Below are 57671 nucleotides of genomic sequence, written 5' to 3' on the forward strand. Positions count from 1 at the left end.
CTCACGGACGTCGGTGACCGAGTCCACGGCCTCCAGGAGCTCCCAGCCCTCGGCGTAGGCCTGCATCATCGCGTACTCGATGCCGTTGTGGACCATCTTCGCGAAGTGGCCCGCGCCGACCTTGCCCGCGTGCACGGAGCCGAAGTCGCCCTCGGGCTTGAGCGCGTCGAAGATGGGCTGCACCTTGGCGACGTTCTCCTTGTCGCCGCCGTACATCAGCGCGTAGCCGTTCTGCAGGCCCCAGACGCCGCCGGAGACGCCGCAGTCGACGAAGCCGATGCCCTTGGCTGCGAGCTCCTCGGCGTGCTTCTCGTCGTCCGTCCAGCGCGAGTTCCCGCCGTCCACCACGACGTCGCCGGGCGACAGGAGCTCGGCGAGCTCGTCGACCGTGGACTGGGTCGCGGCTCCGGCCGGGACCATCACCCACACCACGCGCGGGCCCTTGAGCTTGCTCACCAGCTCTTCGAGGCTGTGGACGTCCGCGAGGTCCGGATTGCGGTCGTATCCGATGACGGTGTGGCCTGCGCGGCGAATGCGCTCGCGCATGTTGCCGCCCATCTTGCCGAGGCCGACGAGACCGAGCTCCATCAGTGCGTTCCTAACTAGCGATGTGGCGTGAAGGCACGTCACGGCCGCTCGGCGCTGAGCGGCTCCGCGTACCCGCGGCACGTTCGTACCCGCGTCCGAGCCTACGCCCGGACGCGGCCACACACCTGTGGGCTCAGCCGCTCAGACGTACGGGCATGATCAGGTACTTGTACGCCTCGTCCGCCTCGGCGTCCACGGCCGGCTTGCCGCTCAGGAGAGCGGGCTTCGTGGACGTGGTGAACGACAGCTGGGCGACCGGGGAGTCGATCGCGCTCAGGCCGTCGAGCAGGAACGTCGGGTTGAAGGCGATGGAGATGTCGTCGCCCTCGAGCTGGGCGTCGACCCTTTCCACAGCCTGTGCGTCGTCGCTGGAACCGGCCTCCAGGATGAGCACGCCCTGCTCGAAGCTGAGCCGCACCGGGGTGTTCCGCTCGGCGACGAGCGCCACGCGCTTGACGGCCTCCACGAAGGGGGCGGTCTCGATGACGGCGACCGAGTTGAACTCCGTCGGGAAGAGCGTGCGGTACTTCGGGAGGTCGCCCTCCAGGAGACGGGTCGTCGTGCGGCGGCCCGCGCCCTCGAAGCCGATGAGGCCCTCGCCCGCGCCGGAGCCGGACAGGGCCAGGGTGACCGTGTCGCCGCTCGTGAGCGCCTTGGCGGTGTCCAGGAGCGTCTTGGCGGGCACCAGGGCGACGGCGGACGTCTCCGGGTTCTCCGGCTTCCACAGGAACTCACGGACCGCGAAGCGGTAGCGGTCGGTGGAGGCCAGCGTGACCGTGTCGCCCTCGATCTCGATGCGGACACCGGTGAGGACGGGCAGGGTGTCGTCGCGGCCCGCGGCGATGGCGACCTGGGAGGCGGCCGAGGCGAAGACCTCACCGGGGACGGTGCCCGTGGCGGTCGGCATCTGCGGCAGCGCCGGGTACTCCTCCACAGGCAGGGTGTGGAGGGTGAAGCGGGAGGAGCCGCAGACCACCGTCGCCCGTACACCGTCTGTGGAGATCTCCACCGGGCGGTTCGGCAGGGCGCGGCAGATGTCGGCGAGCAGGCGGCCGGAGACGAGGACCGTGCCCTCCTCGTCGACCTCGGCGTCCACGGAGACGCGGGCCGAGACCTCGTAGTCAAAGCTCGACAGGGAGAGGGCGCCCTCCTCGGCCTTCAGCAGCAGGCCCGCGAGGACGGGCGCTGGCGGCCGAGCCGGGAGGCTGCGTGCCGCCCACGCCACCGCCTCCGCGAGTACGTCGCGTTCCACCCGGATCTTCACTTAGCCGCCCTCCTGCTGTTGCTGGCACTGGGGACCAGTCTGACGCACCGCACTGACAGCTGGTGCCCGTCGGGGTCAAGTCGTGCCGAGAGGTCGTGACGGCCCGAGCGGCGAGTTGTGCACAGCCCCCACTTCAAAGCGGAAATCTGACTCTCTCTAGTCGGGAGTAGTAGTAGGGCCTGTGGAAACCGTGGATAACCGCGAATGCGCAGGTCAGCGTCCGTTTTTTGTCCACCGGCCCTGTGGGCGACGGCGGTGGACAACCGGGGGTAACTGTGGACGGGCGAAAGTTCTGCACACCCGATGCACAGGAGAGGGCGACTTCTCCCCAGCCCTGTCCCCAGCTTTACCCAGCTTCCCCACAGGCCAACCCGGCACCTTTGTGTGACGCCTTTCACTCGACCCGGTGAGCGCGCGCGTCGCGTTGCCGAACAGTGGACAGGGCTGGGGAGAAGCTGTGCACAACAGGCCTCAGCCTGTGGGCCGCCGGTGGACAACTTTTCCCACCCCCTGTGGACAAGATCTTCATCCACAGTCTGTGGAAAGTCTTCGTCCACGAATCCACAACCACCTGACCTGGTCTGATGACCATTCAGCAGGGTCCCCTGTGGACACGCTTGGGACAACTTCCCAGTCCCCAGGGTGTGGAGGGCGAAAAGGCCGCAGATCTGTGGAGAACCTAGGCGAGGTGACCATGAATCGAACAGAAGATGACGAACAGGTCGCGGGAATCAGGGGCGATCGGCGCTGTGCACCGCTGTGAGGACGGGCTCGGAGGGGGTTTCGCGCAGGCGTCGACGGCGCTCAGGAAGGCGCTGCTGGAACCCGAAGGGGCTTCGAGGAACGGTTGCGGCCATCGCCGCCGCGTGGGCGCTGCGGGCCTGCACAGGCGCTCTGGCCGTCCTGCGTAGGCGCAGGCGGGCCTCCTGGAGGCATGGCCGCGTCTCCGCAGGCACGGGCCCATCCACGGAGGGCACGGGCCCTCTACGTAGGCACTGGCTCTTTACGTAGGCACGGGAAAACGCGAAGGGCGCCCCGGAGGCATGCCCCTGGGCGCCCTGGCGTGTCGTAACGCCGCTGCTGTCAGCCGTTCTTGATGCGATTGGTGAGCTCGGTGACCTGGTTGTAGATCGAGCGGCGCTCGGCCATCAGCGCACGGATCTTGCGGTCGGCGTGCATCACCGTCGTGTGGTCGCGGCCGCCGAACTGCGCGCCGATCTTCGGCAGGGAGAGGTCGGTCAGCTCGCGACACAGGTACATGGCGATCTGGCGGGCCGTCACCAGGACCCGGCTGCGCGACGACCCGCACAGGTCGTCCACCGTCAGGCCGAAGTAGTCGGCGGTGGCCGCCATGATGGCCGTCGCCGTGATCTCCGGAGCCGCGTCCTCGCCGCCCGGGATCAGGTCCTTCAGGACGATCTCCGTGAGCCCAAGGTCCACAGGCTGTCGATTGAGCGACGCGAACGCCGTGACGCGGATCAGCGCGCCCTCCAGCTCACGGATGTTCCGCGAGATCCGGGACGCGATGAACTCCAGGACCTCCGGCGGGGCGTTGAGCTGCTCTTGGACCGCCTTCTTCCGCAGGATCGCGATGCGCGTCTCCAGCTCCGGCGGCTGGACGTCGGTGATCAGGCCCCACTCGAAGCGATTGCGCAGCCGGTCCTCCAGGGTCACCAGCTGCTTGGGCGGCCGGTCACTGGAGAGCACGATCTGCTTGTTCGCGTTGTGGAGCGTGTTGAACGTGTGGAAGAACTCCTCCTGCGTCGACTCCTTGTCCGCGAGGAACTGGATGTCGTCGACGAGCAGGATGTCCATCTCGCGGTAGCGCTTGCGGAAGCTGTCGCCCTTGCCGTCGCGGATGGAGTTGATGAACTCGTTGGTGAACTCCTCGGAGCTCACATAGCGCACGCGCGTGCCCGGGTAGAGGCTGCGCGCGTAGTGCCCGATCGCGTGCAGCAGGTGCGTCTTGCCGAGCCCCGACTCCCCGTAGATGAACAGCGGGTTGTACGCCTTCGCGGGGGCCTCGGCGACGGCGACCGCGGCCGCGTGCGCGAAGCGGTTCGACGCCCCGATCACGAAGGTGTCGAAGAGGTACTTCGGGTTCAGCCGCGCGGTGGGCTCACCGGGGCCGGTGGCGGGCGCGGGCTGCGCGGCCAGGGGGCCGGGAGCGCCGCTGGAGGCGGGCAGGGAGGTCCCGCCGTGGCCGACGGGGCCCGAGGGGCCGCCAGGGCCTCCTGGACCCCCACGCGGCCCCGCGCCGGAGCCCGCGCCGGGGGGCGGCTCGTGCCGCTCACGCCGGTCGTGGCGGTCCTGCCCCGGCCGCTCGGGGAGCTGCTGGTCGTACGGCGAGCGCTCCTGCGGCGGCTGCGGGCGGTAGTCGTGCTGCGGCTGCTGCTGCCCGGGGCTCGCGTACGGATCGCGCTCGGGGAAGCCGAGGCGCGGCTGCTGCCAGCCGTAGTCGTCCTGCGGCTGCTGCGGCCAGGCGCCGGGGCGCTGGTAGTCCGGATACGCCGGGCGGGCCGTCGGCATCTGGTCCGGGCGCGGGCCCGCGGAGCGCTCGTCCCCGGGGCGGCGGCCGTACGTGTCGTACGCGTCGTGCCCCTGGCCGGAGGCGGGCGGCAGCTCAGGCTCCTCGTACCGGGGCGCGGGCTCTTCGTAGCGGGGCGGCTGCTCTTCGTAGCGGGAGGGCTGGTCCTCGTACCGTGTCTGCTGTTGCTGGACCGGCGGTGCGGGCGGGGTCTGCGGCTCGCCCACGGAGTCGTCGACCGTGATGGCGATGCGGATCGGGCGACCGCACTCCCGGCTCAGCGTGTCGCTGACGACCGGGGCGAGGCGGCCCTCCAGAACGCCCTTCGCAAATTCGTTCGGAACGGCAAGGAGGGCGGTGTCGGCGACGAGCGCGAGCGGCTGGCACCGTCGGATCCAGTGCTCGTCCTTCGCCTCGACGCCCTGCCCCCGCCCTTCGCCCAGCAGCTGCTCCAGGACCCTTGGCCACACTGCGGCAAGATCGGCAGGTACGTCAGCCACAGGGCACGCTCTCTCACAGGTCCCACGAAGGTGTGGTTCTTGGGACGGGTCGGGACGGAAATCGGGAGGGGCAGGGGGAAGGGAACGAAACGGAGTTCAGCCACGGTAGTCAGGGCGACGGGTGCGGTTCAAGTTGTTGTCCACAGGCTGTGCACAGTGTCTCTCCCTGACGGCTGGTTTGACCGGATGGCGTAGCCCCGCGTACCGTAACCAGGTCGAGTTGTCGATGGCTGCTGCCGCCTGCCTCCGATGGGCAAAGATCACGGTCAGTGATTGTGAAGCGGTGCACTCGGTGCCTATACGCGAGCTTTTCCGAGCTTCTCGTGGGCGCACGGTGACAGCCAGGCGATACCCGCCACCACACGAGTCATTACTGGAGCCCCCGAGTGAGCAAGCGCACCTTCCAGCCGAACAACCGTCGTCGCGCGAAGACCCACGGCTTCCGGCTGCGTATGCGCACCCGTGCCGGCCGCGCCGTCCTGGCGTCCCGCCGTAGCAAGGGTCGCGCCCGCCTGTCCGCCTAAGCGCAAATTAGGTCATGACGTCGTGCTGCCTACCGAGCATCGGCTGAGGCGGCGCGAGGATTTCGCGACCGCGGTACGCCGAGGACGCCGGGCCGGACGCCCGCTACTCGTCGTCCATCTACGCAGCGGTGCAACGGACCCGCACGTGCCAGGGGAGAGCCTTCCCCCGACGCGTGCGGGTTTCGTCGTGAGCAAGGCCGTGGGTGGAGCCGTCGTGCGCAATACGGTCAAGCGCCGTCTTCGCCATCTGACACGCGACCGGTTGGCCTTGGTGCCCCCCGGTAGCCTGGTAGTCGTACGAGCGTTGCCCGGTGCGGGCGACGCCACCTACGCACAGCTGGCCCAAGACCTGGACGCCGCCCTGCGGCGCCTCCTTGGAGGGGGCGCGCGATGAAGTACCCGCTGCTGGCGCTGATCAAGCTGTACCAGTGGACGATCAGTCCACTCCTCGGCCCGGTGTGCAAGTACTACCCGTCGTGCTCCCACTACGGCTACCTCGCCATCGACCGGCACGGTGCAGTCAAGGGAACAGCGCTCACTGCGTGGCGCATCCTGCGGTGCAATCCGTGGTCGCTCGGTGGTGTAGATCACGTTCCGCCGCGCAAGCGTCCGCGGTGGCACGAGATGCTGCGCGCTGCCTGGCGCGAACGCAAGGGCGGGCCCTCCGCCGCTGGCGTGCCGACCGGAGACCTCCCACCGGCTCCCCCGAGCCCGGCCGCCGAGACCCCGTCCCATGCTCAAGGAGCCTGATTAGTGGACACGATTGCCGGTTTCTTCAGCTTCATCACGACACCCGTCTCCTGGGTCATCGTGCAGTTCCACAAGCTGTACGGTGCGATCTTCGGCCCTGATACGGGCTGGGCCTGGGGCCTGTCGATCGTGTCCCTGGTGATCCTGATCCGAATCTGCCTGATCCCGCTCTTCGTGAAGCAGATCAAGGCGACCCGGGCCATGCAGACGCTGCAGCCCGAGATGAAGAAGATCCAGGAACGCTACAAGAGCGACAAGCAGCGTCAGTCCGAAGAGATGATGAAGCTGTACAAGGAGTCGGGTACCAACCCGCTCTCCTCGTGCCTTCCCATCCTGGCGCAGTCGCCGTTCTTCTTCGCGCTGTACCACGTGCTCAACGGCATCGCGTCCAACAAGAAGGTCGGCGTCATCGACCAGCAGCTGCTGGACAGCGCCCGTGACGCCCACATCTTCGGTGCCCCGCTCGCGGTGAAGTTCACGGACAGCGCCGACAAGGTCGCCTCCCTCGGCGCCTCGCTGACCGACGTGCGCGTCGTGACCGCGCTCATGATCATCCTGATGTCGGCGTCGCAGTTCTTCACCCAGCGCCAGCTGATGACGAAGAACGTCGACACCACGGTGAAGACGCCGTTCATGCAGCAGCAGAAGATGCTGATGTACGTCTTCCCCATCATGTTCGCCGTCTTCGGCATCAACTTCCCGGTCGGTGTCCTCGTCTACTGGCTGACCACCAACGTGTGGACCATGGGCCAGCAGATGTACGTGATCCGCCAGAACCCGACGCCCGGCTCCAAGGCCCAGGCCTCGTACCTGGAGCGCCTGCAGAAGCACATCACGGACGCGGGCAAGACCCGCAGCCGCGGCCAGGTCAGGGCCGTGAAGGCCATCGTCGCCAAGGGCCGCGACCGCAACGAGTACGAGCGGAAGTTCATCAACGGCCTGAACAAGGCGGGCTTCGCCGCCCAGGCCGACGGCACCGTGATCGTCAGCGAGGCCGAGGCCGCCACGGCCGAGGACGGTACGCCCGTCGCGGCGCCCAAGCGCCAGCAGCCCAAGCGCCAGAGCAAGTCCAAGCGGCAGTCCGGCACCGCCGCCACGGGCGGCAAGACGGACGGCGGCTCCACGACTGCCCCGGCCTCCGATGCGTCCGGTAAGAAGGCGTCGCTGACCAAGTCCGAGGACAGCAAGCCCCAGGACGCCGCGGCCAAGGCCAAGTCCGCCGGCGGCGCCTCGGGCAGCCAGCCCGGCCAGGGCACCCGCAGCAAAGCCAAGTCCGGACAGCGCAAGGGCCAGCAGCGGCCCAAGCACCCGTCCAAGAAGTAAAAGGAGTCCATCCCGTGACGGAAGGCACCACCACCTCCGCCGCAGCTGAGGCCGGCGACGCTCTGACCCGCCTCGAGCAGGAGGGGGAGATCGCGGCGGACTACCTCGAGGGTCTGCTGGACATCGCCGACCTCGACGGCGACATCGACATGGACGTCGAGGCCGACCGGGCCGCGGTGTCGATCATCAGCGACGCCGGCAGCCGCGACCTGCAGAAGCTCGTCGGCCGGGACGGCGAGGTCCTGGAGGCGCTCCAGGAGCTGACCCGCCTCGCGGTACACCGGGAGACCGGCGACCGCAGCCGCCTGATGCTGGACATCGCGGGCTACCGCGCCAAGAAGCGCGAGGAGCTGTCCGAGCTGGGCGCCAAGGCCGCCGCCGACGCGAAGAGCTCCGGCGAACCGGTCAAGCTCAAGCCGATGACGCCGTTCGAGCGCAAAGTCGTGCACGACGCGGTCAAGGCCGCGGGCCTGCGCAGCGAGTCCGAGGGCGAGGAGCCGCAGCGCTTCGTCGTGGTACTCCCGGCCTGATCGGTACGTCTCATCCCGGCCCCGTCTGTTCGCAGACGGGGCCGGTCTTTGTCAGCCTGATAGTCAGCGATCCAGTGCGGTACGGAAGGACGGTCCCCGTGACGGAGGAAGCGGAGCTCCCCCCGGCGCCGGAGCAGGCGCGCGAGGTTTTCGGCGAGCGATTCCCGGACGCGGTCCGGTATGCGGAGCTGCTCGCCGAGGCGGGAGTGCGGCGTGGTCTGATCGGCCCCCGTGAGGTTCCCCGGCTGTGGGAGCGGCACCTGCTGAACTGCGCCGTGCTGTCCGAGGTGGTTCCCGAGGGCGTGACGGTGTGCGATGTCGGCTCCGGTGCCGGACTCCCCGGCATCCCGCTCGCGCTCGTCCGCGAGGACCTCAAGATCACGCTCCTTGAGCCGCTGCTGCGGCGCACGAACTTCCTCAGCGAGGTCGTCGAGCTGCTGGGGCTCGACCATGTGACGGTCGTCCGTGGCCGCGCCGAGGAGGTCCTCGGCAAGCTTCAGCCCGTCCACGTCGTGACCGCGCGTGCCGTCGCGCCGCTGGACCGCCTCGCCGGCTGGGGCGTTCCGCTGCTGCGTCCGTACGGAGAGATGCTGGCGCTCAAGGGCGACACGGCCGAGGAAGAGGTCAAGGCGGCGGGCGCCGCCCTGAGCAAGCTCGGTGCCGAATCCGTCTCCGTGGTGCAGGTGGGTGAAGGGGTCGTGGACCCGCCGTCCACCGTGGTGCGGGTCGAGGTGGGCGAGAGCCCCGGTGGTGTGCGCTTCGCCGCCAAGCGGGCCAAGGCCGCACGGGTCGGACGGGCCCGCCGCCGTCGCTGAACGACGTCGGCGCTGCTGTCGCGATGAGGGCATGGCTCACTGTTGTCGCCTGTCGACCGCGGAGTTGACGCATGTTGACGTTCGTCGCTGATCCGTCCTGACGACGAGCCGTACTCCACAAAAGCTGTCAAACGTACGCGTACCGGGGTGTCGCACCAGCGGCACCCCGGTCGCCGTGCATCGTGTTTCACGTGAAACGTCGCTCACTGCTGCATGGCATCATCAGTCGCGGTCGCGCTGCCGAACCTCGCGAGCGTCGGCCACTTGGTTCCCTCGACAAGGGAACGGAGTTGTCCACAGAGACGGATTCGTCCACAGAAGACCGGGCCTCGCTGGTTCACGACCCCGAAAGCATGGGAGGCTCTGTTCATTGCGAGCCTGAAGTCGAGGAGAGTGAATCCTTGCGGTCCGACGCCAACATCGCGGGACCGATGACCGATCCGGTCCCCGGTCCCCGTACCGAGTCGGCGGGGGAGGATGTTTCACGTGAAACACCGAGCCCGATGGACGACACCCCCATCGGTCGTGCTGCCCAGCTGGCGGTGGAAGCTCTTGGCCGCGCGGGCGAGGGCCTGCCACGGCCCGAGCAGACCCGAGTCATGGTGGTCGCCAACCAGAAGGGTGGAGTAGGCAAGACGACGACAACCGTCAACCTTGCCGCCTCACTGGCCTTGCACGGCGCGCGCGTTCTGGTGATCGACCTGGACCCGCAGGGGAATGCCTCCACGGCGCTCGGTATCGACCATCACGCTGAAGTTCCCTCCATCTACGACGTGTTGGTCGAGAGCAAGCCTCTCGCCGAGGTCGTTCAGCCCGTCCCTGATGTCGAGGGCCTCTTCTGTGCTCCGGCCACCATCGATCTCGCCGGTGCGGAGATCGAACTGGTGTCGCTGGTGGCTCGGGAAAGCCGACTGCAGCGAGCGATCCAGGCGTATGAGCAGCCGCTGGACTACATCCTCATCGACTGTCCGCCGTCACTGGGGCTGTTGACGGTGAACGCCCTGGTGGCCGGTGCGGAGGTGCTGATCCCCATCCAGTGCGAGTACTACGCCCTGGAGGGCCTCGGCCAGCTCCTGCGCAACGTTGACCTGGTGCGGGGGCACCTCAACCCGCGCCTGCATGTGTCGACCATCCTCCTCACCATGTACGACGGCCGGACCCGGCTCGCCTCCCAGGTGGCTGACGAGGTGCGCAACCACTTCGGCGAAGAGGTGCTCCGGACGAGCATCCCGCGCTCGGTGCGTATCTCCGAGGCACCGAGCTACGGCCAGACCGTACTGACTTACGATCCAGGCTCAAGCGGTGCCCTGTCGTACTTCGAGGCGGCGCGCGAGATCGCGCTGCGCGGAGTAGGCGTGCGGTTCGACGTACAGCACGCCCACACGGGCATCCAGAACGACCAGAACATGACGGAGGGCATCCAGTGAGCGAGCGACGAAGAGGACTGGGCCGTGGCCTCGGCGCTCTGATCCCTGCGGCTCCCACGGAGAAGGCCGCTGCCCCGAGCGCGGGTGGGGCGTCCACCTCGCCGTCGGCCGTGCCCGTGCTCACCGCGGAGCGCGGAGTGGCAGCCGCCACGGTGGCTTCGCTTCCGCAGAGCTCCCTTGCGCAGCCGCCCGTTTCACAGGAGACGGAGGCGCCGGGCAACGGGGCGGTGGAGGAACTGCGGAGCCCGGCCGGTGCGCACTTCGCCGAGCTGCCGCTCGACTCCATCACGCCCAACCCGAGGCAGCCGCGCGAGGTCTTCGACGAGGACGCCCTCGCCGAACTGGTGACCTCCATCAAGGAGGTCGGCCTTCTCCAGCCCGTGGTCGTACGGCAGCTGGGGCCCGCGCGGTACGAGCTCATCATGGGCGAGCGGCGCTGGCGGGCCTGCCGTGAGGCGGGTCTGGAGCGCATCCCGGCCATCGTGCGGGCGACGGAGGACGACAAGCTCCTCCTGGACGCCCTCCTTGAGAACCTGCACCGCGCCCAGCTGAACCCGCTGGAAGAGGCCGCGGCCTACGACCAGCTGCTCAAGGACTTCAAGTGCACGCATGACCAGCTGGCGGACCGGATCGGCCGCTCCCGCCCTCAGGTCTCCAACACGCTGCGTCTTCTGAAGCTGTCGCCGAAGGTGCAGAACAGGGTCGCCGCCGGCGTGCTGTCCGCGGGCCATGCCCGGGCTCTGCTGTCCGTCGAGGACCCGGAGGAGCAGGACCGTCTCGCCTACCGGATCGTGGCCGAGGGGCTCTCGGTGCGGGCCGTCGAGGAGATCGTGACCCTCATGGGGTCGCGGCCGCAGACCAAGCCGAAGGCCAAGGGGCCTCGCGCCGGGGCGCGGGTGTCTCCTGCGCTGACGAGTCTCGCCACGCGTCTCTCGGACCGGTTCGAGACGCGGGTGAGGGTCGATCTGGGCCAGAAGAAGGGCAAGATCGTCGTCGACTTCGCGTCCCTGGAGGACCTGGAGCGCATCCTCACCACCCTCGCTCCTGAAGAAGGCTCGGTCCTCAAGCGCGGTCTGGCCGAGGCTGCGGCCGAGGATTCCTCGGAGGATGAGCAGAGCTGAGTTGAACTGAGCCGTGAAGGTGCCTCTCTGAGGGCCTGAGCGCTCGGTGCAGGAATAGGCGGGACGCTGTAACCGAATCCCGTGGCGCCTGTGAAAGCGGGCCGTGTCCGGTGTGTGCCGGAACACGGCCCGCTCTTTGCTTTCTTCCGGTATCGATGGAATCGCATCGTGGATACGATGCGCTTGGGTATGGCGCAACACCTGACGGCACCTCTTAGGGGAGGCGGGGGCCATGCGATCGGTGAGCCGCACCGGATTGATGACCGCGGGGTTCGGCCTGGGCGCGGTCGGTGGGTTCGTCGGCAGCCTGCTCAGGGAACGGAGCGCACTGACAGCTGCTCGTGGCGTCGCGGGCGAAGGAAGTGAGGAACCGCCTTCATGGGGCGACGGCTCGTACCGCTCACGCTGGACAACCTTCCGGACCTTCCCCGGCGTTGCCGCGCGTGTGTCTTCTGGGAGCTGGATCCGGTCAGCGGCGAAGCCGCGCTGAAGGCCGGAACGCCCGAGCTGGAGAAGGAAGCGTGGATCTCGGCCGTCCTGCTGGAGTGGGGGTCCTGCGGTCGGGTCGTCTACGTCGACGACGTGCCGGTGGGCTTCGTCCTCTACGCTCCCCCCGCCTATGTGCCGCGGTCCACGGCGTTCCCCACGAGTCCGGTGTCGCCGGACGCCGTCCAGCTGATGACTGCCTGGATCATGCCGGGCTATCAAGGGCAGGGGCTCGGCCGCGTCATCGTGCAGACGGTCGCCAAGGATCTGCTGCGCCGGGGGTTCAAGGCCATCGAGGCCTTCGGTGACGCGCGCTGGGAGAAGCCGGCCTGTGTGCTCCCCGCGGAGCATCTCCTCGCGGTGGGCTTCAAGACGGTCCGTCCGCACCCCGCCTATCCGAGGCTCCGGCTGGAGCTGCGGACGACGCTCTCATGGAAAGAAGACGTGGAGCTGGCGCTCGACCGGCTGCTGGGAGCGGTACAGAAGGAGCCCGCGCTTCGGCCGCTGTAGCGACCAAGATGCACGGCCTTGCCAGCGGACCTCAGCGACAGCAAGGCCTCAGTGGATCTCAGTGGCTTCAGCGGCTTCATCAGACTTCAGCGGACAAACGAATGGGCCAACCCCGCGGGGTTGGCCCATTCGTGTTTCACGTGAAACATCGCTCTCCGCCGACGTGGCGGACACCGATGACGTGGCGCCTTACTCGGCGATGAAGTCCGCCAGGTCGCGCTCGATGGCGGCCTTCGGCTTGGCACCGACGATGGTCTTGGCGACCTCGCCGTTCTGGTAGACGTTCAGCGTCGGGATCGACATGACGCCGTACTTGGCGGCCGTGCCCGGGTTCTCGTCGATGTTGAGCTTGACGATCTCGATCTTGTCGCCGTGCTCCTTCGCGATCGCCTCGAGCGACGGCGCGATCTGGCGGCAGGGACCGCACCAGGCGGCCCAGAAGTCCACCAGGACGGGCTTGTCGCTCTTGAGGACGTCCTCTTCGAAGGATGCGTCGGTCACGTTCTTCAGGTTGGCCACGGCGGGCTCCTCACATGGTGGTGCGGGTGGGGGCGAAACGAAGTCAGACAGCAGCAGCGGCCGCGGTCTCGCTGTCCGCGAGGGCGGCGAGGAAGCGCTCGGCGTCCAGAGCGGCGGCACAGCCGGTGCCCGCCGCCGTGATCGCCTGGCGGTAGGTGTGGTCGACGACGTCACCGGCGGCGAAGACGCCCGTGATGTTCGTCCGGGTCGACGGCGCGTCGACCTTCAGGTAGCCCTCGCCGTCCAGGTCGAGCTGGCCCTTGAAGAGCTCGGTGCGCGGGTCGTGGCCGATCGCGATGAACAGGCCGGTGGCCGGCAGCTCGGACGTCTCGCCCGTCTTGACGTTGCGCAGGGTGAGCCCGGCGAGCTTCTGCTCGCCCTTGATCTCGGCGACCTCGCTGTCCCAGATGAACTTGATCTTCGGGTCGGCGAAGGCGCGCTCCTGCATCGCCTTGGAGGCACGCAGGCTGTCGCGGCGGTGGACGATCGTCACGGACTTGGCGAACCGGGAGAGGAAGGTCGCCTCCTCCATCGCGGTGTCACCGCCACCGATGACGGCGATGTCCTGGTCCTTGAAGAAGAACCCGTCACAGGTCGCGCACCAGGAGACGCCACGGCCGGACAGCGCGTCCTCGTTCGGCAGGCTCAGCTTGCGGTGCTGGGAGCCCGTCGTCACGATGACGGCCTTCGCGCGGTGCACCGTGCCGGCCGTGTCCGTGACGGTCTTGATCTCACCGGTGAGGTCGACGGAGACCACGTCGTCGGGCACGAGCTCGGCGCCGAAGCGCTCGGCCTGGGCGCGCATGTTGTCCATGAGGTCCGGGCCCATGATGCCGTCCTGGAAGCCCGGGAAGTTCTCCACATCGGTGGTGTTCATCAGCGCGCCGCCCGCGGTGACGGCACCCTCGAACACCAGGGGCTTCAGGGACGCGCGCGCGGTGTAGAGCGCCGCCGTGTATCCGGCGGGCCCGGAGCCGATGATGATCACGTTACGGACGTCGGTCACGGCTTGATTCCTCGTCTCTGAAGACTGCTGCGTACTGCTGGCGGGTGCCTGTCTCAGGGCTCTCACCCCACCCAACGGATCCTACGGGGCGCGCATTCCCAAACGTGTCCGAGCACACGGAAGCGCCGGGCGCGGGGCAGAGGGACGAGATCGCGCGTGCCCGCCGGGCCGGGGGCCGCTCAGTTCCGGGCGTAGGACTCGGTGAGCAGTACCTTGCCGGTGGCGTTGGGCGACGAGGACGCGTTCGCACAGGCGGCATCGACGATATACGCGGACACCTTGGTGCTGTCGGACGCATGGGCCACGACGACGAGGTAAGCGCTCTTGCCTTCGTAGGTGCCCTTGTCCACGGCCAGGGGTGCCAGACCGCCGAGACTCCGCTCGACACAGGCGGGCACCTCGACGAAGTCGTCGGGCGGTGTGGAGCCCTTCTTCGGGTGGTTCGGGCTGGACTTAGGGCCGACGCTGGGCTTGGGCGCTGGTGTGGTCTCGGCACTCGCGATCGACTGCTCGGGGAGCATCTCGTTGACGCGCTCCTTGAGCTTGTCCTTGGAGAACGTGTCCGCGCTGGCCGATCGGCCCGCCGAGGCCTCCTTCGAGCCCTCCGAGTCGCTGTCCCATGGATGAATCAGCAGTGCTCCCAGGCCCAGGGCGGCAGCGGTGAAGACGGCGCCGAGAGCTGCGGTGCGGCGGCGCCGTCCCCGGAAACGACCGCCGCGACCCGGTCCGGTGGTCGCACGAGAGTGACCGGACGGGCCGTGGCTAGCGCCGCCGCTGCTGGCTGCGACACCGGTTGAGGCTGTGGGCTTGCTCGACGAAGCGGCCGCTTCGCTCGGCTCGGTGGGCGATGTTTCACGTGAAACATGAGCAGCGGGCTCGGTGACGGATGCGCCGACAGGCTCGTCACTGGGCTCGCCGCCGGGTTCGAGGCCGGGCTCGCGGTCGGCGGATGCCTCGGCTTCGTGGGCCGACAGGGAAGCGCCCACGTCCTCGGTGACCGTGGAGTCCAGGAGCGCCTCGGCAGCGAGGGCCGCGTCGATGCGCTCCGCGACATCGGCGGGCATGCGCGAGGGCCCGGGCAGCGTGCCGAGCATGCCGCGGATCTCTTCGAGGGAGTCGTAGACGTCGGTACAGAGCGCGCAGTCGTCGAGGTGCTGCCGCACATCGAGGGTGCGGGACGGCGAGAGCAGCCCTTCGGTGAGGTCGGAGATCTCGGAGACGTCCGGGTGCCCAGTCGAGTCCGTCGTCGTGGTCACGCTCGCCCACCTCCGCCCTTCACTGCCGCTGAATCGCCGGGTCCCGCGTCCTGGGCCGACCCCGTACGTGGGGGGTCCGCTGCCGGTGGGACGGTTGTCCCCTGCGTCCGGTTCCTTCCTGGGGCGGCCTTTTTTCCGTCGCCCGGGCCACCGGGACCGCTCTCGCCCGGTGGCTCCGTCCGCAGATGGGTCAGGAGGGGCAGGAGTCTCGCTCTGCCCCGCGCGCAGCGACTCTTCACCGTGCCGGTGGGGACGTCGAGCACCCGGGCGGCCTCGGCCACGGGATAGCCCTGCATGTCCACCAGGACGAGGGCGGCCCGCTGGTCGGGCGGCAGCGTGTTCAGCGCCCGCAGGAGCTCCCGGTGCAGATCGCCGCGCTCGACGGGTGCCGCCGCGGACTCGTGCGGTTCGAGGAGCTGGTCCAGGCGCTCGGCGTCGTCGACCGGCGAGGTCTTCCGGGAGGCGGCCTTGCGCGCCCGGTCGAGGCAGGCGTTCACGGTGATGCGGTGCAGCCAGGTCGTCACGGCGGACTGGCCGCGGAAGGTGTGCGCGGCCCGGTATGCGGAGACCAGGGCGTCCTGGACGGCGTCTGCGGCCTCCTCGCGGTCTCCCAGGGTGCGCAGGGCCACGGCCCACAGCCGGTCGCGGTGGCGGCGCACCAGCTCGCCGAAGGCGTCCTTGTCGCCGTCGACGTGGCGGGACAGGAGGTCCTGGTCGCTCAGCTCACCGTGCACGGCGTCGTCCACCTCGAACCCCCTCCCCACCCCGAGCCGCGCGGGCCCTCAGCCCTTGAGGCCCTTGAACTGGACGCCCGTGATGGCCTGCCGGAAGCCGGGATCCCGGTACTGCTCGGCCGGGACCGAAGGAACCGCCGTCACCCAGAGGAGTACGTACCGGGTCTTCACCTTGGAATTCGCCTTGAGCTTCAAGGAGCGACCGCTCGTTTCGCCCGAGCCGATCTTCTTCATCGAGCTGACCGGCCCTGAGGGCGACATCGAGTCGGCTGCGTGCAGCGAGATCGCCGTGCGGTTGCCGGCGTACAGGAGCTTGATCGACGCGTCCGAGAGCTGCTTTTCCGATCCCAGGTCGTAGACGATGCCGGCACCGGGCTTGAACGGGGCGAGGCTCGGCCCCTCCTTGTACGTCGCGGTGCGCCAGAGCTCGGAGCCGCCCTCGGTGGACCTCTTGAACTCTCCGCCCAGGCCGCTCGCCTGGACGTTCTGGATCGTGATCGGCTTGCTCGGCTTGGGCTTGTTCTTGTCGCCGTCCCCGGACGTCTGCGACGTGCCCGAGTCCCCCGACTTGTTGTCCTGGTCCATGAGGGCGTCTGCCAGCTGCCAGCTGCCCAGGCCGAGCGCGGCGATGAGCAGCGCCGAGACGGCCCACTTGAGGGCCTTGCCGGTGCGGCTCTGCAGCGGGGGCGGCGGGGGCTGGATGACCTGGGTGGAGCCCGGAGGCTGCGTGCCGCGGCCGTACGTGCCCTGTTGGTACGTCGTGCGCTGGTACTCGGGCGGCGCCGTGAAGGCGGGCTCCGGCGGACGGATGCGGGGCATCTCGCCGACGGCCTTCACCAGGTCGTCCGGCGTGGTGCAGGCGGGCTCCTGGCGGGACGCGGTGGCGCCGTCGTTGGCGAGCGCGCGCATGGAGAGCTCCGACAGACCTCGGTGCACACCGGCGCGGACCTGGTCCGGCGCGATGAGGCCGACGCCCTTGGGCAGCCCGGACAGGCCGTGCGCGTCGTTCTCGTACGGCCACCGCTGGGTCAGGGCGGCGTACAGGAGAGCGCCGACGGCCTCCGTGTCGGTGCGCTGCGGGGTCTCGGACGTGATGCCGCGCAGCGCGGCGTTCACGGCGAGGCCGCGGATGCGGTACTGGCCCGAGGAGGTGCGCAGCACGGCGCCGGGGGTCAGCCGCAGATGGGCGAGGCCCTCGCGGTGCGCCGCGGCCATGGCCTGGGCGACCTGGCTGACGAGCTGGTAGGCGTCGTGGGCCTCCAGCGGACCGGAGGCCAGCAGAGCGGTGAGCTCCGTGGCGTCCGGAAGCCATTCGTGCACCACATAGACGAGGTCGTTCTCCTCGACCGCGTCCAGGACCTGCACGAACCGCGGGTCGCCGAGGAGTGCCGCGGACCTGGCCGCGGCGAGCACCGAGCGCCCGCGCGGATGGTCGGCGGGCAGCACGTGGACACCCACCGCCCGGCGGAGCTTCTCGTCCACCGCGCGCCAACTGCTGAAACCGTCCAGACGGGTGACGCACTCCTCGAGGCGATAGCGTCTGGCGAGTTTGTGGCCGCTGTGCAGTTCAGGGGGCGTGGTCGCCCCGGGCGGACTCGAGGGCCCCTTCGTCTCCGCCGCGCTGTCGTCCGCCGTGTCCCGCTCCCGGGTCTGGGCCACCCCGTCGGCCGTGGCCTGCTCCGCCTTCGCGGTCAGCGGCTCGTCGCCGCTGTTGTCTGCCACGTCGACGGCAGCCGTGCTCCGTTCCGCCACCGTCGTTCCTGCCTCCCCATCCGTTGCGCTTCGTCAGACGCCAAAGCCAATTGTGCCCACAGACCGCCGCTATGCACGACACGCGGTGGCCGCCGATGGTTGTGCGGACTGCCGCGCCTCAGCGTCCCAGGCGCCCCCGTACCGTGCCGACCAGGGAGTTGAGTTCCTGGATGCGCAGGCGCCGCGCGACGAGGAAGAAGACGCCGAACAGTACCGCGCAGCCGACGACCAGCGCGGCCAGTGAGCCGATGACGCCTTGTCCCAGCGCCTTGGTGATCGCGTACCCGGCCGCGGCGCCGAGAATCGCACCGGGCACCGAGGCGATCACGAGACGGGCGTACGTACGGACCACGTTCGCACCGTCCAGATCGCCCCCCAGCCGCTTGCTTAGCCGTCGCCAGGCCACGCCCACCCCGATCGCGTAGGCGAGGCCGTACGAAGCGGCCATGCCCGCTACGGCCCAGCGGGCGGGCAGCACCATGTAGCAGAGCGCGGAGGCGGCGGCGTTGAAGGCGGCCACGATGACGGTGTTGTAGAAGGGGGTGCGGGTGTCCTCGTACGCGTAGAAGGCGCGGAGCACGACGTACTGCACGGAGTACGGGATCAGACCGAGGCCGAAGGCCATCAGCATGTAGCCCATGCGAGTGGCGCCGTTGACGCCGGACGAGCCGAACATGAGCGTGCACATCGGGATGCCGAGCGCGACGAAGCTGAAGGCGACCGGCACGATCGCGACGGCGGAGGTGCGCAGGCCCTGGGAGATGTCGTCGCGGACCGCGCCCGCGTCGCCCTCGTGGGCCGCGCGGGCCAGCCGGGGCAGCAGGGCGGCCATCAGCGAGACGGTGATGATGGCCTGCGGGAGCCCCCAGATGAGCTGGGCGTTGGAGTAGGCCGAGAAGCCGGTGCCGTCCATGCCGGAGTGCTTGACGGCCGCGGTGCCCAGCTGGGTCACGACGATCGCGCCGGCCTGGTTGGCGAGGACGAAGAGGATCGTCCACTTGGCGAGCATGGCGGCCTTGCCGAGGCCCTGGCCCTTCCAGTCGAAGCGCAGACGCGGCTTGAAGCCCGTCTCCCGGAGGTACGGGATCATCGCGAGCGACTGGACGACCATGCCGAGCAGGACGCCGACGCCGAGGAGGCGCACGCCGTCGTCGGGGATCGACGTGACGCGCATGCCCGACTTCTCCGAGGTGCCGTACACCCACAGGAACATGCCGAGCGTCGCGATGATGACGACGTTGTTCAGGACGGGCGTCCACATCATCGCGCCGAACTTCCCGCGCGAGTTGAGGATCTGGCCCATCACTACGTGGATGCCCATGAAGAAGATCGACGGCAGGAAGTAGCGGACGAAGGTGATCGCCACTTCGTTGGCCGCCGGGTCGCTGGCGACCGGCGTCGACAGCAGGTGCACGAGGACGGGCGCCGCGAACCAGCCGACCACGGTGAGGAAGCCGAGCGCCACCATGACGAGCGTGAGGAGGCGGTTGGCGTACGCCTGGCCGCCGTCCTCGTCGTCCTTCATGGCGCGCACGAGCTGCGGCACGAAGACCGAGTTCAGACCGCCGCCCACGGTGAGGATGTAGATCATCGTCGGCAGCTGGTAGGCGACCTGGAAGGTGTCGCCGAGCAGACCGATGCCGAGCGCCGAGACGATCATGGCGGAGCGGACGAAGCCGGTGAGCCGGGACACCATGGTGCCCGCGGCCATCACGGCGCTCGACTTCAGCAGGCTGGACGCGCGGCCGCCGGACTTCGCCGCGGGCGCTGCGGGCGCGGGTTCCTGCGCCGGGGCAGGCACGGCGGGGGACTCGCCGGGCGGACGCGCGATGTCGTACTGCTGCGCGTCCTGGTACGGCTGGCCCTGCTGGTTCGGGTCCTGGTAGTAGCCGCCCGCCTGCTGGTTGGCGTACGGGGCGTTCTGGTGGTTCACGTACGGGGTGCCGCTCTGGGGGTAGTACTGGGGGTCGTGCTGCGGATACGCGTACTGCGCGCCGCCCTGCTGCTGGTCGTAGGGGGCCGCGCCCTGCTGCTGGTAGGGGTACGCGCCGCCCTGCTCGGGGTAACCGGCTGCCTGCTGGCCGGGCTGACCCTGCTGGCCGCCCTGGTACGCGGCGCCCTGCTGGTAGGCCGCGCCCTGCTGGTCCTGGTATCCGGCGTGCTGCTGCTGATAGCCGGCCTGGGGCCGGCCCTGGTCGGGGTAGCCACCGGCCTGGTAGGCCTGGTTCTGCTGGTTCCGGGGGGCCTGCTGGTAGCCGTCGCCCAGGTGCGGGTCCTGCTGGTGCGCGCCGGCGCGGGGGTCGGGGTAGCCGCTGCCCTGCTGGTCGCGGAAGAGGTGGGCGAACGCGTCCGGCTGGTGCCGCTCCTCGCCGGCCTGGGTGACGAGGTCGTCGACGCCGACGTACTGCGTCGTGCGCGGGTCGTCGCCGTACGGGAGGTGCCGGGTGGCGCCGTCCGGCTCCGGGGGCGGCGTCTGGGCCCATACACGGGGGTCCGGGGCGTGCTGGGGCGACGGCGGCTGGGCGTAGAGCTGCTGGGGGTCCTGGTACGTGCCCGGCGGGGGCGGGGGGTGCGCGGCACGGTCGTAGAGCGCCTCGGCCACCGGGTCCTGGGCCGAGAGGTCCTGAGCGCGGTAGGGGTCCTGCGCGTAGGCGTCCTGGAGGTAGGCGTCGGGCGCCTGCTGCGGTGGCACCTGGCCGTCCTCATGGGGCCCTGGCGGCGGGCCCCCGGCAGCGCCGGAGCCGCCCGCGCCCTGGCCGCGCTCACCGTCGTACGGCGCGTTCATGGTTTACCCCACCTCATGGTCCCCGGGCCCACCGGCCACGACATCGCTCAACGGTCCACTCTCTCACCCGTGTGCGACGGCTCGGTGCTTTCCGGAGCGGTGTCCGGGGTCGGGTCACTCGGCTGCTCGGGTTCACCCGCGTCGGGTCCCGTGTCGGGCGTGGGGCCGTCCGTGGCGTCGCCGTCGCCGTCGGGGCCTCCGTCAGGGCCCGCCTCGGCCCGCTTTCGCGCCGCGCGCTTGCGCTGGGTGTACATGCGGAAGCCAGCGAGGACGAGCAGCAGGACGCCGCCCGCGATGACCAGCATCACCGTGGGGGTGACCTCGGTGATGTTGACGTCGAAGTACACGGCCTCGCCGTACGGCTGGTTGTCCTCGGTGTAGAGCTGGGCGTACACCTGGACCGGACCGTTGGCGTTGGCCGTGGTGGTGAACTTCACCGACTGGGTGTGTCCGCCACCCGTGATCCTGACCGGCTGCTCCTCGTAGAGGCCGTCGCCGATCTTCAGACGCGTGGGGTTCGTCGACGTCAGCCGGAGCCTGAGGTGGTCGACGCCCTGGACGAGGTTGTTCTGCACCGTCACCGGGATCGTCGCGCTGCGGCCAGACAGCTTCGCGTCGGACTTCTTGATCAGCGAGACCTGGCGCATGAGGCTGGTCAGATAGCCCTGCACGCTCTTGCGGTAGCCCTGCGCCGCATCCGCGCGCCCGCGCCACGACGTGGACATCTCGCGGTCCATGGCCCGCCCGAAGGGCGTGATCACCCGGTCCGGCTTGGACAGGACCATCTTGAAGACGTCGAGCTTGTCCTGGGTGCCCCGGATCTCCTCGAACGCCGACTTGGGCAGCTCCTGCTTGCGGAGCGAGGACGGATAGGCGGCGGCCGACGGCACCTGGGTGGTGGCGGACGGATCCGGCTTGGCCTTCGCAGCCGCGGTCAGGTCCTGCGGCTGCGACCAGCGCTCGTCGTCGAGCGCGGTCAGCGCCTTGGCCATCGCCTGGGCCTGGCTCGTGGTGGGGGTGCGCTGCGGGGCGACGACGATGTTGCGCTGCTTGTCGTCCTGCAGCGTGATCATGAGGCTCTGGGCGAGGAACTCCTGGACCGCGAGGGTGGAGTTCTCGGCCTGCGTCATGTCGCCCTGGAAGGCCGTGGAGAGCCGGGCGTCGGCGACCACGGCGGTGGTGCCGCCGCCGATGGGCCGGGCCGCGTTGGGCGTGTACGGCAGGCCGTGGGTCTCGCGCAGGCTGTCGCTGCGGGCGATCACGCGGTGGGCGCCCGCCGACGTGGCGACGTCGACGACGGACGGGTCGATGGCGCCGTCGGCGGGCCAGGCGAAGTCGGACGTCGGCTTCACGAAGAGGATGCCGCGCACGGCCTTGGCACCGACCTCGGTGGCCTCCTTGAGGTGTCCGAGCGAGCCGGAGACCGCCTTGCCGGTGTGGGCGAGCGAGGCGAGGTCGGGGTCGGCGAAGGGCAGCGCGACGACCTTCTTGCCCTTGACCGTCTTCTGGAGCTCGGCGAGCCACTGCTCCGCGACCGACTGGTAGCGGCCCGGAACCGTCGTGCCGTCCGGCCCCTCGACGTCGTACTTGTCCGTCATCGCCTCGACGGACACCAGCAGGTCCGGGTCGATGACCCAGGTGACGTCGAGCTCCTCGCCGAGCGTCACCAGCTGCTCCAGGCGGCCGCCCGGCTGGATCTCCTTGGCGAGGTCCTCGTTCTTGAAGACGGGCGTCTGCTGCTCGTCGGAGCGCGTCCGCGCGGTGAGGTGCGTGGTGGAGATGAGCGGCCACAGGTACGTGGTCTTCGTCTTCGTGTCCGCGGAGCCGTCCTGCCACGGCAGGAACGTCCGCTCGATGCCGAGTACCTGCGGGTACGGCTGGGCCGCCGTCTGGCCCGTCAGCGCCACACCGAGCTGGTAGACGCCGTTCATGCCGAGGTCGAGGGCGCTGACGGGCACGGAGATGCTGAAGCGCTGCGGGACGCCCGGGGCGAGCTTGGCGAACTTCTTGACGTACTTGCCGCCGACCTCGGTGCCGTCGGCACCCGGCTGGAACCCCTTGCGCTGCGCGGCGGTGTCGATCGCGGTGCGGCCGCCGAGGGGCGGCGCGACGCGCAGACCGACCTGCGCCGCGGTCACCGGCTGGCGGCCGTCGTTCGTGACCGTGCCGGAGACGGTGATGGTGTCGCCCTTGCGGGGCGCGCTGGGCGTCAGGGCGTCCAGGGAGACGTCGACGGTCCGTGAGCCCGTGGCGGCGGCTTTGAGGCCCGTCCGCACGCCGTTGGCGGCGCTCTTCGAGCCCGTGGCCGCGGTCTTCACGTCCGGTGTGGCGGCGAGCGCGGCGGAGCCCGCGGGCACCTGGAGCAGACCGGCCAGCAGGGGTGCTCCGGCCAGCAGTGCCGCTGTGCGCCGGAGCCACCGGCGGGCAGGTGAGGGGTTGGTCCCCGGGAAGTCTGCCGCCTCGGCCACGCGTTGCCCGTCCCTCGTCGTCGTCAGCTGTGTCGGTGGTTGTCGGATGCTGCGTCCACGCATGGTAACGAGGCGCGCCGGGCCTGAGTGCCGCGGACCGCTCCACAAGATCGGAAGACCGCGCGCGGTGGGCCGCAAGGGCCGAGGTGAGCGCTGTGGACGGCCTTCGTGGAGGCCGGGGAAATCGAGGCGGCCGCGGGGCGCCGGGGCACGTACCCTTTTCTGTTGTGCCGAACGCCAACGAAGACAACCCCCGTGCCCTGAGTCAGGTGCAGCAGCGTGCCGTGAGCGAGCTGCTGCGCGTGTCCCCTGTCGCAGACGACCTCGCCCGCCGATTCCAGGAGGCCGGGTTCTCGCTCGCCCTGGTCGGCGGTTCGGTCCGGGACGCCCTCCTCGGCAGGCTCGGCAACGACCTGGACTTCACCACGGACGCCCGCCCCGAGGACGTACTCAAGATCGTCCGTCCGTGGGCGGACGCGGTGTGGGAGGTCGGGATCGCCTTCGGCACGGTGGGCTGCCAGAAGGACGCCCGTGTGGACGGCGTCGAGCAGCGCTTCGAGATCGAGGTGACGACATATCGATCGGAGGCGTACGACAGGACCTCCCGCAAGCCCGAGGTGTCGTACGGCGACTCCATCGAGGAAGACCTCGTTCGCCGCGACTTCACCGTGAACGCCATGGCCGTGGCGCTCCCGGAGAAGGAGTTCATCGACCCGCACGGAGGTCTCGACGACCTCGCGGAGCGGGTCCTGCGTACCCCTGGCACCCCTGAGGAGTCCTTCTCGGACGACCCGCTGCGGATGATGCGGGCCGCGCGCTTCGCCGCGCAGCTGGACTTCGACGTGGCCCCGGACGTCGTCGCCGCGATGACGGCGATGGCCGAGCGCATCGAGATCGTGTCCGCCGAGCGGGTCCGTGACGAGTTGAACAAGCTGATCCTGGCCGCGCACCCCCGCAAGGGCCTCGCCCTCCTGGTGGACACCGGCCTCGCGGCCCACGTGCTGCCGGAGCTTCCGGCGCTGCGCCTGGAGCGCGACGAGCACCACCGGCACAAGGACGTCTACGACCACACCTTGATCGTCCTTGAGCAGGCGATGGCCCTGGAGACGGACGGCCCGGACCTCAGGCTGCGGCTCGCCGCGCTGCTGCACGACATCGGCAAGCCGAAGACGCGCCGCTTCGAGAACGACGGCCGGGTCTCCTTCCACCACCACGAGGTGGTGGGCGCCAAGATGACCAAGAAGCGGATGACGGCTCTCAAGTACTCCAACGAGCTCGTCAAGGACGTCTCGCGGCTGGTGGAGCTGCACCTGCGCTTCCACGGCTACGGCACGGGCGAGTGGACGGACTCCGCCGTGCGCCGCTACGTACGCGACGCGGGCCCGCTCCTCGAGCGCCTGCACAAGCTGACCCGCTCCGACTGCACGACCCGAAACAAGCGCAAGGCCAACGCGCTGTCGCGGGCCTACGACGGCCTGGAGGAGCGCATCGCCCGCCTGCAGGAGCAGGAGGAGCTGGACGCGATCCGCCCCGACCTCGACGGCAACGAGATCATGGAGATCCTGGGCGTGGGCCCGGGCCCGGTGATCGGCCAGGCCTACAAGTTCCTGCTGGAGCTGCGCCTGGAGAACGGCCCGACGGAGCGGGACGCGGCGGCCGCGGCGCTCAAGGAGTGGTGGGCCGCACAGAATGCGGACAGCTGACACATAGCGGGTAACTGGCGCATAGCGGTCAGCTGTCACAGGGCTGGCAAGCAGCCGGGGCGCGGGGTTTCACGTGAAACACCGCGCCCCGGCTGCTTGCCGTAGGTCCTACAGATCGGGACTGCCTGTGCCGAGGGGCCATGTTTCACGTGAAACATGGCCCCTCGGCAGGCACGGTCCTCGACAGAGGTGCAGGGTCAGCCTCGCGGCACGACCAGCGCTACTTCGACGACGAGCCTGACGGTACGTACGGCTTCAGGCAGAGGGTGAAGTCATCGCCGCTGCCCGTCTCGCGGTACTCGGCGTACTTGGTGCGGTCGCAGGTTCCGCTGTCCTTCTTCTCCATGACCTTGTACTTGGCCTTCTTGTCGCCGCAGTCCACGATCTTCAGGTCCGGGTCCGTGGAGCTCGTCGGGTTGCCGATGCTCATGCAGTCGCCGACCTCGGCCGCGGAGGCCTCGTCCTGGCCCGCGAGGACGGCCGCGCCGCCGAGGGCGAGGACAGCGACGACCGCCACCCCGATGAATATGAACTTCTTCTTGCTCTTGCGCGGAGCCACCGGGTCCGGGCCGCCCTGGTAGAAGGGGACGCCCTGCTGCGGTGCGGCACCCGGGTGCTGCGGGTACGGCGGGGGCGTCTGGCCGTACGGGGCCGCGCCCTGGGGCTGCGGAGCGCCCGGGCCCTGCGGCTGACCGTAGGGCTGCTGGCCCTGGGCGAATGGGTTCTGGCCCTGGGGCGGCGGAGTGGACACGGGGATCCCCCTAGAAGAGAGCAGGACGAAGAGATGGGAGCGCGAGGGCGCGAAAGACCTCCGTAAGCTATCCGGCTCGCGCGGGCGTGATGAACCTCCGCAGGGCTCTGTGGCATTGATGTGACACTTACTGGGCGTCAAACCTGGTCATAGCGCCAGCAATTGCCGCGTAGACCAGTGCCACCGAGGCAACCAACAGGGCCGATTTGCCGTCCGGGGGCAGCATCAGCGCCGCCACACCCGCCGCCCCGACGAAGGCGACGTTGAAGAGCACGTCGTACAGGGAGAAGATCCGGCCGCGGAAGCCGTCGTCAGCCGCCGACTGCACGACCGTGTCCGTGGCGATCTTCGCGCCCTGGGTGGTGAGCCCGATGACGAAGGCGGCGACGAGTATCGGGCCCGGCGCGAAGGGCAGCAGGAGCGCGGGGCCGAGCACCGCGGCGGCGGCCGCGCAGACGACCATCCAGCCCCGCGCGCCGAGCCGCCCGACGGCCCATGGGGTCATCACCGCGGCCGCGAAGAATCCCGCGCCGGAGAACACCACGGCGATCCCGAGCAGGGCGAGCCCGTCGTCCTCCGACGACGACCACGCGTACCGGCACAGCATCAGGACCATGACCGTCAGGGCGCCGAAGCAGAACCGCATCAGGGTCATCGAGACCAGGGCGTGGGCGGCCGTACGGCGCTCGGCGAGGTGGCGTACGCCCGCCAGTAGCCCGCGTGCGGTGCCGGCGAGCGCCACCGCCAGTCCTGGCCGCACCAACTCCCTGTCGGGCCCGAGCAGCTCCCGCGGCATGCGCAGGGAGGCGAGCGCCGAGCACAGGTAGAGCGCGGCTCCGAGGAGGACGACGGCCGCGTCCGAGTCGGCGGCGACGATGCGGACGAGGAAGGCGAGGCCTCCGCCCGCCGTCGCCGCGAGCGTTCCGGCGGTCGGCGACAGGGAGTTGGCCATGACCAGGCGGTCGGCGTCCACGACGCGCGGCAGCGCCGCCGAGAGCCCCGCCAGGACGAAGCGGTTGACGGCGGTGACGCACAGCGCGGAGGCGTAGAACAGCCAGTCCGGCGCGTCACCGAGCATCAGGACGGCCGTCAGGGACGCCAGGGCGGCCCGCAGGACGTTGCCGTACACGAGGACTTGGCGGCGCCGCCAGCGGTCGAGCAGAACGCCCGCGAACGGGCCGACGAGCGAGTACGGCAGGAGCAGCACCGCCATCGCGGAGGCAATCGCCGTGGGAGAGGCCTGTTTCTCCGGCGCGAAGACCACGTACGTGGCGAGCGCGACCTGGTAGACGCCGTCCGCGCCCTGGGAGAGGAGGCGCACGGCGAGCAGCCGCCGGAAGTCCCGAAGGCGCAGCAGAACGCGCAGGTCACCGACCACAGCCATGCCGCACAGCCTCACATACGAGAAGGGTCCCCGGGCCGACGACCCGGGGACCCTTGGCAGGTCAGCTGTTCAGCGCGGTCAGCGCTCGACCTCGCCCTTGATGAACTTCTCGACGTTCGCGTAGGCCTCGTCGTCGAAGTACTGCACCGGCGGGGACTTCATGAAGTACGAGGACGCCGACAGGATCGGGCCGCCGATGCCGCGGTCCTTGGCGATCTTCGCGGCGCGCAGGGCGTCGATGATGACACCCGCCGAGTTCGGGGAGTCCCAGACCTCGAGCTTGTACTCCAGGTTCAGCGGGACGTCGCCGAAGGCGCGGCCCTCGAGGCGGACGTACGCCCACTTGCGGTCGTCGAGCCACGCCACGTAGTCCGACGGGCCGATGTGGACGTTCTTCTCGCCCAGCTCGCGGTCCGGGATCTGCGAGGTGACGGCCTGCGTCTTCGAGATCTTCTTGGACTCGAGGCGGTCGCGCTCCAGCATGTTCTTGAAGTCCATGTTGCCGCCGACGTTGAGCTGCATGGTGCGCTCAAGACGGACACCGCGGTCCTCGAACAGCTTGGCCATCACGCGGTGCGTGATGGTGGCGCCGACCTGCGACTTGATGTCGTCGCCGACGATCGGGACGCCCGCCTCGGTGAACTTGTCCGCCCACTCCTTGGTGCCGGCGATGAAGACCGGGAGGGCGTTGACGAAGGCGACCTTGGCGTCGATGGCGCACTGGGCGTAGAACTTCGCCGCGTCCTCGGAGCCGACCGGCAGGTAGCAGACCAGGACGTCGACCTTGCGGTCCTTGAGGACCTGGACGACGTCGACCGGGGCCTCGGCGGACTCCTCGATGGTCTGGCGGTAGTACTTGCCCAGGCCGTCGTAGGTGTGGCCGCGCTGGACCTGGACGCCGGAGTTCGGCACGTCGCAGATCTTGATGGTGTTGTTCTCGCTGGCACCGATCGCGTCCGCGAGGTCGAGGCCGACCTTCTTCGCGTCGACGTCGAAGGCGGCGACGAACTCGACGTCACCGACGTGGTAGTCGCCGAACTGGACGTGCATCAGGCCCGGGACCTTGCTGTCCGGGTCGGCGTCCTTGTAGTACTCGACGCCCTGGACCAGCGAGGCGGCGCAGTTGCCCACGCCGACGATGGCTACGCGAACCGAACCCATTCCGGTTGCTCCCTGTGTGATCTCGGTATTCCGGATGGCACCCCGCGAGTGCGGGGTGTCACTTGGCGGTGTCGCCGGACGCATCCGGCGGCGGGTTTTCCCCCCGCCGCCGGGGCAGGACGTCCGACTCCCCAGATGTGCTGTTCTGCTGAGCGGAGCCCTCGGGACCGGACCGTTGCTGGTCGCGTCCCGCGCGCTCGCTCTCGATGAGCTCGTTCAGCCAGCGCACTTCGCGCTCCACGGACTCCATACCGTGGCGCTGCAGCTCAAGCGTGTAGTCGTCGAGGCGCTCCCGGGTGCGGGCCAAGGAGGCGCGCATCTTCTCCAGGCGCTCCTCCAGGCGGCTGCGGCGGCCCTCGAGCACCCGCATCCGCACGTCCCGCGAGGTCTGGCCGAAGAAGGCGAAGCGGGCGGCGAAGTGCTCGTCCTCGTACGCGTCGGGGCCGGTCTGCGAGAGCAGTTCCTCGAAGTGTTCCTTACCTTCCGCGGTCAGCCGGTAGACGATCTTGGCGCGGCGCCCGGCGAGCGGAGCCGCCAGGGCCTCTGCGGTGGCGGTGCCCGACTCCTCGATCAACCAGCCGTTGGCGACCAGTGTCTTCAGGCAGGGGTACAGCGACCCATAGCTGAAGGCGCGGAACACACCCAGTGAGGTATTGAGCCGTTTGCGCAGCTCATAGCCGTGCATCGGGGACTCGCGGAGCAGGCCGAGCACAGCGAACTCGAGGATGCCGGAGCGCCTGCTCATGGTCTCCTCCTGTCTGTCCCGGTCTGCCTCACACGGCCCTTTATGCCGAGCTGATGTATCGGCTCGATACATCACGACGATAGAACGAGGTGCCTGCTGCGACAAGAGGGGGGACGGTGAACGGCGTCACATCACCGATTCGTAGGAAGTAACTTGCCTGATTTGGGGTGAACTTCAGCGCTAAGAGGGTTTTGACGGTGCGTAGTCTGTGCGCCATGCATACCGCCGGGAACCAAGTGACGTGGGATGGCGTTACTGTCCCGGTGCCGTGCGGATGAGTGCCGGAACGGACTCGTTCGCACGTCGGGGGGACCGGAAACCAGCTGCCGTTTCCAGGTGCGGATCACCGCGCCTGCCCGAGGAGTAGTCGTTCGATGAGCGAGCACCGTCGCAAGCCGCCGCAGGGCGGCGGACGCGCCGCGACCAGGCGGGGCGCGTCCGGCGCGCCGTCCGGTCGTCGTGCAGCACCGCGAGGCGCCACTGGATCGCCGCCTTCGTCGTACGGACCTTCGTCGTCGTACGGGTCCGGCGCCGCCGAGGACGAGGACCGACCTTACGGGGGGCGCGCGGAGGCCAGGCGCGCCGCCCGCAATGGCTCCGTGGGCGGAGGCCGACGTCGGCCTCCGGAGAGCGGCGGACGCGGCCGCGGGCGGGGCTACGGCCCGCCCAAGAAGCGCTTCATCGACTATCCGCGCGCGGGCCGGAGCGGGCCGCGGCGCTGGATCCCGTCGTGGCGGCTGATCACGGGCTTGATCATCGGCTTCTTCGGCAGCCTGGTGGCGGTCGCGGGCATCGCGTACGCGCTCGTCGAGGTCCCTGAGGTCGCCAACGCGGCCAAGGCCCAGAACAACGTCTACTACTGGGCCGACGGCTCGCAGATGGTCGCGACCGGCGGTGAGACCAACCGCCAGATCATCAAGTACGAGGACATCCCCGAGGCGATGCGCAACGCCGTCATCTCGGCGGAGAACAAGACGTTCTACAAGGACAAGGGCGTCGACCCGATGGGTATCGCCCGCGCCGTGGTGAACATGGCCAAGGGCGGCCAGACCCAGGGCGGCTCGACCATCACGCAGCAGTACGTGAAGAACGCCCGGCTCGACGACCAGTCGCAGACGTTCAGCCGGAAGTTCAAGGAGCTGTTCATCTCCATAAAGGTCGGCCGGACCGTCAGCAAGGAAGACATCATGGCGGGGTACCTCAACACCGCCTACTACGGCCGCAACGCCTACGGCATCCAGGCAGCCGCGCGCGCCTACTTCGGCAAGGAGGCGAGCGAGCTGAACCCGAGCGAGTGCGCCCTGCTCGCCACGGTCCTCAAGGGCGCCACCTACTACGACCCGGCGGGCTACCCCGAGATCGACCCCGCGGCCGGCCCGAAGGAGAACACGGAGCGCGCCAAGAAGCGCTGGGCGTGGATCCTCGACGAGGAGGTCAAGGACGGCAGCATGGACGCCGCCGACCGGGCCAAGTACACCAAGTTCCCGCAGCCCCAGAACCCGCGCTCGAACGTCAAGCTGAGCGGCCAGATCGGCTACCTCGTCTCGCTCGCCAAGGCGTACGTCGTCAACAACACCAACATCTCCGCCCGGGAGCTGGACCAGGGCGGCTACGAGATCCACACGACCTTCGACAAGAAGAAGGTCACGGAGCTCGAGAAGGCCGTGAAGAAGGTCCGCAAGGAGAACATCAAGCCCAAGCTGCGTCCGGACAAGGACAAGCACGTCCAGTTCGGTGGTGCTTCGGTCAACCCCGGGACCGGTGCGATCGAGGCCATCTACGGCGGTGAGGACGCGACCAAGCACTTCACCAACAACGCCGACACGACGGGTGCCCAGGTCGGCTCCACGTACAAGCCCTTCGTGCTGGCGGCGGCCTTCAAGAACGGCATCCGGAACAAGAGCGGTGGCGCGCAGCAGACCGATGCCGAGCGCACCATCATCAACCCGAAGAGCCTGTACAGCGGCAAGAACAAGCTCAAGATCGAGAACTACAACGGCACGGTCTGGACGGACAAGGACGGCAAGGAGTGGCTGCAGACCAACGACGGCCAGCAGTCCTACAACCCGCCGTCGTACAAGATCGACCTGCGTGAGGCGATGCGGGAGTCGGTCAACTCCGCCTACGTCCAGCTCGGCATGGACGTCGGGCTCGACAAGGTGAAGGCCGCGGCCATAGACGCGGGCCTGCGGGACGACAACTCCATGGCGGGCGCCACCTATCCGTCCTTCTCCCTCGGCACGTCGTCCCCGAGCGCGATCCGGATGGCCGGCGCGTACGCCACGTTCGCAGCCAGCGGCAAGCAGAACGACCCCTTCTCGGTGAAGGAGATCGAGAAGGAGGGCCAGTCGGTCTACCGCCACAAGACCGACACCAAGTCCGCCTTCGACCCCGAGGTCGCGGACAACGTCACGGACGTCCTGCGAACCGTCGTCGAGAAGGGCACGGGCACCTCCGCCAAGCTGCCCGGCCGCCAGGTGGCGGGCAAGACCGGTACGACCGACGGCAACAAGTCCGCCTGGTTCGTCGGCTACACCCCCCAGCTGTCCACGGCGATCAGCATGTACCGGATGGACGACGACGAGTCCAACAAGAAGCGCCAGTTCCTGGAGATGTTCGGCACGGGCGGCCAGGAGAAGATCCACGGTGCCTCGTTCCCCGCGGAGATCTGGCAGGACTACATGGCAGCCGCGCTCAAGGGCAAGCGCGTGATCAACTTCCCGCCGCCGCAGCCCATCGGCAAGATCGTCGGCCAGCCCGTCGTGCCTTCGCCCACGCAGATCGAGGAGGAAGAGGAGCCGAGCGACTCCCCGTCGCCCACTCCCACGGAGACGAAGTCCTCCGCGCCTCCTACGACGAACTCCCCCGACCCGACCGAGACCTGCAAGGACTCGGACCCGCGGTGTGAGGACGACGGCGGAGCCTCCGAGGGCGGGGACGACAACGGCGGCGTCATCGGCGGCCCGGGCGGTGAGTCACCACCGCCCACGGGCGACGCGAACGGCGGCAACGGAAACGGAAACGGGAACGGCCACAACGGCAACGGCGGCGGGATCTTCGAGGGTCCGACCGGAGGCTGACGCCGAGCACGTCGCGTGTTTCACGTGAAACAAGGCCGCCGCACCCTCGTGGTGCGGCGGCCTTGTTCGTGTCCGGGTTCGTGTCCGTTTTCGTGGCTGAGGGCCTGATGAAGCGTGCGGACGGCCCGCTGTGGTGTGGCTGAGAGCTCGTGGCCGCCCGCTGGGGGCTCCGTGCGCCGATTCCTTAGGGCGTAGGCACGTCGATGCTTCCGGGGCCTGACAGGGTCCGTACGGCAGGATGTGCGCCATGCCCAGCGCAGAGAAGACGCCCCCCACACGCGCACATCCCCCCTTGAACGAGCGGGTGCCGCAGCCCGCGCTTCCCACGAAGCAGGACGAGGTCGCCGTCTCCGGCAGTGAGCTGATCGGCGGGCCCATCGGCCGCAGAGCGCTCCTCACAGCGACCTGGTGGACGCCCGTGCGCGTCATCGCACTGGTCGCCCTCGGCATGTTCGCCCTCGGCATGGTGCAGAAGGCGCCGTGCTACAACGGCTCCTGGTTCGTCGGCGCGAGCTCGCAGTACACCCACGCGTGCTACTCCGACATCCCCCACCTCTACCAGGGCCGTGGCTTCGCCGACGGGCTGACGCCGTACTTCGACAAGCTGCCCGGCGACATGGAGTACCTCGAGTACCCGGTGCTCACGGGCCTCTTCATGGAGGTGGCCGCCTGGCTGACGCCGGGCAGCGGCAGCCTGCAGCACCAGGAGAAGTTCTACTGGATGGTCAACGCCGGGATGCTGATGGCCTGCACGGCCGTCATCGCCGTCTGCGTGGCACGCATCCACCGGCGCCGCCCCTGGGACGCGCTCCTCGTCGCCCTGGCGCCCGCCTTCGCGCTGACGGCCACGATCAACTGGGATCTGTTCGCCGTCGCGCTCACCGCCGCCGCGATGCTGATGTGGTCGCGCGGGCGCGCGGTCACCTTCGGCATCCTGCTGGGGCTCGCCACGGCCGCCAAGCTCTACCCCGTACTGCTCCTCGGCCCCCTGCTCGTGCTGTGCTGGCGCGCGGGCAAATGGCGGGAGTTCGGGTCCGCGCTGATCGCCACGACCGCTGCCTGGCTTGCGGTGAACCTGCCGGTGATGCTGCGGGCACCGGACGGCTGGGCGAAGTTCTACAGCTTCAGCCGGGAGCGGGGCGTCGACTTCGGCTCGTTCTGGCTCATCCTCGCGCAGCGCATGGACGACCCGCCGACCACGGACACGGTGAACAAGCTGGCGGTGGTCCTGATGCTGCTCTCCTGCCTCGGCGTCGCCGCGCTCGGCTTCACCGCCCCCAGGCGCCCGCGCTTCGCGCAGCTGGCCTTCCTGGTGGTCGCCGCCTTCGTCCTCACCAACAAGGTCTACTCGCCGCAGTACGTGCTGTGGCTGATTCCGCTCGCCGCGCTGGCCCGCCCGCGCTGGCGGGACTTCCTGATCTGGCAGGCGTGCGAGGTCGCGTACTTCCTGGGCATCTGGATGTACCTCGCGTACACGACGAGCGGAGACGCCCACAAGGGGCTGCCGACCGAGGGCTACCAGGTCGCCATCGCCGTCCACCTGCTGGGGACGCTGTACCTGTGCGCCATGGTCGTCCGCGACATCCTCCTGCCGGAGCGGGACGTGGTGCGCCGGAACGGCGAGGACGACCCTTCGGGCGGGGCCCTGGACGGGGCGCCGGACGTGTTCGTGCTCGGTGCCGCCGGGCGGTCGTCGCAGTACGACGGGGTGCGGGACGGCGAGGAGACGTACGTGAAATGGGGGACGGCGGGGAAGCGTTCGCCCTGAGCGAACACGATGAGGCCCGGATGGCGGTAGACCGGAGCCGTCAGGGGCCGCGGCCGTGCGGGGCGGAAGACCTCAAGGCCGGAGGGGGCGCGGTCGGACGCCGAGAGCCTGAAGGCCGGGGGCCCTGGGTCTGAGACGTGGCAGGGCCGGCATGTGAAAGGGCCGGGCGCGAGAGGTGTCGCGTCCGGCCCTTTCGCCGTTCAAAGTCACGCCTTGCGGCGTGGGTGCCGGAAGGTCAGCGGTCGAGGATCCGGTCGAACTGCGTGGTCGTGTGGCGCAGATGGGCCACCAGTTCCTCGCCCACCGTCGGCTCAGGGGCGTCCGACGGCACGAACAGGATCGACACCTGCATGTGCGGCGGCTCCGCGAACCAGCGCTGCTTGGCGCCCCAGACGAACGGAGAGAGGTTGCGGTTCACGGTCGCGAGACCGGCGCGGGCCACGCCCTTCGCGCGCGGCATCATCCCGTGCAGCGCCTTCGGCGCCTCCAGGCCGACGCCGTGCGAGGTGCCGCCCGCGACGACGACGAGCCAGCCGTCGGACGCGGCCTTCTGCTGGCGGTAGCCGAAACGGTCCCCCTTGGCGACGCGCGTCACGTCCAGGACGGAGCCCCGGTACTCGGTCGCGTGGTGGTCGCCCAGCCACAGGTGCGTGCCGATCCGCGCCCGGAAGCGGGTCTGCGGGAACTGTTGCTGCAGCCGGGCCAGTTCATCGGCCTTGAGGTGGCTGACGAACATCGTGTGCAGCGGCAGCCGCGCCGTGCGCAGCCGGTCCATCCAGCCGATGACCTCGTCGACGGCGTCCGTGCCGTCGGGGCGGTCGAGCGGCAGGTGGATCGCGAAGCCTTCGAGGCGCACGTCCTCGATGGCGGCGTGCAGATGCGGCAGGTCCTGCTCGGTGATGCCGTGGCGCTTCATCGAGGACATGACCTCGATGACGACGCGGGCGCCCACGAGCCCGTGCACGCCGTCCAGCGACGACACGGAGCGGATGACGCGGTCGGGCAGCGGCACGGGCTCCTCGCCCCGTCGGAACGGGGTGAGGACCAGCAGGTCACCGCCGAACCAGTCCTTGATCCGAGCGGCTTCGTAGGTCGTGCCGACGGCAAGGATGTCGGCGCCGAATCGCGTGGCTTCCTCAGCGAGGCGCTCGTGGCCGAACCCGTAGCCGTTGCCCTTGCAGACCGGGACGATGCCTGGGAACTGGTCAAGCACGTGCTTCTGGTGTGCCCGCCAGCGCGCGGTGTCGACATAGAGCGTGAGCGCCATGGCTGGTCCCGGAACCTTTCTGGTGGCTGCGGTGTAACAGAGGTATGGAAGGAATTGCGGAAGGTGACTGCGCGGGATCAGCGACGCGACATGTAGATGTCGAGCGCCTTGTGCAGCAGCTTGTTCAGCGGGAAGTCCCACTCACCGACGTACTCGACGGCCTCGCCGCCGGTGCCGACCTTGAACTGGATCAGGCCGAAGAGGTGGTCCGTCTCGTCGAGGGAGTCGGAGATGCCGCGCAGGTCGTAGACCGAGGCGCCGAGGGCGTAGGCGTCGCGCAGCATCCGCCACTGCATCGCGTTCGAGGGCCGGACCTCGCGGCCGATGTTGTCGGACGCGCCGTAGGAGTACCAGACGTGCCCGCCCACGACGAGCATCGTCGCCGCCGAAAGGTTCACGCCGTTGTGCCGCGCGAAGTACAGCCGCATGCGGTTGGGGTCCTCGGAGTTGAGGGCCCGCCACTGCTGCTGGAAGTAGCTCAGCGGCCGCGGCCGGAACTTGTCGCGGATCGCCGTGATCTCGTACAGCCGCTGCCACTCGGGAAGGTCGTTGTAGCCGCCCTGGACGACCTCGACACCGGCCTTCTCGGCCTTCTTGATGTTGCGGCGCCAGAGCTGGTTGAAGTTCTTGAGGACCTCGTCCAGCGAGCGGTTGGCCAGCGGCACCTGGAACACATAGCGGGGCTGCACGTCGCCGAAGCCGGCGCCGCCGTCCTCGCCCTGCTGCCAGCCCATGCGGCGCAGCTTGTCGGAGACTTCGAAGGCACGCGGCTCGATGTGCGTGGCCTCGATGTCGCGCAGACGCTTCACGTCGGGGTTCTGGATGCCCGCCTTGATGGCGGGGGCGTTCCAGCGGCGGATGACGACCGGCGGGCCCATCTTCACCGAGAAGGCGCCCTGCTTCTTGAGGTGCGCGAGCATCGGCTGGAGCCACTCGTCCAGGTTCGGCGCGTACCAGTTGATGACCGGGCCCTCGGGCAGATAGGCGAGATAGCGCTTCACCTTGGGCAGCTGGCGGTAGAGCACCAGGCCCGCGCCCACCATGTGACCGGTCCTGTCGTCGAACCAACCGAGGTTCTCCGAACGCCATTCACTCTTCACGTCTGCCCATGCGGGGACCTGGCAATGGCTCGCCGACGGCAGGCTCTGGATGTACGCCAGATGTTGCTCTCGGCTGATGGTCCTCAGGGTCAGGCTCATTCGCGGCGCTCCTCGGGCTGGTGTGTCCCCATGGGTACAGGGGCTCCGGCTCTAGCGCCGAAGCCTACTGCGCCCTGCGAGCGCCCCGTCTGGGCGTATCGGACCTTCGCCCCTGGCCCGTCTCTGACCAGGGGTGGTGCGGACCGCTCAACGGCCGGTCCGGAGAAGGCCGTGCGGCCGGGGAGCGCTCATCCGCGGCCGCGGTCGGTCACCAGAGTCCGCCGAAGAGGCCGCCGTGCGCCATGCCCAGGAAGAAGCCCACCGCACAGGCACCGAGGCCGACGATCAGGAAGAAGCGCTCTCGCGTCGTCACCGAGATGAACTGCCCGTACGCGCCGGTGAAGATGCCCACCAGGCCGGTCCAGGAACTGAGCAGATGGAGGTTGTGGAACATCGCGGACACGAAGGCGATCGCGCCGAGGATCAGCGTCACGCCGAGCAGAGTGTCCTGGAGGGGATGGGGCTTGCCGTCGGTGGCGAAGAGGGAACCGGCGGTGTCACGTCGCAATGTCTGTGCCATGGAGGCACCTCCCGCGGAAGGCAGCGCATCGTAGCGCCATACACACCCGATGTGTACAGATTCTGCCCGTCCGCCGCCGGATTTCAACCGGAAGCCTCGGTGCGGGTACTCTGTACCGTCTGCACCGGTGTCTGCCCAGGCCAGTCACTGATCCGTCACTGACTGGTACAGCCACACGACACGGCTCCCCCTCGGACCTCCGCTCGGGGCGGTCGATTGTCAGTGGCGGCCGATACCGTTGCGTACGCATCACGACCCTCCTGCCACGGAACGACCGTGGCCGCTGAGTCCAAAGGAGGTGGGTTCCACATGCGTCACTACGAGGTGATGGTCATCCTCGACCCCGATCTCGAGGAGCGCGCTGTCTCCCCGCTGATCGAGAACTTCCTCTCCGTCGTCCGTGAGGGCAACGGAAAGGTCGAGAAGGTCGACACCTGGGGCCGTCGTCGTCTCTCGTACGAGATCAAGAAGAAGCCCGAGGGCATCTACTCGGTCATCGACCTGCAGGCCGAGCCTGCGGTCGTCAAGGAGCTCGACCGCCAGATGAACCTGAACGAGTCGGTCCTCCGGACCAAGGTCCTCCGCCCCGAGACCCACTGAGCCCCCTGGCTCAGATCCGTTGAGCCGCGAGGCTCGGCGGCACTCGGGATTCGAGTAGCAGCACCAGCAGCCAGCAGCAAACCCGCCGAGAGGTTCCCCCAATGGCAGGCGAGACCGTCATCACGGTCGTCGGCAATCTTGTCGACGACCCCGAGCTGCGCTTCACCCCGTCCGGTGCGGCGGTCGCGAAGTTCCGCGTCGCGTCCACTCCCCGCACCTTCGACCGGCAGACCAATGAGTGGAAGGACGGCGAGAGCCTGTTCCTGACCTGCTCGGTCTGGCGTCAGGCGGCGGAGAACGTCGCCGAGTCGCTCCAGCGAGGCATGCGCGTCATCGTGCAGGGTCGGCTGAAGCAGCGGTCCTACGAGGACCGTGAGGGCATCAAGCGCACGGTCTACGAGCTGGACGTCGAGGAAGTCGGCGCCAGTCTCAAGAACGCCACGGCCAAGGTCACCAAGACCACCGGTCGCGGCGGCCAGGGTGGGTACGGCGGCGGTGGCGGCGGCCAGCAGGGCGGCGGCTGGGGCGGTGGCTCCGGCGGCGGTCAGCAGCAGGGTGGCGGCGGTGCTCCCGCCGACGACCCCTGGGCGACCGGTGCGCCGGCCGCCGGCGGCCAGCAGGGCGGCGGCGGTGGCGGCTGGGGCGGAAGCTCCGGCGGCTCCGGCGGCGGCTACTCGGACGAGCCCCCCTTCTAAGACCCAGGGCCCTGCGCCCGGGACGAGAAGGCGGGTCGTACCCACACTTCTTGATCACACAGGAGATACACCATGGCGAAGCCGCCTGTGCGCAAGCCGAAGAAGAAGGTCTGCGCTTTCTGCAAGGACAAGGTCACGTACGTGGACTACAAGGACACGAACATGCTGCGGAAGTTCATTTCCGACCGCGGCAAGATCCGTGCCCGCCGCGTGACCGGCAACTGCACGCAGCACCAGCGTGACGTCGCCACGGCCGTCAAGAACAGCCGTGAGATGGCGCTGCTGCCCTACACGTCCACCGCGCGATAAGGGAAGGGTGACCGAAACATGAAGATCATCCTCACCCACGAGGTCTCTGGCCTCGGTGCCGCTGGCGACGTCGTCGACGTCAAGGACGGCTACGCTCGCAACTACCTGATCCCGCGGAACTTCGCGATCCGCTGGACCAAGGGTGGCGAGAAGGACGTCGCGCAGATCCGTCGTGCGCGCAAGATCCACGAGATCGCGACCATCGAGCAGGCCAACGAGATCAAGGCTCAGCTCGAGGGCGTCAAGGTCCGTCTGGCCGTTCGCTCCGGCGACGCCGGTCGTCTCTTCGGCTCCGTCACCCCGGCTGACATCGCTTCGGCGATCGAGGCTGCCGGTGGCCCGAAGGTCGACAAGCGCCGCGTTGAGCTGGGCGCGCCGATCAAGACGCTGGGCGCCCACGCGACGTCCGTGCGTCTGCACCCCGAGGTTGCCGCGAAGGTCAACGTCGAGGTCATCTCTGCCTGAGCGTCGCGTTAGCGCTTCGCAGGACTGAGTGAGAGGGCCGCACCTACGGGTGCGGCCCTCTTGTCGTGCGCGGGCGGTGCGGGACGCGCGGGAGGCGGTGCGCGGGGAGTGCTCCGCTTGTGCCGACCGTTCTTTCCGGAGCGCCCTGCATCACGACCGAGGCTCAGCGAATGGTGGTCAAACGGTGGCCGTGTTTCACGTGAAACATCGCCTCAGCGCGTGGCCCCCGTGACGATCCAGCGGCCCGAGCGGGAGCGCAGCCACAGGGTGGCCATGCGCACGGTCATCATGAGCGTCATCGCGACCCACAGGGAAGTCAGCGCTCCGCCGAGCGTGGGGACGAGCAGGGCCGCTGGTGTGAATACCGCGAGCGTGATCAGCATGGCCCACGCCAGATACGGGCCGTCTCCCGCGCCCATGAGGACGCCGTCGAGTACGTAGACGATGCCGCAGATCGGCTGGGCGAGGGCTATCACGATCAGGGCGGGCAGCGCGGCGTCCTGGACGGCGGCGTCGCTGGAGAAGAGCGGGACGAACACGGGCCGCGCCAGGACGACCAGCAGACCGAGGACGACGCCCGAGGCGAAGCCCCACTGCACCATGCGGCGGCAGGCGTCACGGGCGCCCTGGGCGTCACCTGCGCCCAGATAGCGGCCGATGATGGCCTGCCCGGCGATCGCGATGGCGTCGAGGGCGAAGGACAGCAGGCTCCACAGGGACAGGACGATCTGGTGGGCGGCTATGTCGGCGTCGCCGAGCCGGGCGGCCACGACGGTGGCGATGATGACGATCGCCTTGAGGGAGAGCGTGCGCGCCAGCAGGGGGACGCCTGCCTGTGCGCAGGCCCGGATCCCCGCGGCATCCGGACGCAGCGAGGCGCCGTGACGCCGGGCGCCACGGACGACGACGGTCAGATAGACAGCGGCCATCGCGCACTGGGCGAGGACGGTGCCCCAGGCGGAACCGGCGATGCCGAGGCCCGCTCCGTAGACGAGGAGTACGTTGAGCACGCCGTTGGCGATGAAGCCGCCGATGGCCACGTACAGCGGAGTCCTGGTGTCCTGGAGGCCGCGCAGGACGCCGGTGGCGGCGAGGACGGCCAGCATCGCGGGGATGCCGAGGACGGAGATCCTCAGATAGGTGACCGCGTGCGGTGTGGCCGAGTCCGAGGCCCCGAAGAGGCCTACGAGGGCGGGGGCCGTGGGCAGAGCGACGACGATCACGGCCGCGCCGAGCAGGAGGGCGAGCCAGATGCCGTCCATGCCCTGTCGGATGGCGGCCTGGAGGTCACCGGCGCCGACGCGGCGGGCGACCGCGGCGGTGGTGGCGTACGCGAGGAAGACGAAGATGCTGACGGCGGTCGTCAGAAGGGCCGAGGCGATGCCGAGGCCGGCGAGCTGGGCGGTGCCGAGGTGGCCGACGATGGCGCTGTCGGCCATGACGAAGAGGGGCTCGGCCACGAGCGCGCCGAAGGCGGGGACGGCGAGTGCGACGATCTCTCGGTCGTGTCGTCGCCGGGCGGCCTTGGGCGCCGCGGGAGCCTGTGTCATGAGCACCAATCTAATCTTCCACAGGTAAGAGATGCAATTGACTTAGGACCCTTACTTGGGCTGAGGGTGGGCGTGCGGGCGGGCGCGGTGTGACGAGATCTTGGGCCGACTGGGGAAGTTTTTCTTCTGCACAGCCGGTGGATGGGAAAGATGCAGGTCAGGGCAGCCGTGGAAAGTCACCTGAGGGCTTGTTCACAGGGCTGTCCACCGGACCGTGCACAGGTTTCCCGGGGTTCTCCACAGCATCGGGCCAGTCATCCACAACGCCTGTGGATAACCAGATTGGCTGACGGTGCCGACGGGCCTACGGTTGTGCGGCGCCCGCCTCGTCCTGCCATCGGCGAAACCACGCAAATCCGACGCGTCAGAACCGGAGTTGGGCCCCCTTATTTGTCAGTGTCGTGCCGTAGGAAAGAGGGGCACGGCGAGGTCCGCGCGGCGGACGGGAGGAGGTGGCCCGGTGAGTATTTCCGAGCCCTTGGACGACCCGTGGGCCGACAGCGGACCGGGGGACCGGCTGCCCGCGTCCCCGCGCCGCGACGGTGGCCGGGGCCGCGAGGAGCAGCACGAGCGAGGCTGGGACGGGGGCAGCCCCTCCTTCGAACGCGTACCGCCCCAGGACCTGGACGCGGAGCAGTCCGTGCTCGGTGGCATGCTCCTGTCGAAGGACGCCATCGCCGATGTCGTCGAGGTGCTCAAGGGCCACGACTTCTACCGCCCGGCGCACGAGACCGTCTACACCGCGATCCTCGATCTGTACGCCAAGGGCGAGCCCGCCGACCCCATCACGGTCGCCGCCGAGCTCACCAAGCGCGGTGAGATCACCAAGGTCGGCGGCCCCTCGTATCTGCACTCGCTGGTCCAGACGGTCCCGACCGCGGCGAACGCCGAGTACTACGCGGAGATCGTGCACGAGCGCGCGGTCCTGCGCCGCCTGGTCGAGGCGGGCACCCGCATCACGCAGATGGGATACGCGGCGGACGGCGACGTCGACGAGATCGTCAACAGCGCCCAGGCTGAGATCTACGCCGTCACCGAGCAGCGCACCAGCGAGGACTATCTGCCGCTGGGCGACATCATGGAGGGCGCCCTCGACGAGATCGAGGCGATCGGCTCCCGCAGCGGCGAGATGACGGGTGTGCCGACGGGCTTCACCGACTTCGACTCGCTCACCAACGGTCTGCACCCCGGCCAGATGATCGTCATCGCGGCCCGCCCCGCCATGGGTAAGTCCACGCTGGCCCTGGACTTCGCGCGCGCCGCCTCCATCAAGCACAACCTGCCCAGCGTGATCTTCTCCCTGGAAATGGGGCGCAACGAGATCGCGATGCGTCTGCTGTCCGCGGAGGCACGCGTGGCGCTGCACCACATGCGTTCCGGCACGATGACGGACGAGGACTGGACCCGGCTCGCCCGCCGGATGCCCGAGGTCTCGGCGGCCCCGCTCTACATCGACGACTCCCCGAACCTGTCGATGATGGAGATCCGCGCGAAGTGCCGCCGCCTCAAGCAGCGTGCCGACATCAAGCTCGTGATCATCGACTATCTGCAGCTCATGCAGTCCGGTGGCTCGAAGCGCGCCGAGAGCCGCCAGCAGGAGGTCTCGGACATGTCGCGAAACCTGAAGCTGCTGGCCAAGGAGCTCGAGGTCCCGGTCATCGCGCTCTCGCAGCTGAACCGTGGCCCCGAGCAGCGCACGGACAAGAAGCCCCAGGTCTCCGACCTGCGTGAATCCGGCTCCATTGAGCAGGACGCCGACATGGTCATCCTGCTGCACCGCGAGGACGCGTACGAGAAGGAGTCCCCGCGCGCAGGCGAGGCGGACATCATCGTGGGCAAGCACCGTAACGGCCCTACGGCGACGATCACCGTTGCCTTCCAGGGCCACTACTCGCGCTTCGTGGACATGGCGCAGACGTAAGCCTCGGGGCGGTACGAGCCTGCTGGGCTATGCCGCCTTGCTCCCGCGCGGGGTCAGCTTCACGAGACCCGGGTGGCGCTGGGCCGACAGGGCGCCACGGACGATGAACTCCTTGTACCAGGCGGCGAAGCGGCCCGTGAGGACGCGTTCGACCGTGCTGTCGTCGTCCCGTACGAACTGGATGAGGCCGTCGCGGCGGCCCAGGCTCACGCACTGGTTGACGTACCGGAACCGCAGCGGGGGCGGGGTCCGGCCCGCCAGACGGTCGCTGATCGACTGCGCCACGTGAGCCGCCGTCGGCAGACCGGTGGCGCAGGCCATGCGCAGTTCCTGCCCGTCCTGCCGGCGGGCCGCGGCCGCGTCACCGATGGCGTAGACGTCCGGGTGCGACACCGAGCGCAGCGTCGCGTCGACGAGCATGCGGCCGTGGTCGTCGACCGCGAACCCGGCCTCACGCGCGATCTCCGGTACTCGGAAGCCGGTCGTCCACACCACCGTGTCCGCGGGCAGCAGCGCGCCGTCGGTGAGGAGCACGCCGTCCTCGCGGACTTCGGCGACCCGGGCGTTGTCCCGGACCTCCACACCGAGCCGGGCGAAGACGCGCCGCAGATGGTTCCGGCCCCGCTCGGAGAGTGCCGCGCCGAACGCGTCGCCGGTGACCAGGCGCACCTTCAACTCCGGTCGTGTCTCAGCCAGTTCGGACGCGGCCTCGATACCGGTCAGGCCGCCGCCGACGACCGTGACGGTGCCGCCCGCGGTCAGCCGCGCCCGCAGGCGGTCGGCGTCCTCGGCGACGGCCAGCGGGTACGCGTGCTCGGCCGCCCCCGGCACGGCGTCGTGCGCGGCGCGACTGCCCAGCGCGTAGACCAGCGTGTCGTAGACGAGGGGCGCGCCCTCGGCCAGGACGACCTCGCGGCGCTCGGTGTCGAGAGAGACAACGCGGTCGACGACGAACTCCACGGGCGCACCCGTGAGCAGCTCGGCGATCCGCCGCTGCCGCACCGGCTGGCCCGCCGCGACCTGGTGCATCCGCACCCGCTCGACGAACAGGTCGCTCGCGTTCACCAGGGTCACCCGGGTGCCGGGCTGCTTGGCGATCGACTTGGCCGCGACCACTCCCGCGTAGCCCGCTCCCAGTACGACGATGTGCGCTGCCATGACGTTCTCCCTCCGACGCCCTCCGATGATGGGGCGTCGAAAGTGTTGACCGAATAGGGGCGCCGATCCGTGACATGCGCCGACGAGACGTGGGTCACATGGCCAGAGGTCCCACGCAAGTTTCACGTGAAACATGGCGCGGCCACGCAGGACGCGGACCGGCAGCGTCCAGAGCGGACCGGTAGCGTCAGAGGGGCGCGGGCGCTGTCGTAATGGACTCGACGCCCGGGCTCGCGCCCGTATGAACTGGCCCCATGACTAACGAAGAGCTGCTTCCCGCCACGCGCCGGGCCCTGACGCATCGGATTGCCACTGCCCAGACGGAGGGACGGGCACCGTCGCTGGTCGCCGCCGTCGTACGGGGAGGCGAGCTGGTGTGGACGGGGAGCCGGACCTCGGTCGATGGCCATGGGCCGGACGAGAACGTCCAGTACCGCATCGGATCGATCACCAAGACGTTCACCGCTGTTCTGGTGATGCGGCTGCGTGATGAGGGCGTGCTCGATCTCTCCGATCCGCTGGAGAAGCATCTTCCGGGAACCGGTGTCGGTGAGGTCACCATCGCCGAACTCCTGTCGCACCGGGGCGGACTTGCGGCCGAGACGCCGGGGCAGTGGTGGGAGCGCAGCCCCGCGTCGCTGCGGCCCGAGCTGAGCGACGTCCTCGGGGAGCAGCCCTTCAAGCACCCCGTCGGGCGTCGCTTCCACTACTCCAACCCCGGCTACACACTGCTGGGTTCGCTGATCGAGGCGCTCCGTGGTGCGCCGTGGGAAGAGGTTCTGCGCAGGGAGGTCCTGGAACCGCTCGGCCTGCACCGTACGAGTGGGCAGTCGATGGCTCCGCACGCGGGCGGCTGGGCGGTGCATCCGTGGGCCGATGCGTTGTTGCCCGAGGCCGTCGAGGACCTGGGCCTGATGGCTCCTGCCGGGCAGCTGTGGTCGACGACGGCGGACCTGGCGCGCTTCGCCGTGTTCCTGATGCGGGGCGATGACCGTGTGCTCTGTCTTGACTCGGTCCGGGAGATGAAGGCGCCGACGGCGGTCGCGGAGCTAGGCGACACGGATCAGGCGTACGGGCTCGGTGTCAGCATCGTGCGGTTCAGCGGTGGTGCGCTCATCGGTCACACGGGCTCGGTGCCCGGCTTCCTCGCCAGCCTGTGGACCTGCGAGGAGGACGACGTCGCGGCCGTGGTCCTGGCCAACTGCACCTCCGGGGTTCCGGTGGCCACGGTGGCGGCTGAGCTCCTACGGATCGTGGCGGAGGCGGAGCCGCGCATCCCCGAGCCGTGGCGGCCGCTGCGCGAGGTCGACTCGTCCGTGCTGGAGCTGACCGGGCCCTGGTACTGGGGGACGAGCGCGCTGGTGCTGCGCCTCGCGGCTGACGGCGCGGTCCAGCTGGGCCCGCTGGCGGGCGGCGGCCGTGGCTCGCGGTTCCGGCCGAACGGGGACGGCACGTGGACCGGGCTCGACGGGTACTACGCGGGGGAGCTCCTGCGAGCCGTGCGGCGGCCGGACGGCTCGGTGAGCCACCTCGACCTGGGGTCGTTCGTCTTCACGCGGGAGCCGTACGACGCGAAGGCTCCGGTGCCCGGTGGGGTGGACCCGGAGGGGTGGCGGGGCCTCGCGTAGAGCGCGAACAAGGACCAGGTTGTCCTGTTTCACGTGAAACAGGGAAGCAGGGCAACCTGGTGCTCTCGCCTCGTACGTCAGTGACGGCTCGGGAGCGTCACTGCCCGTTTCAGAGCTGGAGCTTGAAGCCCACGTGCGAGGCCGTGAACCCCAGGCGCTCGTAGAAGCGATGGGCGTCGGTGCGGGTGGCGTCCGAGGTCAGCTGCACCAACTGGCAGCCCTGGCGCCGGGATTCGTCGACGGCCCACTCGATGAACCGGGTGCCGAGGCCGCTGCCCCGCTCCTCGGCGTGCACTCGCACCGCTTCGATGATCGACCGTGTGGCGCCCTTCCGGGACAGGCCCGGAATGATCGTGAGCTGGAGCGTGCCGACCACACGGCCTTCGCGGACAGCGACGACCAGATGCTGGTTCGGGTCCTCGGCGAGCCGCTGGAAGGCGGGGAAGTACGGGGTGAGGTCGTCCAGTGACTCGCGCTGGGCACCCAGGGGATCGTCCGCCAGCATGGCCACGATCGCGGGGATGTCATCGGCGACGGCAGGTCGTATCTCAAGATCTCCCATGGCCGCAGCCTATGCGCAGGCCTCTGAGTGAGCCGGTGGGGGCTGTGGCGGCCTTGCGTGCTGCTCCTGGCCCGGTGCCGTGCCGCAACACCGCCCCCCGGGGGGGCGTGCCTCAACACTGCCCCCCGGGGGGGCGTCCGTGCCTCACACCGGCGAGCCCGGGCGCCTCGTGCCTCATACCGGGGAGCCGGAGCGCCTCGGGCCTCATACCGGGGCGCCGGGGCGCCCCGCGCCTCACACCGGCACGCGCGCCGTTTCGACGACCCTGACCAGCGGGGCGAGCTCAGGGTTCTGCGCGGCCTCGTCCAGGGCCTCGCGCAGGGCCGTGTCGTTGGTGGGCCGTGCCTCGGCGAGGAGCTGGGTGCCGCTCTCGCTGACGTTGGTGTAGATGCCGCGCCGGTCGGTGGGGCACAGGTAGCGCGAGAGCAGACCGCGGTCTTCGAGACGGGTGACCAGACGCGTGGTGGCGCTCTGGCTGAGGACCACGGCATCGGCGACCTGCTTCATCTGCAGATGGCCGCCTTCGCCGTCGTGCTGGCGGCTGAGCACGTCGAGCAGGCTGTACTCCCGCACGCTCAGGCCGTGCTTGGCCTGGAGCGCCCGCTCCACATGGGACTCGATCTTCCCGTGGAGCAAGGAGAGCGCGCACCAGCCCTGGGCCAGCGCGGTGAGTGCGGGGTCGGTCGCTGTCATGGCTGTTCCTCCGTCTGCCTGCGTCCCGGAGCGGCTGCGTCCAGGATAGTCCACTGCTGCAATATCCAGCGCTTGCAATTATCCCGCGCCTGCAACTATTGTGGACGCACGTTAAGCGCTCCCGCAATCGTTTGGAAGGTAGCTCCATGCCTCTCGCGCTTCTGGCCCTGGCCATCGGGGCCTTCGGAATCGGGACCACCGAATTCGTGATCATGGGACTGCTTCCCGAGGTCGCGGGTGACTTCGACGTCTCCATCCCCACCGCAGGCTTCCTCGTGACCGGCTACGCCCTGGGCGTCGTGCTCGGTGCCCCGCTGATGACCGCCCTCGGCACCCGCATCTCACGCAAGAGGATGCTGATGCTGCTGATGGGCCTGTTCATCGCGGGCAATCTGCTCTCGGCCGTCGCACCGTCCTTCGGCGTGATGGTCGCCGGACGGGTCGTCGCCTCCCTCGCCCACGGCGCCTTCTTCGGCATCGGCTCGGTCGTCGCAGCCGAGCTGGTGGCCCCCGAGAAGAAGGCCGGGGCCATCGCCACCATGTTCTCGGGCCTGACCGTGGCCAACGTGGTCGGCGTCCCGCTGGGTACGTTCGTCGGCCAGGCCATCGGCTGGCGGATCACCTTCGTCATCGTCGCCGCCCTGGGTGTGGTCGGCCTCGTCGGTGTCGCCAAGCTCGTGCCGGACCTGCCCAAGCCCGAAGGCGTGAGCCTGCGCCACGAGATCAGCGCGTTCCGCAACGTGCAGGTGCTGCTCGCGATGGCGATGACGGTGCTCGGCTTCGGCGGCGTGTTCGCGGCCATCACCTACATCACGCCGATGATGACGGAGGTCGCCGGCTACTCGGAGTCCTCCGTGACCTGGCTGCTCGTCCTGTTCGGCCTCGGCATGGTCGGTGGCAACCTCATCGGCGGCCGGTTCGCTGACCGCGCGCTGATGCCCATGCTGTACGTCTCGCTCGGTGCTCTGGCCCTGGTCCTGGCCGTCTTCACGCTCACCGCGCACAACAAGATCGCCTCGGCGGTGACCATCGTCCTGATCGGCGCGCTGGGCTTCGCCACCGTGCCGCCGCTGCAGAAGCGGGTCCTCGACCAGGCATCCGGAGCCCCCACGCTCGCCTCCGCGGTCAACATCGGCGCCTTCAACCTGGGCAACGCCCTGGCGGCCTGGCTCGGCGGGATCGTCATCTCCATGGGCCTCGGCTACACCGCTCCGAACTGGGTCGGCGCCGTGCTCGCCGCGTCCGCCCTCGTCCTCGCCATCCTGTCGGCGGCTCTGGAGCGCCGGTCCCCCGCGCCCACCAAGGTCGTCACGGGTGCCACCCCCGTGCCCGAGCGGGCGGCGGTCGCCCACCACTGACCCCCAAGCCTCCCTCATCCCGGCTTCCACTGGCCCGGGGCGAGGGTCCTCACTGAAACACCGTTCCACCAAGGAGAGACTCCCTCGTGAGCACCACCCCCGCCCCCACCGCCGTCGCCCCGCTGACCATCTCCGACGCCGAGGCCCTCGTGAGCGCCGCGCACCGAGCCGCCGACGCCGCCGGAGTCACGGTCAGCGTCACCGTCCTCGACGCCGGTGGCCACCTCCTCGCCTTCCGGCGCGACGACCGGGCGGTGCTGATCTCCGGTGAGACCAGCACCCGCAAGGCGTACACCGCGCTCCAGCTGAACGCTCCGACCGCGGATCTCGTCGACGCGGTCCAGCCCGGCGGCCCCTTCCACACGCTGCCCACGGCCCTCGACCGGCCGCTGCTGTTCATCGCGGGCGGCGTACCCGTCCACCGTGACGGCCGCCTCATCGGCGCCATCGGTGTCGGCGGTGGCGCCCCGGAGCAGGACCACGGATTCGCGACGACGGCCGTGGAGTCCCTCGCCTAGCCCTCCGCCCCACCCCTCACAGGCCCTCTTAGGGCCCATGGGAAAGCCCGCCCTCACCGCCGGAAGAGTCACGGCAGTGGGGGCGGGCTGTTGCGTGGAGGTGGCTCTGCGCGTGCTCAGCCCGCCGCCACCGTCAGCGGGGCGAACCGACGCGTCCAGTCACCGGCCAGCTCCGGAATCCCGTACGTCATCACGGAGTTGAAGGCGACGGACTCCAGACCGTGTGCCTTCACCCACGCGAGCAGTTCCTCGTGGCGGACGTCGATGTCCGTGCGCAGCGGGCGGTCGGTACGGGCGGCGAGCGAAGCGATGAGTGCCTTGGCCGTGTCCGTGTCCCGGGCGATCAGCGGGCCGACGACGTGGGTTTCCATGTTCGGCCAGGCCCCCGCATAGCCGACGATCTCGCCGTTGGCCTCCGCGACCCGCAGCTGATCGGTGAAGGCCGGGAGGCGGGTGATGATGTGGGTGCGGTCGAGCCCGAAGACCTCGGTGTCGAGCCGGATCAGGGTGGACAGGTCCTCCGCGGTCGCCGCGCGGGTGGTGATGCCCGGTGCCCCTTCCTCCGGGCCTTCGGTGACGAGGCGGCCGCGGACCATCTCGGCTCGGCCGACCGTCTTGAAGCCGAGCTGTTCATAGAGAGGGCGGCCGTTGGGCGTCGCGTGCAGGGTCAGCGGGGTGGTGCCCGCGGCCGCGACGACGTGGCGCATCAGATGGCGGCCGATGCCCTTGCGGGCGTGCCGCTCGGCGACCAGCACCATGCCGATCGCTGAGAGTCCGGGGTTCTCGTACGGTCCGTACTGCGTCACGACGCACGCGGCGACGAGGCCGGGGCGGTCCGGGTCGTCGATGCCGTAGCCCGTTCCCGCCGAGAGGAGCAGCCCCCATTTGTGTTCCTCGCGAGGCCAGCCGCGGTCCTCGGACAGATCGGCGCAGGCGGTGAGGTCGCGGGGTGTGAGCCTGCGGATGGGCAGTGCGGAGAGGGAAGGTGTCGACACGCGGTCAGGCTGTCTGACGCATGACCTCGGCGTCCACCTCTTTGTGGGGAGAAGCACTCTGCTTTTCCCCAAGTTGCCTCTGGCCACGCTGATGAGCGGTACGCAGACGACGGCCGCGCCGGGTCAGGCCCCAGGGCTTGAGCACGGAGATGACCGTCATGAAGAGGTAGGCGCTGAGGGAGACGATCGGCCCCATGACGAGGTCGGTCGAACTGGCCAGTGGGTCGCCCGCGGACACGGTCGCGGCCGCTTCGTTGATCCCTGGCCGCAGCGCGAACGTCGACGCGGCCGTCGTCGCCAGCGTCAGCCAGAACTTCGTGTACACCCAGCGATGACGGGCGAGGCCCCAGGACGTGCCGAGCGAGAGCAGCAGACCGCTCAGCAGGGTGAGCAGCGCCAGGGGGAGTACGAGCCAGTCGGTGAAGACCTTCATCGCGCGGACGGAGGCCTCAATGGGCGGGTGGGAATCGGTGGTGATCGCAGCCGTGGCGAGCGCGAGCAGCCCGAGGGTGAGCCCGAGCCAGCCGGCCGAGGCGGCGACATGGACAACGAGGGTGGCCCGACGTGCGGGACGACGTAGTTTCACGTGAAACACCGTGCCGGGAACGGCGGACTTCGGCGTCTGACAGCGGGAGTAACCGCGGATACTAGTCTCGGCGTACATGGCACGCCTACACCTCTTTGACCTGGACGGAACGCTGCTGTACGGCACTGCGGCGCCTGTGGAGATATCCCGTCAACTGGGCCTTGAGCAAGAAATAGGCGCACTTGAACGGGATTTCGTATCGGGGCGTATCGATTCGACCCAGTACGGAGTGCGGGTCCACGCGCTGTGGGCGGATCTCACCGATGCCCAGGTGGGGATGGCCTTCGACGGGGCGCCCTGGCTGTCCGGCATCCAGGACACCTGGGCCGAGATCCGGGCGAACGGCGACTACTGCGCCGTGGTCTCGCTCTCGCCCTCGTTCTTCGTCGAGCGGCTTCTCGGCTGGGGCGCCCATGCCGCGTACGGATCCCGGTTCCCCTCGGTGCCGTTCGTCGAGCCCATGGATCCCACGGGCATCCTCAACGCGGCGGCCAAGGTGAAGATCGCGAACCGGCTCTGTGAAGAGTTCGGCGTGGACCAGGCCGACTGCGTTGCCTATGGAGACTCGCTGTCCGACCTGGACCTGTTCGCCGCAGTGCCGGTTTCGGTCGCCGTCAACGCGGATTCGCGGCTGGTCGGCCTGGCCACGCACTCCTATGTCGGGCGGGATTTGCGACAGGCGTACGAATTGGTGCGCACGTCGGTAATGGAGGCAATCGGAGAGTGCGGATCCCGGAATTCCGAATGAAGGAAGGGCACTTGTGTGTTCGACGGCTGCCGGTATGGTCGAGTCCGGTTCAAGCCGCGTGGGTTCCGTTGCGCACCGGGTGCGCGGGAGACGCACCCCTGGAGGTGCGCACGGATCAGCAAAGTTTAACGGGGTAAAGAGATCGAGGACCCGTTCTTCCGGCTAAGAGCCCCGTACGACGAGCGCGGATGCGATGCTGCCGGGGAGGTGACTGCGGCCAATGTCACATTCTTTCCCTACTTGTCCGTAAGGCGTAGGGCGTCAGGGTTCAATGTGATCAACATGGGCTGCCGAGGCAGGGCGGGGAAGCAGGCACCTTCCGGGGGAAGCAGGCACCTTCCAGCGGGGAAGTGCGCGGACCGACTGAGAGATGTTCGAGGCGAGGCACAGCTATGGACGCTCCGACCACCACGTCGGCGGGCAACGGCACTTCCGGGCAGGGCAGCGGCTGGTTCACGCCACGGAAGCCGCCGGAGCGGCCGGAGGGGGCGGCTGCCTCCGAGGGAGGCGCGGACGGCCCGGAGCGTGCCGAAGCGGGCCAGGACGGCCTTGAGGGCGGTCGCCAGGCGCCCGAGGGGCGGCGGGTAACGACCATAAGGCCCCTCGGTAGACCGGTCGCCGGGGCTGCCGAAGCCGAGGCGGGGCGAATACCGCCTGCCGGGTCCGCCGTACCGGAGCCGACTCCGACTCCGGCGCCGCTGCCGCTTCTGGAAGCCGCCCACGAACTCTTGCCTGGCGCGTCCCTCCGTACGGTTGCCGAGACTCCTTGGCAGACGACGGCTGCGGGCGTGCCAACGGGCCCTGAGAGCACCGGGGTTGCTGCCATCGACGGCGGCACGGCGGAGCTCCCTGTTTCCGAGGGCGCGGCCAGGGCTCCGATCCCCGAGGCGACGGTGGAGCCTCCGGCCCCCGAAGACACGGCCGGCTCTGCGAGGCCCGAGACCATGGCCGGGCCTCCCATGCCCCCAGACGGGGATGGGGACGCGGCCCGGAAGGCGGAGGCGGACGAGGAAACAGAGGCGCTCACGCCTCCGGCCGCAGCGGACGCGGCCCCGGACATCAGTGCTCCGGCCCGGCCCGATTCTCCGAAGGCCTCCCCCGAGCCCGCCCCGTCGCCCGACGCCGTCCTCGTGCGGCGCACCATGGCGGAGATCGCCCCCATCGCCGACAAGGTCACCTCGTACTTCTACGCACTGCTCTTCACCCGCCACCCCGACCTGCGCGCTCTGTTCCCCGCGGCGATGGACACCCAGCGCGACCGCCTGCTGACGGCCCTGTTGACCGCCGCGGAGCACATCGACCAGGCCGACGTCCTCGTCGACTATCTGCGCAACCTCGGCCGCGGGCACCGCAAGTACGGCACGCAGGCCGAGCACTACCCGGCCGTCGGGGAGTGCCTGATCGGGTCGCTGAGCCGGTACGCGAGCGCGGTCTGGGACGACGACACCGAGGCCGCGTGGGTCCGTACGTACACGACGATCTCCCAGGTGATGATCGACGCGGCGGCCGAGGACGAACTGCGCGCGCCGGCGTGGTGGTACGCCGAGGTGGTCTCGCACGACCTGCGGACGTCCGACATCGCCGTCATCACCGTCCGCCCCGACCAGCCCTACCCCTTCGTCGCCGGGCAGTACACGAGCCTGGAGACACCGTGGTGGCCGCGCATCTGGCGGCACTACTCCTTCGCGTCGGCTCCCCGCTCCGACGGGCTGCTCTCCTTCCACGTCAAGGCGGTCCCGGCGGGCTGGGTCTCCAATGCCCTGGTGCACCACGCGCGCCCCGGTGACGTGCTCCGGCTCGGGCCGCCGTCCGGCTCCATGACCGTCGACCACAGCACGGACAGCGGACTGCTCTGTCTCGGCGGCGGAACCGGCATCGCGCCCATCAAGGCGCTCGTGGAGGACGTAGCCGAGCACGGCAGGAGGCGTCCCGTCGAGGTCTTCTACGGCGCCCGCACCAACCACGACCTGTACGACATCGACACCATGCTGCGGCTCCAGCGGACCCACCCGTGGCTGGCCGTCCGCCCCGTCGTCGACACGCGCGCGCAACTGCCGGACGCCGTGCGCGAGTACGGGCCGTGGAACGAGTACGACGCGTATCTGTCAGGCCCGCCCGGAATGATCCGCAGCGGCGTCGACGCGCTGCGGGAAGTGGGCATACCGGCCGGCCGCATCCGGCACGACTCGGTGGAGGAACTGGTCTCCGCGGGCGGCTGACCGCAGCGGAACGAAAGCCCGCGTCGAGTGCTTCAGCCCAGGTCAGGCGCGTGCATCGCGCGTACGCCCTCGATGTTGCCGTCCAGATAGTGCCGTAGCGACAGCGGCACGAGATGGACCGAGGCGATCCCGACACGGGTGAACGGCACCCGGACGATCTCGTACTCGCCGCTCGGCTCTTCGACCTCGGGGCCGTGCCGCTGGCCCGGGTCCATGGATTCCAGATGGCAGACGAAGAAGTGCTGCACCTTTACGCCGGTGGCGCCGCCGTCCTCACCGATGTGCTCGACCGTGTCCACGAAGCACGGCACCACGTCCGTGATCTTGGCGCCGAGTTCCTCGTGCACCTCGCGGTGGAGCGCGTCCACCACCGTCGCGTCCTCAGCCTCCACCCCGCCGCCGGGGGTGACCCAGTACGGATCCACGCCGGGCTTGGTCCGCTTGATGAGGATCAGATGGTCCCCGTCGAGGAGGACGGCACGTGCGGTGCGCTTGACCACTGGTCGGACGGTCATGGGAGAAATGTGGCCCGGACTGTTCCACGTGAAACATCGCGAACCAGTCGGGGCTCGCCCTATGTCCAGTCGACCGCAGCACGCAGCAGCCACTCGTGCGCCCGCGCGATGTGCGGCATGGCGAGTGTGCCGGTGCGTACGACGAGGAAGTACGTGCGCAGCGGCGGCACCGCGGGGTCGAGCAGTGCCACGATCTCGCACCGCTCCAGGGCGGGCGCGCACAGATAGCGGGGCAGGACGGCGAGCCCGGCGCCCTGGATGACACATGCGAGGACGGCTCGCAGATCCGGCACGATGACGGCGCCCGAGGCGGCCGGGCGGGAGTCGAAGACGGCGGCCCAGTAGCGGGCGATGAGCGGCAGGGACTCGTGGACCTCGACGACCGGCAGGTTCTCCACCGTCAGAGCGCCTTTGCGGCGCAGCTTGCCGGGGCCGATCCGGGCGGCCCAGCGCGGTGCCGCGACCAGGACGTGCTCCTCGTCGCAGAGCGGTGTCGCGGTGAGCAGAGCGCCCCGGGGGCGGGCGGTGGTGATGGCCAGGTCGTGGTGCCCGGCGGCGAGGCCCTCCAGGACCTCCTCGGCGTTGCCGAACGACGCCCGCAGGGCGAAGCTCTGCCCGTCGGCCCCGGTCAGCGCGGTAAGGGTCGGAAGGGCCCGCTCCGCCGTGAACTCGGGCGGCCCTGCGAGGTGCAGGGTGCGAATGGACGAGTCCTCGTCGAGCCCGGCCTCGGCGATCTCCACCAGCGCGTCGAGGTGCGGGGCGGCCTTGTGGGCGAGTTCGTCGCCGATGGTCGTCGGTGTGACGCCACGGGCCTGGCGCAGGAAGAGCGGGCGGCCCAGCTGGCGCTCCAGCGTGCGGATCTGGGAGGTCACCGCGGGCTGGGAGAGACCGAGGAGGGCGGCGGCACGCGTGAAGGAGCCGGCCCGGTGCACCGTGACAAATGTGCGCAGCAGGGCCAGATCCATGTTGTCACCCTCTTCTCCCTGTCGGCCCCCGGCGCAGCACAACTATAAATTTGTCGATAGGTTGCTGTCGCTACTGTGATTGGACACTGACACAGAGTCAACTAGCCTTGTTCGCGCGGTTCTTCGCGCGCAGAACCGAGGGCGGTCCGAGCCACGAGGGGGGAGGCTCGGACCGTCCGTTGTACGTAGCCCCATACCTCCGCCACAGCGGCCGAGTGCGGGAAGTGCCCTGGTCGGACGATGGAGGGCGTCAGTCCGCCGTCTCGTCGAGCGCACGCAGCACATCGGCCACCAGGTCCTCGGCGTCCTCAGCCCCGGCCGAGAAGCGGATGAAGCCTTCCGGAACGGCGTCCCCGCCCCAGCGGCCGCGCCGCTCAGCCGTGGAACGCACGCCTCCGAAGCTCGTCGCGTCGTCCACGAGCCGCAGCGCGTCGAGGAAGCGGTCCGCACGCGCGCGTGAGGGCAGTTCGAACGAGACCACACACCCGAAGCGCCGCATCTGCCGCTCCGCGATCTTGTACGAGGGGTCGTCGGGCAGGCCCGGGTAGCGCAGACCGGTCACGTCGGCGTGGCCGCGCAGCGCCTCGGCGACAGCCAGGGCGTTCGCGTTCTGCCGGTCGACCCGCAGTTGGAGCGTGGCGAGCGAGCGGTGCGCCAGCCAGGCCTCCATGGGCCCCGGAATGGCGCCGACGATCTTGCGCCAGCGCCGCACAGCGGCCGCGCGCTTGGCATCCCGGCAGGTCACGTACCCGAGCAGGAGGTCGCCATGGCCGGTGAGCTGCTTGGTGCCGCTGGCCACGGAAAAGTCGGCGCCGAGGTCGAGCGGGCGCTGGCCGAGCGGGGTGGCGAGGGTGTTGTCGACGGCCACCAGGGCGCCACGCGCGTGTGCCGCGTCGGCGAGACGGCGCACGTCACAGACGTCGAGGCCGGGGTTCGACGGGGTCTCCAGCCACAGCAGCCGGGCGCCGTCGAGCACGTCGAGCTGCGCGTCGTCGGCCGTGGGCGCGGTGCGGACCTCGATGCCGTACGCGGTGAGCTGCTCACGGACCAGCGGCAGGGCCTGGTAGCCGTCGTCCGGCAGCACCACGGCGTCACCGGTGCGGAGCTGGGAGAAGAGCACCGCGGAGATCGCGGCCATCCCGGAGGCGAAGACCAGCGTCTCCACCTCGCCGTGCGCGGCGCCCGGGGCTTCGAGCTCCCCGATGGCACGCTCCAGGAGCGTCCAGGTCGGGTTCTCGTCGCGACCGTAGGTGTACGGGCCCGTGGGGTCGCCGGGCAGATGGAAGTGCGCGGCGAAGACGGGGCCCGGCAGCGTCGGCTCGTACTTCACGGGCTCGGGAAGCCCGGCTCGCACGGCGCGCGTGCCGTCGCCGGGGCCCACAGCGGGTGCGGGGCCTGTGCTGTCGCTGGGGGCCGCAGCGCATGCAGGTCGCGTGCTGTCGCTGGACGCCGCAGTGGGTGCAGGCTCCGTGTTGTCGCTGAGGGCCGCAGTGGGTGCGGGGCCCGCGCCCGCCGCCCGTATCCGCTCCGATTCCGTCATGTCGGCCGTCCTTCCACCGTGTCCCGTACGACGTCGAGCAGGCCCTCGCACGCCGCTTCGACCATCTTCAGGCACTCCTCGAAGCCCATGAAGTCCCCGTAGTACGGATCGGGGACGTCGAGGTCGCCGGAGGCTTCGGCCGTGGGGTCGTACGAGCGCAGCAGGCGCACCTTGTCCGCGTCCTGGGGTGTCCGTGCCAGTCGGCGCAGGGCGCGCTGGTGGCCGTGGTCGAGCGCGACCACAAGATCGAGCCGCGCGAACCAGTCCGCCTGGAACTGACGGGCCACGTGCGCGGTGTCGAAGCCCGCCGAGGCGAGCACGGCGACGGTGCGCGGATCGGCCTCGTCCCCTTCGTGCCAGCCGTCGGTGCCCGCGCTGTCCACCCGGACGAGGCCGTCGAGGCCCGCGTCGCGCACCAGGGCACGGAACACCGACTCGGCCATGGGCGAGCGGCAGATGTTGCCGGTGCACACGAAGCAGACGCTGAACGGGGCGGTGGCGGGGCGGGGCGACGGGGCGGAGGAGGCCATGGGTCGGGTCAGTCCTTGTGGTCGGGCAGGGCGACGTTCAGCGCCCAGGAGACGATCGAAATGATCAGGCCACCGAACACCGCGGTCCAGAAGCCCTCGACGTGGAAGCTGAGGTCCACCTTGTCGGCGAGCCACGACGTCAGGAGCAGCATCAAGGCGTTGACCACCAGTGTGATCAGGCCGAGCGTGAGGATGAACAGCGGGAAGGTGAGCACCTGTACGACGGGCTTGACCAGGAAGTTCACCAGGCCGAAGAGCAGTGCGACGACGAGCAGCGTGAGTGCCTTCCCGCCCGTGCTGTCGCCGGTGAGCGTGATCTTGTCGAGCAGCCAGACCGCGACGGCGAGGGCCACCGCGTTGGCGAGCGTCTTGACTACGAAATTCTTCATGTGTCTGATCGTGGCAGACGTAGGTAGGCAGTGATCGGTCCACGACCTGGGGCAAGGGGCGCACAAGAGCGATGAAGGCATTCCGACTGGACGAGCTGGAAGCGGAACGAGCCGCGAACGACGGCGCGTATCTGCAGTTTCTGCGGGAGCGGAACATGTCGGTCGGGCTCTACGCGCTGGACGCCGGGGAGACCGACCCGCAGGAGCCTCACCGTCAGGATGAGGTGTACATGATTGTCAGTGGCCGTGCGTCGATCACCGTGGGGATGGAGACGACGTCGGTCGCGCGCGGCAGCGTGGTGTACGTCCCGGCCGGGGTGCCGCACAAGTTCCACCACATCACCGAGGACCTGCGGGTGCTTGTCGTGTTCTCGCCGCCGGAGCGGTGATCCGCCTGGGCGCCGGACTGGCCCGGCCTGGCCGGCGGCCCGTGCTCCGTGTCCTGTGGCCTGGGCAAGGGCTGGATCAGGGTCCGGGTCCCAGGGTTCCCTAGGGGACGAGTCAGGGGCGGACAAGGGATCTCGCGGCCCCGAACGGGTTCTTTCCGTCCTAGCATCGAATGCGAGACAGAAGGAATCCGCGCAGTGGCGGAGAGCCGAACGCAGTGATGGAGAAACGGGAAAGGGCGAGGCAATGCGAGAGATCTTCGCGGGTATGCCGTGGTGGGTGAAGTGGGTCGCGGTGCCGATCGTCGCTCTGGTCGTGTTCGGCGGGATGATAGCGAGCGTCATCGGCTTCGTGTTCACTCTGCTCTTCAAGGTGCTGCTCTTCGTGGCCCTGGTCGGCGGACTGATCTACATAGTGCGGAAGTTCATATCCCGCTCGCCTTCGTCCCGGGGCTCGTCGCACGCCGACTGGTGAGATGGCCGCACGCTGACTGGTGGGCTTGGCACGAGCGGCCTGGTGAGCCGGCGCGAGCCACCTTGTGAGCCTGGCACACGCGCTGATGGGGGACCTGGCGGCGGGCTGAGGGGGATCCCGCAGTACGCCAAGGGGGCTTGCAGCAGGCCGACGCGGGGACTTGGCGTACCGGCGGACGAACTCGTCGCACCGATCGGCGACCTCACGCACATCGTTCAGCGAAGCCGTCGCAGATCAATCAGCGAAGGCGTCACCCACTGATCGGCGAAGCCACCGCGCACCCACCGGTGAAGTCGCCGTACATCGATCAGCGAAGCCGTCACCCACGGGCCAGCGAAGGCACCGCACACCGATCAGCCAAGTCACACACCCGATCGGCGAAGCCACCGCGTATTGATCAACA

52 protein-coding genes are annotated in these 57671 nt (G+C 69.4%); 24 read left to right on the plus strand and 28 right to left on the minus strand.

Going from position 1 to position 57671, the window contains the following annotated elements:
- From IG74_RS0116570 to dnaA, 3 genes are all read right to left on the minus strand, one after another.
- Positions 1 to 588 (minus strand): NADP-dependent phosphogluconate dehydrogenase (locus IG74_RS0116570; protein WP_030676841.1); only part of this gene is annotated, 588 nt, incomplete at its 3' end.
- A gap of 133 nt (positions 589 to 721) precedes the next feature.
- Positions 722 to 1852, minus strand: coding sequence for a DNA polymerase III subunit beta (gene dnaN, locus IG74_RS0116575; RefSeq protein ID WP_030676844.1), 1131 nt, complete (start codon positions 1850 to 1852; stop codon positions 722 to 724).
- A gap of 1083 nt (positions 1853 to 2935) precedes the next feature.
- Positions 2936 to 4879: a chromosomal replication initiator protein DnaA gene (dnaA, locus tag IG74_RS0116580; protein ID WP_030676848.1), complete on the minus strand. Its 1944-nt coding sequence runs from the start codon at positions 4877 to 4879 to the stop codon at positions 2936 to 2938.
- Positions 4880 to 5265: 386 nt separating this feature from the next.
- Here dnaA and rpmH point away from each other — a divergent pair, with 386 nt between their 5' ends.
- From rpmH to IG74_RS0116615, 9 genes are all read left to right on the plus strand, one after another.
- Positions 5266 to 5403: a 50S ribosomal protein L34 gene (gene rpmH / locus IG74_RS0116585; protein WP_016644655.1), complete on the plus strand. Its 138-nt coding sequence runs from the start codon at positions 5266 to 5268 to the stop codon at positions 5401 to 5403.
- Positions 5404 to 5425: 22 nt separating this feature from the next.
- Positions 5426 to 5797, plus strand: a complete 372-nt coding sequence (gene rnpA, locus IG74_RS49395) for a ribonuclease P protein component (RefSeq protein ID WP_078868812.1) — start codon at positions 5426 to 5428, stop codon at positions 5795 to 5797.
- A complete protein-coding gene (gene yidD / locus IG74_RS49400) occupies positions 5794 to 6153 on the plus strand; it encodes a membrane protein insertion efficiency factor YidD (RefSeq protein WP_078868813.1) in 360 nt (119 codons plus the stop codon). The genes rnpA and yidD overlap by 4 nt, the downstream gene beginning before the upstream one ends.
- Positions 6154 to 6156: 3 nt before the next feature.
- Positions 6157 to 7476, plus strand: a complete 1320-nt coding sequence (yidC, locus tag IG74_RS0116590; RefSeq protein WP_030676853.1) for a membrane protein insertase YidC — start codon at positions 6157 to 6159, stop codon at positions 7474 to 7476.
- A 14-nt stretch (positions 7477 to 7490) separates the two neighbouring features.
- The gene (locus IG74_RS0116595; protein ID WP_030676855.1) at positions 7491 to 8006 is read left to right on the plus strand and encodes a protein jag; all 516 of its coding nucleotides are present in this window, start codon (positions 7491 to 7493) and stop codon (positions 8004 to 8006) included.
- 98 nt (positions 8007 to 8104) lie between these two features.
- Complete coding sequence (gene rsmG, locus IG74_RS0116600) at positions 8105 to 8821, plus strand: 16S rRNA (guanine(527)-N(7))-methyltransferase RsmG (protein WP_030676857.1); 717 nt, start codon at positions 8105 to 8107, stop codon at positions 8819 to 8821.
- 353 nt (positions 8822 to 9174) lie between these two features.
- Positions 9175 to 10248 carry a ParA family protein gene (locus IG74_RS0116605; RefSeq protein ID WP_078868827.1) on the plus strand — a complete coding sequence of 358 codons (1074 nt, stop codon included), beginning with the start codon at positions 9175 to 9177 and terminating at the stop codon, positions 10246 to 10248.
- A complete protein-coding gene (locus IG74_RS0116610; protein ID WP_078868814.1) occupies positions 10245 to 11369 on the plus strand; it encodes a ParB/RepB/Spo0J family partition protein in 1125 nt (374 codons plus the stop codon). The genes IG74_RS0116605 and IG74_RS0116610 overlap by 4 nt, the downstream gene beginning before the upstream one ends.
- A 378-nt stretch (positions 11370 to 11747) precedes the next feature.
- The gene (locus IG74_RS0116615) at positions 11748 to 12365 is read left to right on the plus strand and encodes a GNAT family N-acetyltransferase (protein ID WP_030676863.1); all 618 of its coding nucleotides are present in this window, start codon (positions 11748 to 11750) and stop codon (positions 12363 to 12365) included.
- A 189-nt stretch (positions 12366 to 12554) separates the two neighbouring features.
- Here IG74_RS0116615 and trxA read toward each other — a convergent pair whose 3' ends face one another.
- The 7 genes from trxA to IG74_RS0116650 form a co-directional block, all read right to left on the minus strand.
- Complete coding sequence (gene trxA / locus IG74_RS0116620; RefSeq protein WP_030676864.1) at positions 12555 to 12884, minus strand: thioredoxin; 330 nt, start codon at positions 12882 to 12884, stop codon at positions 12555 to 12557.
- Positions 12885 to 12927: 43 nt separating this feature from the next.
- Positions 12928 to 13890: a thioredoxin-disulfide reductase gene (trxB, locus tag IG74_RS0116625; RefSeq protein WP_030676866.1), complete on the minus strand. Its 963-nt coding sequence runs from the start codon at positions 13888 to 13890 to the stop codon at positions 12928 to 12930.
- 179 nt (positions 13891 to 14069) lie between these two features.
- Positions 14070 to 15146: an anti-sigma factor family protein gene (locus IG74_RS0116630; protein WP_030676868.1), complete on the minus strand. Its 1077-nt coding sequence runs from the start codon at positions 15144 to 15146 to the stop codon at positions 14070 to 14072.
- On the minus strand, positions 15143 to 15892 hold the full coding sequence (gene sigM, locus IG74_RS0116635) for an RNA polymerase sigma factor SigM (RefSeq protein ID WP_030676871.1): 750 nt from the start codon (positions 15890 to 15892) through the stop codon (positions 15143 to 15145). Before sigM ends, IG74_RS0116630 begins: the two co-directional genes overlap by 4 nt.
- A gap of 36 nt (positions 15893 to 15928) precedes the next feature.
- Complete coding sequence (locus IG74_RS0116640; protein ID WP_030676872.1) at positions 15929 to 17632, minus strand: protein kinase family protein; 1704 nt, start codon at positions 17630 to 17632, stop codon at positions 15929 to 15931.
- 118 nt (positions 17633 to 17750) lie between these two features.
- Positions 17751 to 20417, minus strand: coding sequence for a murein biosynthesis integral membrane protein MurJ (gene murJ / locus IG74_RS0116645; RefSeq protein WP_030676875.1), 2667 nt, complete (start codon positions 20415 to 20417; stop codon positions 17751 to 17753).
- Between the two features lie 47 nt (positions 20418 to 20464).
- The gene (locus tag IG74_RS0116650) at positions 20465 to 22885 is read right to left on the minus strand and encodes a DUF6049 family protein (RefSeq protein WP_030676878.1); all 2421 of its coding nucleotides are present in this window, start codon (positions 22883 to 22885) and stop codon (positions 20465 to 20467) included.
- 227 nt (positions 22886 to 23112) lie between these two features.
- Between IG74_RS0116650 and IG74_RS0116655 the strand changes: the two genes are divergently transcribed.
- Complete coding sequence (locus tag IG74_RS0116655) at positions 23113 to 24588, plus strand: CCA tRNA nucleotidyltransferase (RefSeq protein ID WP_030676881.1); 1476 nt, start codon at positions 23113 to 23115, stop codon at positions 24586 to 24588.
- A 220-nt stretch (positions 24589 to 24808) separates the two neighbouring features.
- On the opposite strand, the gene IG74_RS0116660 is transcribed toward IG74_RS0116655, so the two are convergent.
- The 4 genes from IG74_RS0116660 to IG74_RS0116675 form a co-directional block, all read right to left on the minus strand.
- On the minus strand, positions 24809 to 25339 hold the full coding sequence (locus IG74_RS0116660) for an LppU/SCO3897 family protein (protein ID WP_030676884.1): 531 nt from the start codon (positions 25337 to 25339) through the stop codon (positions 24809 to 24811).
- A 127-nt stretch (positions 25340 to 25466) separates the two neighbouring features.
- On the minus strand, positions 25467 to 26723 hold the full coding sequence (locus IG74_RS0116665; RefSeq protein WP_030676888.1) for an MFS transporter: 1257 nt from the start codon (positions 26721 to 26723) through the stop codon (positions 25467 to 25469).
- A 78-nt stretch (positions 26724 to 26801) separates the two neighbouring features.
- Positions 26802 to 27884 carry an inositol-3-phosphate synthase gene (locus IG74_RS0116670; RefSeq protein ID WP_030676891.1) on the minus strand — a complete coding sequence of 361 codons (1083 nt, stop codon included), beginning with the start codon at positions 27882 to 27884 and terminating at the stop codon, positions 26802 to 26804.
- 58 nt (positions 27885 to 27942) lie between these two features.
- Positions 27943 to 28629, minus strand: coding sequence for a PadR family transcriptional regulator (locus IG74_RS0116675; RefSeq protein WP_030676894.1), 687 nt, complete (start codon positions 28627 to 28629; stop codon positions 27943 to 27945).
- Positions 28630 to 29003: 374 nt separating this feature from the next.
- Between IG74_RS0116675 and IG74_RS0116680 the strand changes: the two genes are divergently transcribed.
- The gene (locus IG74_RS0116680) at positions 29004 to 31709 is read left to right on the plus strand and encodes a transglycosylase domain-containing protein (protein WP_078868815.1); all 2706 of its coding nucleotides are present in this window, start codon (positions 29004 to 29006) and stop codon (positions 31707 to 31709) included.
- A 238-nt stretch (positions 31710 to 31947) separates the two neighbouring features.
- Positions 31948 to 33477: a glycosyltransferase family 87 protein gene (locus tag IG74_RS0116685; RefSeq protein WP_030676900.1), complete on the plus strand. Its 1530-nt coding sequence runs from the start codon at positions 31948 to 31950 to the stop codon at positions 33475 to 33477.
- Between the two features lie 235 nt (positions 33478 to 33712).
- On the opposite strand, the gene IG74_RS0116690 is transcribed toward IG74_RS0116685, so the two are convergent.
- The 3 genes from IG74_RS0116690 to IG74_RS0116700 form a co-directional block, all read right to left on the minus strand.
- Positions 33713 to 34744, minus strand: coding sequence for an alanine racemase (locus tag IG74_RS0116690; protein ID WP_030676903.1), 1032 nt, complete (start codon positions 34742 to 34744; stop codon positions 33713 to 33715).
- A 77-nt stretch (positions 34745 to 34821) separates the two neighbouring features.
- Complete coding sequence (locus IG74_RS0116695) at positions 34822 to 35943, minus strand: lipid II:glycine glycyltransferase FemX (RefSeq protein ID WP_030676906.1); 1122 nt, start codon at positions 35941 to 35943, stop codon at positions 34822 to 34824.
- Between the two features lie 208 nt (positions 35944 to 36151).
- Positions 36152 to 36463: a hypothetical protein gene (locus IG74_RS0116700; protein WP_030676909.1), complete on the minus strand. Its 312-nt coding sequence runs from the start codon at positions 36461 to 36463 to the stop codon at positions 36152 to 36154.
- A 309-nt stretch (positions 36464 to 36772) separates the two neighbouring features.
- Here IG74_RS0116700 and rpsF point away from each other — a divergent pair, with 309 nt between their 5' ends.
- The 4 genes from rpsF to rplI all read left to right on the plus strand — a co-directional run bounded on the left by rpsF (position 36773) and on the right by rplI (position 38532).
- Entirely contained in the window at positions 36773 to 37063 is a 291-nt protein-coding gene (gene rpsF, locus IG74_RS0116705; RefSeq protein WP_006604399.1) for a 30S ribosomal protein S6, read from the plus strand.
- Positions 37064 to 37164: 101 nt separating this feature from the next.
- Positions 37165 to 37758: a single-stranded DNA-binding protein gene (locus IG74_RS0116710; RefSeq protein WP_030676915.1), complete on the plus strand. Its 594-nt coding sequence runs from the start codon at positions 37165 to 37167 to the stop codon at positions 37756 to 37758.
- 72 nt (positions 37759 to 37830) lie between these two features.
- The gene (gene rpsR, locus IG74_RS0116715) at positions 37831 to 38067 is read left to right on the plus strand and encodes a 30S ribosomal protein S18 (protein WP_003949403.1); all 237 of its coding nucleotides are present in this window, start codon (positions 37831 to 37833) and stop codon (positions 38065 to 38067) included.
- Positions 38068 to 38085: 18 nt separating this feature from the next.
- Positions 38086 to 38532, plus strand: coding sequence for a 50S ribosomal protein L9 (rplI, locus tag IG74_RS0116720; RefSeq protein ID WP_030676918.1), 447 nt, complete (start codon positions 38086 to 38088; stop codon positions 38530 to 38532).
- 212 nt (positions 38533 to 38744) lie between these two features.
- On the opposite strand, the gene IG74_RS0116725 is transcribed toward rplI, so the two are convergent.
- Positions 38745 to 40082: an MATE family efflux transporter gene (locus tag IG74_RS0116725; protein ID WP_030676921.1), complete on the minus strand. Its 1338-nt coding sequence runs from the start codon at positions 40080 to 40082 to the stop codon at positions 38745 to 38747.
- 460 nt (positions 40083 to 40542) lie between these two features.
- Here IG74_RS0116725 and dnaB point away from each other — a divergent pair, with 460 nt between their 5' ends.
- On the plus strand, positions 40543 to 42003 hold the full coding sequence (gene dnaB / locus IG74_RS0116730; RefSeq protein WP_030676924.1) for a replicative DNA helicase: 1461 nt from the start codon (positions 40543 to 40545) through the stop codon (positions 42001 to 42003).
- Between the two features lie 27 nt (positions 42004 to 42030).
- Here dnaB and IG74_RS0116735 read toward each other — a convergent pair whose 3' ends face one another.
- Positions 42031 to 43161 carry an NAD(P)/FAD-dependent oxidoreductase gene (locus IG74_RS0116735; protein ID WP_051854951.1) on the minus strand — a complete coding sequence of 377 codons (1131 nt, stop codon included), beginning with the start codon at positions 43159 to 43161 and terminating at the stop codon, positions 42031 to 42033.
- Positions 43162 to 43415: 254 nt separating this feature from the next.
- Between IG74_RS0116735 and IG74_RS0116740 the strand changes: the two genes are divergently transcribed.
- On the plus strand, positions 43416 to 44789 hold the full coding sequence (locus tag IG74_RS0116740; protein ID WP_030676928.1) for a serine hydrolase domain-containing protein: 1374 nt from the start codon (positions 43416 to 43418) through the stop codon (positions 44787 to 44789).
- Positions 44790 to 44898: 109 nt separating this feature from the next.
- Here the strand turns inward: IG74_RS0116740 and IG74_RS0116745 are convergent, their stop codons facing one another.
- Together IG74_RS0116745 and IG74_RS0116750 are read right to left on the minus strand one after the other, a co-directional pair.
- On the minus strand, positions 44899 to 45351 hold the full coding sequence (locus tag IG74_RS0116745; RefSeq protein ID WP_030676931.1) for a GNAT family N-acetyltransferase: 453 nt from the start codon (positions 45349 to 45351) through the stop codon (positions 44899 to 44901).
- A 234-nt stretch (positions 45352 to 45585) separates the two neighbouring features.
- On the minus strand, positions 45586 to 46044 hold the full coding sequence (locus IG74_RS0116750; protein WP_030676934.1) for a MarR family winged helix-turn-helix transcriptional regulator: 459 nt from the start codon (positions 46042 to 46044) through the stop codon (positions 45586 to 45588).
- Positions 46045 to 46190: 146 nt separating this feature from the next.
- On the opposite strand from IG74_RS0116750, the gene IG74_RS0116755 reads away from it, so the two are divergent.
- Positions 46191 to 47402, plus strand: coding sequence for an MFS transporter (locus IG74_RS0116755; protein ID WP_030676939.1), 1212 nt, complete (start codon positions 46191 to 46193; stop codon positions 47400 to 47402).
- An 86-nt stretch (positions 47403 to 47488) separates the two neighbouring features.
- Positions 47489 to 47920: a GlcG/HbpS family heme-binding protein gene (locus IG74_RS0116760; RefSeq protein WP_030676941.1), complete on the plus strand. Its 432-nt coding sequence runs from the start codon at positions 47489 to 47491 to the stop codon at positions 47918 to 47920.
- A gap of 116 nt (positions 47921 to 48036) precedes the next feature.
- On the opposite strand, the gene IG74_RS0116765 is transcribed toward IG74_RS0116760, so the two are convergent.
- Together IG74_RS0116765 and IG74_RS0116770 are read right to left on the minus strand one after the other, a co-directional pair.
- Positions 48037 to 48915, minus strand: a complete 879-nt coding sequence (locus IG74_RS0116765; protein ID WP_030676944.1) for a GNAT family N-acetyltransferase — start codon at positions 48913 to 48915, stop codon at positions 48037 to 48039.
- Between the two features lie 4 nt (positions 48916 to 48919).
- Entirely contained in the window at positions 48920 to 49501 is a 582-nt protein-coding gene (locus tag IG74_RS0116770; RefSeq protein WP_030676947.1) for a hypothetical protein, read from the minus strand.
- Positions 49502 to 49577: 76 nt separating this feature from the next.
- Here IG74_RS0116770 and IG74_RS0116775 point away from each other — a divergent pair, with 76 nt between their 5' ends.
- Entirely contained in the window at positions 49578 to 50249 is a 672-nt protein-coding gene (locus IG74_RS0116775) for an HAD family hydrolase (protein ID WP_037825570.1), read from the plus strand.
- Between the two features lie 788 nt (positions 50250 to 51037).
- A complete protein-coding gene (locus tag IG74_RS0116780) occupies positions 51038 to 52468 on the plus strand; it encodes a globin domain-containing protein (RefSeq protein ID WP_420709902.1) in 1431 nt (476 codons plus the stop codon).
- A 32-nt stretch (positions 52469 to 52500) separates the two neighbouring features.
- Here IG74_RS0116780 and IG74_RS0116785 read toward each other — a convergent pair whose 3' ends face one another.
- The 5 genes from IG74_RS0116785 to IG74_RS0116805 all read right to left on the minus strand — a co-directional run bounded on the left by IG74_RS0116785 (position 52501) and on the right by IG74_RS0116805 (position 56407).
- A complete protein-coding gene (locus tag IG74_RS0116785; RefSeq protein ID WP_030676955.1) occupies positions 52501 to 52983 on the minus strand; it encodes an NUDIX domain-containing protein in 483 nt (160 codons plus the stop codon).
- A gap of 59 nt (positions 52984 to 53042) precedes the next feature.
- The gene (locus tag IG74_RS0116790) at positions 53043 to 53948 is read right to left on the minus strand and encodes a LysR family transcriptional regulator (protein WP_030676958.1); all 906 of its coding nucleotides are present in this window, start codon (positions 53946 to 53948) and stop codon (positions 53043 to 53045) included.
- A gap of 250 nt (positions 53949 to 54198) precedes the next feature.
- A complete protein-coding gene (locus IG74_RS0116795; protein WP_030676961.1) occupies positions 54199 to 55329 on the minus strand; it encodes a cystathionine gamma-lyase in 1131 nt (376 codons plus the stop codon).
- 155 nt (positions 55330 to 55484) lie between these two features.
- Positions 55485 to 56018, minus strand: coding sequence for a low molecular weight protein-tyrosine-phosphatase (locus IG74_RS0116800; RefSeq protein WP_030676964.1), 534 nt, complete (start codon positions 56016 to 56018; stop codon positions 55485 to 55487).
- An 8-nt stretch (positions 56019 to 56026) separates the two neighbouring features.
- Positions 56027 to 56407: a phage holin family protein gene (locus IG74_RS0116805; RefSeq protein WP_030676969.1), complete on the minus strand. Its 381-nt coding sequence runs from the start codon at positions 56405 to 56407 to the stop codon at positions 56027 to 56029.
- Positions 56408 to 56478: 71 nt separating this feature from the next.
- Between IG74_RS0116805 and IG74_RS0116810 the strand changes: the two genes are divergently transcribed.
- Positions 56479 to 56796, plus strand: coding sequence for a cupin domain-containing protein (locus tag IG74_RS0116810; RefSeq protein ID WP_030676973.1), 318 nt, complete (start codon positions 56479 to 56481; stop codon positions 56794 to 56796).
- A gap of 244 nt (positions 56797 to 57040) precedes the next feature.
- On the plus strand, positions 57041 to 57268 hold the full coding sequence (locus IG74_RS0116815) for a DUF5326 family protein (protein ID WP_030676978.1): 228 nt from the start codon (positions 57041 to 57043) through the stop codon (positions 57266 to 57268).
- Positions 57269 to 57671 lie beyond the last annotated feature (403 nt).

It is taken from the genome of Streptomyces sp. NRRL B-1347 (genome assembly GCF_000720325.1).
In the GTDB taxonomy this organism is placed as follows: Bacteria; Actinomycetota; Actinomycetes; order Streptomycetales; family Streptomycetaceae; genus Streptomyces.

Excerpts from the sequence above, each read along its gene's own strand:
- rpsF (WP_006604399.1), top strand. The coding sequence starts at position 36,773 with ATGCGTCACTACGAGGTGATGGTCATCCTCGACCCCGATCTCGAGGAG.
- IG74_RS0116745 (WP_030676931.1), bottom strand. The coding sequence starts at position 45,351 with ATGGGAGATCTTGAGATACGACCTGCCGTCGCCGATGACATCCCCGCG.
- IG74_RS0116750 (WP_030676934.1), bottom strand. The coding sequence starts at position 46,044 with ATGACAGCGACCGACCCCGCACTCACCGCGCTGGCCCAGGGCTGGTGC.
- IG74_RS0116815 (WP_030676978.1), top strand. The coding sequence starts at position 57,041 with ATGCGAGAGATCTTCGCGGGTATGCCGTGGTGGGTGAAGTGGGTCGCG.
- IG74_RS0116800 (WP_030676964.1), bottom strand. The coding sequence starts at position 56,018 with ATGGCCTCCTCCGCCCCGTCGCCCCGCCCCGCCACCGCCCCGTTCAGC.
- IG74_RS0116725 (WP_030676921.1), bottom strand. The coding sequence starts at position 40,082 with ATGACACAGGCTCCCGCGGCGCCCAAGGCCGCCCGGCGACGACACGAC.
- IG74_RS0116775 (WP_037825570.1), top strand. The coding sequence starts at position 49,578 with ATGGCACGCCTACACCTCTTTGACCTGGACGGAACGCTGCTGTACGGC.
- IG74_RS0116695 (WP_030676906.1), bottom strand. The coding sequence starts at position 35,943 with ATGAGCCTGACCCTGAGGACCATCAGCCGAGAGCAACATCTGGCGTAC.
- IG74_RS0116700 (WP_030676909.1), bottom strand. The coding sequence starts at position 36,463 with ATGGCACAGACATTGCGACGTGACACCGCCGGTTCCCTCTTCGCCACC.
- IG74_RS0116665 (WP_030676888.1), bottom strand. The coding sequence starts at position 26,723 with ATGGCTGTGGTCGGTGACCTGCGCGTTCTGCTGCGCCTTCGGGACTTC.
- IG74_RS0116755 (WP_030676939.1), top strand. The coding sequence starts at position 46,191 with ATGCCTCTCGCGCTTCTGGCCCTGGCCATCGGGGCCTTCGGAATCGGG.
- rpsR (WP_003949403.1), top strand. The coding sequence starts at position 37,831 with ATGGCGAAGCCGCCTGTGCGCAAGCCGAAGAAGAAGGTCTGCGCTTTC.
- IG74_RS0116675 (WP_030676894.1), bottom strand. The coding sequence starts at position 28,629 with ATGAGCAGGCGCTCCGGCATCCTCGAGTTCGCTGTGCTCGGCCTGCTC.
- IG74_RS0116790 (WP_030676958.1), bottom strand. The coding sequence starts at position 53,948 with ATGGATCTGGCCCTGCTGCGCACATTTGTCACGGTGCACCGGGCCGGC.
- IG74_RS0116605 (WP_078868827.1), top strand. The coding sequence starts at position 9,175 with ATGGGAGGCTCTGTTCATTGCGAGCCTGAAGTCGAGGAGAGTGAATCC.
- IG74_RS0116670 (WP_030676891.1), bottom strand. The coding sequence starts at position 27,884 with ATGGGTTCGGTTCGCGTAGCCATCGTCGGCGTGGGCAACTGCGCCGCC.
- IG74_RS0116680 (WP_078868815.1), top strand. The coding sequence starts at position 29,004 with ATGAGCGAGCACCGTCGCAAGCCGCCGCAGGGCGGCGGACGCGCCGCG.
- IG74_RS0116685 (WP_030676900.1), top strand. The coding sequence starts at position 31,948 with ATGTGCGCCATGCCCAGCGCAGAGAAGACGCCCCCCACACGCGCACAT.
- yidD (WP_078868813.1), top strand. The coding sequence starts at position 5,794 with ATGAAGTACCCGCTGCTGGCGCTGATCAAGCTGTACCAGTGGACGATC.
- IG74_RS0116785 (WP_030676955.1), bottom strand. The coding sequence starts at position 52,983 with ATGACCGTCCGACCAGTGGTCAAGCGCACCGCACGTGCCGTCCTCCTC.
- IG74_RS0116735 (WP_051854951.1), bottom strand. The coding sequence starts at position 43,161 with ATGGCAGCGCACATCGTCGTACTGGGAGCGGGCTACGCGGGAGTGGTC.
- IG74_RS0116615 (WP_030676863.1), top strand. The coding sequence starts at position 11,748 with ATGGGGCGACGGCTCGTACCGCTCACGCTGGACAACCTTCCGGACCTT.
- IG74_RS0116690 (WP_030676903.1), bottom strand. The coding sequence starts at position 34,744 with ATGGCGCTCACGCTCTATGTCGACACCGCGCGCTGGCGGGCACACCAG.
- IG74_RS0116805 (WP_030676969.1), bottom strand. The coding sequence starts at position 56,407 with ATGAAGAATTTCGTAGTCAAGACGCTCGCCAACGCGGTGGCCCTCGCC.
- IG74_RS0116710 (WP_030676915.1), top strand. The coding sequence starts at position 37,165 with ATGGCAGGCGAGACCGTCATCACGGTCGTCGGCAATCTTGTCGACGAC.
- IG74_RS0116810 (WP_030676973.1), top strand. The coding sequence starts at position 56,479 with ATGAAGGCATTCCGACTGGACGAGCTGGAAGCGGAACGAGCCGCGAAC.
- murJ (WP_030676875.1), bottom strand. The coding sequence starts at position 20,417 with ATGAACGCGCCGTACGACGGTGAGCGCGGCCAGGGCGCGGGCGGCTCC.
- rplI (WP_030676918.1), top strand. The coding sequence starts at position 38,086 with ATGAAGATCATCCTCACCCACGAGGTCTCTGGCCTCGGTGCCGCTGGC.
- IG74_RS0116740 (WP_030676928.1), top strand. The coding sequence starts at position 43,416 with ATGACTAACGAAGAGCTGCTTCCCGCCACGCGCCGGGCCCTGACGCAT.